This is a genomic window from Paenibacillus tianmuensis, assembly GCF_900100345.1.
GTDB lineage: Bacteria > Bacillota > Bacilli > Paenibacillales > NBRC-103111 > Paenibacillus_G > Paenibacillus_G tianmuensis.
Genome location: NZ_FMTT01000035.1, coordinates 1 through 57,671, shown reverse-complemented (window position 1 = coordinate 57,671; position 57,671 = coordinate 1). Strand labels below are relative to the sequence as shown.

General features: G+C 54.2%; 52 protein-coding genes, 2 pseudogenes and 1 riboswitch. Of the genes and pseudogenes, 34 read left to right on the top strand and 20 right to left on the bottom strand.

Annotation, left to right across the window (positions count from 1 at the left end; genetic code table 11):
* Positions 1-147 precede the first annotated feature (147 nt).
* From BLO51_RS20035 to BLO51_RS20025, 4 genes are all read right to left on the bottom strand, one after another.
* Entirely contained in the window at positions 148-768 is a 621-nt protein-coding gene (locus tag BLO51_RS20035) for a pyridoxamine 5'-phosphate oxidase family protein (protein WP_090674690.1), read from the bottom strand.
* Between the two features lie 113 nt (positions 769-881).
* Positions 882-1,121, bottom strand: a complete 240-nt coding sequence (locus tag BLO51_RS29840; protein WP_217266761.1) for a hypothetical protein — start codon at positions 1,119-1,121, stop codon at positions 882-884.
* Positions 1,122-1,518: 397 nt separating this feature from the next.
* On the bottom strand, positions 1,519-3,000 hold the full coding sequence (locus tag BLO51_RS20030) for an alpha/beta hydrolase family protein (protein ID WP_245719750.1): 1,482 nt from the start codon (positions 2,998-3,000) through the stop codon (positions 1,519-1,521).
* A gap of 459 nt (positions 3,001-3,459) precedes the next feature.
* Entirely contained in the window at positions 3,460-3,945 is a 486-nt protein-coding gene (locus BLO51_RS20025) for a GNAT family N-acetyltransferase (protein ID WP_090674687.1), read from the bottom strand.
* A gap of 275 nt (positions 3,946-4,220) precedes the next feature.
* Between BLO51_RS20025 and pdxR the strand changes: the two genes are divergently transcribed.
* Positions 4,221-5,654 (top strand): MocR-like pyridoxine biosynthesis transcription factor PdxR, encoded by a 1,434-nt coding sequence (gene pdxR / locus BLO51_RS20020; RefSeq protein ID WP_090674686.1) that lies wholly within the window; start codon positions 4,221-4,223, stop codon positions 5,652-5,654.
* Positions 5,655-5,729: 75 nt separating this feature from the next.
* On the opposite strand, the gene BLO51_RS30465 is transcribed toward pdxR, so the two are convergent.
* From BLO51_RS30465 to BLO51_RS20005, 4 genes and pseudogenes are all read right to left on the bottom strand, one after another.
* Positions 5,730-5,921: a hypothetical protein gene (locus BLO51_RS30465; RefSeq protein WP_245719751.1), complete on the bottom strand. Its 192-nt coding sequence runs from the start codon at positions 5,919-5,921 to the stop codon at positions 5,730-5,732.
* Between the two features lie 25 nt (positions 5,922-5,946).
* Positions 5,947-6,249: pseudogene (locus tag BLO51_RS30460) on the bottom strand (MFS transporter); the annotation flags it as partial.
* A gap of 80 nt (positions 6,250-6,329) precedes the next feature.
* A complete protein-coding gene (asd, locus tag BLO51_RS20010) occupies positions 6,330-7,121 on the bottom strand; it encodes an archaetidylserine decarboxylase (protein WP_090674684.1) in 792 nt (263 codons plus the stop codon).
* Between the two features lie 186 nt (positions 7,122-7,307).
* The gene (locus BLO51_RS20005) at positions 7,308-7,529 is read right to left on the bottom strand and encodes a hypothetical protein (protein WP_090674683.1); all 222 of its coding nucleotides are present in this window, start codon (positions 7,527-7,529) and stop codon (positions 7,308-7,310) included.
* Between the two features lie 310 nt (positions 7,530-7,839).
* A riboswitch (TPP riboswitch) is annotated at positions 7,840-7,945 on the top strand.
* Between the two features lie 192 nt (positions 7,946-8,137).
* Here BLO51_RS20005 and BLO51_RS20000 point away from each other — a divergent pair.
* The 4 genes from BLO51_RS20000 to tenA are packed head-to-tail and all read left to right on the top strand — an operon-like array spanning position 8,138 to position 11,736.
* Positions 8,138-8,722 (top strand): ECF transporter S component, encoded by a 585-nt coding sequence (locus BLO51_RS20000; RefSeq protein WP_090674681.1) that lies wholly within the window; start codon positions 8,138-8,140, stop codon positions 8,720-8,722.
* Complete coding sequence (locus tag BLO51_RS19995; protein WP_090674679.1) at positions 8,719-10,221, top strand: ABC transporter ATP-binding protein; 1,503 nt, start codon at positions 8,719-8,721, stop codon at positions 10,219-10,221. The genes BLO51_RS20000 and BLO51_RS19995 overlap by 4 nt, the downstream gene beginning before the upstream one ends.
* A 6-nt stretch (positions 10,222-10,227) precedes the next feature.
* The gene (locus BLO51_RS19990; RefSeq protein WP_090674678.1) at positions 10,228-11,022 is read left to right on the top strand and encodes an energy-coupling factor transporter transmembrane component T family protein; all 795 of its coding nucleotides are present in this window, start codon (positions 10,228-10,230) and stop codon (positions 11,020-11,022) included.
* Between the two features lie 48 nt (positions 11,023-11,070).
* Positions 11,071-11,736, top strand: coding sequence for a thiaminase II (gene tenA / locus BLO51_RS19985; RefSeq protein WP_090674676.1), 666 nt, complete (start codon positions 11,071-11,073; stop codon positions 11,734-11,736).
* Between the two features lie 64 nt (positions 11,737-11,800).
* On the opposite strand, the gene BLO51_RS19980 is transcribed toward tenA, so the two are convergent.
* Positions 11,801-12,562: an aminoglycoside adenylyltransferase domain-containing protein gene (locus BLO51_RS19980; RefSeq protein WP_090674674.1), complete on the bottom strand. Its 762-nt coding sequence runs from the start codon at positions 12,560-12,562 to the stop codon at positions 11,801-11,803.
* A 364-nt stretch (positions 12,563-12,926) separates the two neighbouring features.
* Between BLO51_RS19980 and BLO51_RS28725 the strand changes: the two genes are divergently transcribed.
* The 3 genes from BLO51_RS28725 (at position 12,927) to BLO51_RS19970 (ending at position 15,396) form a co-directional block, all read left to right on the top strand.
* Entirely contained in the window at positions 12,927-13,100 is a 174-nt protein-coding gene (locus BLO51_RS28725) for a cytochrome c oxidase subunit 2A (RefSeq protein WP_143006931.1), read from the top strand.
* A 46-nt stretch (positions 13,101-13,146) separates the two neighbouring features.
* On the top strand, positions 13,147-13,617 hold the full coding sequence (locus BLO51_RS19975; RefSeq protein WP_090674672.1) for a cytochrome c oxidase subunit II: 471 nt from the start codon (positions 13,147-13,149) through the stop codon (positions 13,615-13,617).
* Between the two features lie 129 nt (positions 13,618-13,746).
* On the top strand, positions 13,747-15,396 hold the full coding sequence (locus tag BLO51_RS19970; protein WP_090674671.1) for a b(o/a)3-type cytochrome-c oxidase subunit 1: 1,650 nt from the start codon (positions 13,747-13,749) through the stop codon (positions 15,394-15,396).
* 122 nt (positions 15,397-15,518) lie between these two features.
* On the opposite strand, the gene BLO51_RS19965 is transcribed toward BLO51_RS19970, so the two are convergent.
* From BLO51_RS19965 to BLO51_RS19945, 5 genes and pseudogenes are all read right to left on the bottom strand, one after another.
* On the bottom strand, positions 15,519-16,295 hold the full coding sequence (locus BLO51_RS19965; RefSeq protein ID WP_090674669.1) for a pirin family protein: 777 nt from the start codon (positions 16,293-16,295) through the stop codon (positions 15,519-15,521).
* An 87-nt stretch (positions 16,296-16,382) separates the two neighbouring features.
* Entirely contained in the window at positions 16,383-16,832 is a 450-nt protein-coding gene (locus tag BLO51_RS19960; RefSeq protein WP_090674668.1) for a MarR family winged helix-turn-helix transcriptional regulator, read from the bottom strand.
* A 185-nt stretch (positions 16,833-17,017) separates the two neighbouring features.
* Entirely contained in the window at positions 17,018-17,830 is an 813-nt protein-coding gene (locus tag BLO51_RS19955; protein WP_167670268.1) for a lipase family protein, read from the bottom strand.
* A gap of 103 nt (positions 17,831-17,933) precedes the next feature.
* Positions 17,934-18,284: pseudogene (locus BLO51_RS19950) on the bottom strand (cupin domain-containing protein).
* A 23-nt stretch (positions 18,285-18,307) separates the two neighbouring features.
* The gene (locus BLO51_RS19945; protein ID WP_425415820.1) at positions 18,308-18,514 is read right to left on the bottom strand and encodes an EcsC family protein; all 207 of its coding nucleotides are present in this window, start codon (positions 18,512-18,514) and stop codon (positions 18,308-18,310) included.
* 154 nt (positions 18,515-18,668) lie between these two features.
* On the opposite strand from BLO51_RS19945, the gene BLO51_RS19940 reads away from it, so the two are divergent.
* The 5 genes from BLO51_RS19940 (at position 18,669) to BLO51_RS19920 (ending at position 28,058) form a co-directional block, all read left to right on the top strand.
* Positions 18,669-19,247 (top strand): DNA-3-methyladenine glycosylase I, encoded by a 579-nt coding sequence (locus BLO51_RS19940; RefSeq protein ID WP_090674665.1) that lies wholly within the window; start codon positions 18,669-18,671, stop codon positions 19,245-19,247.
* 146 nt (positions 19,248-19,393) lie between these two features.
* The gene (locus tag BLO51_RS19935; RefSeq protein WP_090674663.1) at positions 19,394-20,545 is read left to right on the top strand and encodes a glycosyltransferase family 4 protein; all 1,152 of its coding nucleotides are present in this window, start codon (positions 19,394-19,396) and stop codon (positions 20,543-20,545) included.
* A 216-nt stretch (positions 20,546-20,761) separates the two neighbouring features.
* Positions 20,762-26,620 carry a WIAG-tail domain gene (locus BLO51_RS19930; RefSeq protein WP_090674661.1) on the top strand — a complete coding sequence of 1,953 codons (5,859 nt, stop codon included), beginning with the start codon at positions 20,762-20,764 and terminating at the stop codon, positions 26,618-26,620.
* Between the two features lie 156 nt (positions 26,621-26,776).
* A complete protein-coding gene (locus tag BLO51_RS19925) occupies positions 26,777-27,046 on the top strand; it encodes a DUF3951 domain-containing protein (protein WP_245719749.1) in 270 nt (89 codons plus the stop codon).
* Between the two features lie 235 nt (positions 27,047-27,281).
* Positions 27,282-28,058 carry a DeoR/GlpR family DNA-binding transcription regulator gene (locus tag BLO51_RS19920; protein ID WP_090674656.1) on the top strand — a complete coding sequence of 259 codons (777 nt, stop codon included), beginning with the start codon at positions 27,282-27,284 and terminating at the stop codon, positions 28,056-28,058.
* Positions 28,059-28,222: 164 nt separating this feature from the next.
* Here BLO51_RS19920 and BLO51_RS19915 read toward each other — a convergent pair whose 3' ends face one another.
* Positions 28,223-29,704 carry an MDR family MFS transporter gene (locus BLO51_RS19915; protein WP_245719748.1) on the bottom strand — a complete coding sequence of 494 codons (1,482 nt, stop codon included), beginning with the start codon at positions 29,702-29,704 and terminating at the stop codon, positions 28,223-28,225.
* Between the two features lie 270 nt (positions 29,705-29,974).
* Here BLO51_RS19915 and BLO51_RS19910 point away from each other — a divergent pair, with 270 nt between their 5' ends.
* From BLO51_RS19910 to BLO51_RS19865, 10 genes are all read left to right on the top strand, one after another.
* On the top strand, positions 29,975-33,058 hold the full coding sequence (locus BLO51_RS19910) for a leucine-rich repeat domain-containing protein (RefSeq protein WP_090674655.1): 3,084 nt from the start codon (positions 29,975-29,977) through the stop codon (positions 33,056-33,058).
* 273 nt (positions 33,059-33,331) lie between these two features.
* Complete coding sequence (gene rfbD / locus BLO51_RS19905; RefSeq protein WP_090674653.1) at positions 33,332-34,222, top strand: dTDP-4-dehydrorhamnose reductase; 891 nt, start codon at positions 33,332-33,334, stop codon at positions 34,220-34,222.
* A complete protein-coding gene (locus BLO51_RS19900) occupies positions 34,179-34,643 on the top strand; it encodes a dTDP-4-dehydrorhamnose 3,5-epimerase family protein (protein WP_090674652.1) in 465 nt (154 codons plus the stop codon). The genes rfbD and BLO51_RS19900 overlap by 44 nt, the downstream gene beginning before the upstream one ends.
* A 19-nt stretch (positions 34,644-34,662) precedes the next feature.
* On the top strand, positions 34,663-35,778 hold the full coding sequence (locus tag BLO51_RS19895; protein WP_090674650.1) for a CgeB family protein: 1,116 nt from the start codon (positions 34,663-34,665) through the stop codon (positions 35,776-35,778).
* Between the two features lie 45 nt (positions 35,779-35,823).
* Complete coding sequence (locus BLO51_RS19890) at positions 35,824-36,975, top strand: CgeB family protein (protein ID WP_090674649.1); 1,152 nt, start codon at positions 35,824-35,826, stop codon at positions 36,973-36,975.
* 107 nt (positions 36,976-37,082) lie between these two features.
* Complete coding sequence (locus tag BLO51_RS19885) at positions 37,083-37,346, top strand: hypothetical protein (RefSeq protein WP_090674647.1); 264 nt, start codon at positions 37,083-37,085, stop codon at positions 37,344-37,346.
* A 203-nt stretch (positions 37,347-37,549) separates the two neighbouring features.
* The gene (locus tag BLO51_RS19880) at positions 37,550-38,455 is read left to right on the top strand and encodes a dTDP-4-dehydrorhamnose reductase family protein (protein WP_342672432.1); all 906 of its coding nucleotides are present in this window, start codon (positions 37,550-37,552) and stop codon (positions 38,453-38,455) included.
* Between the two features lie 68 nt (positions 38,456-38,523).
* Entirely contained in the window at positions 38,524-39,282 is a 759-nt protein-coding gene (locus tag BLO51_RS19875; RefSeq protein WP_245719747.1) for a glycosyltransferase family 2 protein, read from the top strand.
* A 53-nt stretch (positions 39,283-39,335) separates the two neighbouring features.
* On the top strand, positions 39,336-40,442 hold the full coding sequence (locus tag BLO51_RS19870; RefSeq protein ID WP_090674643.1) for a glycosyltransferase family 2 protein: 1,107 nt from the start codon (positions 39,336-39,338) through the stop codon (positions 40,440-40,442).
* The gene (locus tag BLO51_RS19865; RefSeq protein WP_090674641.1) at positions 40,442-41,170 is read left to right on the top strand and encodes a glycosyltransferase family 2 protein; all 729 of its coding nucleotides are present in this window, start codon (positions 40,442-40,444) and stop codon (positions 41,168-41,170) included. The genes BLO51_RS19870 and BLO51_RS19865 overlap by 1 nt, the downstream gene beginning before the upstream one ends.
* A 125-nt stretch (positions 41,171-41,295) precedes the next feature.
* Here the strand turns inward: BLO51_RS19865 and BLO51_RS19860 are convergent, their stop codons facing one another.
* Positions 41,296-42,333, bottom strand: coding sequence for a ketoacyl-ACP synthase III (locus tag BLO51_RS19860; protein ID WP_281180403.1), 1,038 nt, complete (start codon positions 42,331-42,333; stop codon positions 41,296-41,298).
* 197 nt (positions 42,334-42,530) lie between these two features.
* Here BLO51_RS19860 and BLO51_RS19855 point away from each other — a divergent pair, with 197 nt between their 5' ends.
* Complete coding sequence (locus BLO51_RS19855; RefSeq protein WP_167670267.1) at positions 42,531-43,685, top strand: glycosyltransferase family 61 protein; 1,155 nt, start codon at positions 42,531-42,533, stop codon at positions 43,683-43,685.
* A gap of 18 nt (positions 43,686-43,703) precedes the next feature.
* The gene (locus tag BLO51_RS19850; RefSeq protein WP_090674637.1) at positions 43,704-44,624 is read left to right on the top strand and encodes an NAD-dependent epimerase/dehydratase family protein; all 921 of its coding nucleotides are present in this window, start codon (positions 43,704-43,706) and stop codon (positions 44,622-44,624) included.
* A 32-nt stretch (positions 44,625-44,656) separates the two neighbouring features.
* Here the strand turns inward: BLO51_RS19850 and BLO51_RS19845 are convergent, their stop codons facing one another.
* Positions 44,657-45,355: a class I SAM-dependent methyltransferase gene (locus tag BLO51_RS19845; RefSeq protein ID WP_090674635.1), complete on the bottom strand. Its 699-nt coding sequence runs from the start codon at positions 45,353-45,355 to the stop codon at positions 44,657-44,659.
* Between the two features lie 181 nt (positions 45,356-45,536).
* On the opposite strand from BLO51_RS19845, the gene BLO51_RS19840 reads away from it, so the two are divergent.
* Together BLO51_RS19840 and BLO51_RS19835 are read left to right on the top strand one after the other, a co-directional pair.
* Positions 45,537-46,601 (top strand): glycosyltransferase family 61 protein, encoded by a 1,065-nt coding sequence (locus tag BLO51_RS19840; RefSeq protein WP_090674634.1) that lies wholly within the window; start codon positions 45,537-45,539, stop codon positions 46,599-46,601.
* Positions 46,586-47,656, top strand: coding sequence for an NAD-dependent epimerase/dehydratase family protein (locus BLO51_RS19835; protein ID WP_090674632.1), 1,071 nt, complete (start codon positions 46,586-46,588; stop codon positions 47,654-47,656). The genes BLO51_RS19840 and BLO51_RS19835 overlap by 16 nt, the downstream gene beginning before the upstream one ends.
* Before the next feature lie 53 nt (positions 47,657-47,709).
* Here BLO51_RS19835 and BLO51_RS19830 read toward each other — a convergent pair whose 3' ends face one another.
* A complete protein-coding gene (locus BLO51_RS19830; RefSeq protein WP_090674630.1) occupies positions 47,710-48,699 on the bottom strand; it encodes a glycosyltransferase family 2 protein in 990 nt (329 codons plus the stop codon).
* Between the two features lie 13 nt (positions 48,700-48,712).
* The gene (locus tag BLO51_RS19825) at positions 48,713-49,903 is read right to left on the bottom strand and encodes a glycosyltransferase family 2 protein (RefSeq protein ID WP_090674629.1); all 1,191 of its coding nucleotides are present in this window, start codon (positions 49,901-49,903) and stop codon (positions 48,713-48,715) included.
* 183 nt (positions 49,904-50,086) lie between these two features.
* Here BLO51_RS19825 and galU point away from each other — a divergent pair, with 183 nt between their 5' ends.
* From galU to BLO51_RS19800, 5 genes are all read left to right on the top strand, one after another.
* The gene (galU, locus tag BLO51_RS19820) at positions 50,087-50,962 is read left to right on the top strand and encodes a UTP--glucose-1-phosphate uridylyltransferase GalU (protein WP_090674627.1); all 876 of its coding nucleotides are present in this window, start codon (positions 50,087-50,089) and stop codon (positions 50,960-50,962) included.
* A gap of 18 nt (positions 50,963-50,980) precedes the next feature.
* Positions 50,981-51,958 (top strand): NAD-dependent epimerase/dehydratase family protein, encoded by a 978-nt coding sequence (locus BLO51_RS19815; protein ID WP_090674625.1) that lies wholly within the window; start codon positions 50,981-50,983, stop codon positions 51,956-51,958.
* Complete coding sequence (locus BLO51_RS19810; protein ID WP_090674624.1) at positions 51,955-53,325, top strand: UDP-glucose dehydrogenase family protein; 1,371 nt, start codon at positions 51,955-51,957, stop codon at positions 53,323-53,325. The genes BLO51_RS19815 and BLO51_RS19810 overlap by 4 nt, the downstream gene beginning before the upstream one ends.
* A 345-nt stretch (positions 53,326-53,670) precedes the next feature.
* Positions 53,671-54,573 carry an RNA polymerase sigma factor SigJ gene (sigJ, locus tag BLO51_RS19805; protein ID WP_090674622.1) on the top strand — a complete coding sequence of 301 codons (903 nt, stop codon included), beginning with the start codon at positions 53,671-53,673 and terminating at the stop codon, positions 54,571-54,573.
* An 84-nt stretch (positions 54,574-54,657) separates the two neighbouring features.
* Positions 54,658-55,299 carry an NAD(P)H-dependent oxidoreductase gene (locus tag BLO51_RS19800; protein WP_090674620.1) on the top strand — a complete coding sequence of 214 codons (642 nt, stop codon included), beginning with the start codon at positions 54,658-54,660 and terminating at the stop codon, positions 55,297-55,299.
* A 414-nt stretch (positions 55,300-55,713) separates the two neighbouring features.
* Here BLO51_RS19800 and BLO51_RS19795 read toward each other — a convergent pair whose 3' ends face one another.
* Positions 55,714-56,376: a nitroreductase family protein gene (locus tag BLO51_RS19795; RefSeq protein WP_090674619.1), complete on the bottom strand. Its 663-nt coding sequence runs from the start codon at positions 56,374-56,376 to the stop codon at positions 55,714-55,716.
* A 189-nt stretch (positions 56,377-56,565) separates the two neighbouring features.
* Between BLO51_RS19795 and BLO51_RS19790 the strand changes: the two genes are divergently transcribed.
* Both BLO51_RS19790 and BLO51_RS19785 read left to right on the top strand, forming a co-directional pair.
* Positions 56,566-57,156 carry a TetR/AcrR family transcriptional regulator gene (locus BLO51_RS19790; protein WP_090674617.1) on the top strand — a complete coding sequence of 197 codons (591 nt, stop codon included), beginning with the start codon at positions 56,566-56,568 and terminating at the stop codon, positions 57,154-57,156.
* 98 nt (positions 57,157-57,254) lie between these two features.
* Positions 57,255-57,671 (top strand): IS5 family transposase (locus BLO51_RS19785; RefSeq protein WP_143006930.1); only part of this gene is annotated, 417 nt, incomplete at its 3' end.

Here is a 57,671-nt window from a genome sequence, read left to right as displayed (position 1 = left end):
GGGGTCCATAAGTGCGATTTACCATTAGCATACCGCTTTTGCGTCAGGATGAAAAGACGGGTATTTTTCAGGTAATCGTCAGGTACCGGATGGCCCTGCAAGCTTCCCGTCCTTATTAATTCTATAATCCGGCAGTTTTCATGTCACCTACTCTTTGTTATGCAAGGGACAGTACTTTTTCATAAATTCAATAGTTGCTTCATCTTCAGCTCTTCCTCTTTCATTAAGCCCCTCAATAACTTTATCGCGACGTTCCCCCTTTAGGTTTTGCCCAAACTTAAATTTAGCAGTTATTTCTTCAACAGAGATTCTTACTACTGAAACCGCCTTTAATTCTCCTTGATATTTCGGATCTTCCGGAGTAATAGGAGCATAGCCCCCTTCAGGTTGAAGTTTTTCCATTAGGCCACTTAATGCAACTGATTTTTCATGTAAATCCTCAACAGGCTCAGCGATTCCTCTAATATGAACGGATTTATAAAAAGCTGACGCGGGGCAAGCTTGCCGAGCGTCTGTGAAATAAGAAGGGATAATGGCAAACTCTTTAGCAACCGCGAAACTTACTTTTTGTGAAGCCAATATCTCATCCATTTTTGCACCTCTCTTTGAACCATGGATGTAAATGCTCCCATTCTGATACGTGTAATTTAGAGGAGTAATATGTGGCCACCCGTCCTTGTCTAAGGTCCCCAGATAACCAAATGACATCTCATTTAAAAAATGATCAATTTCCTGTTGCTCTTGAATAGAAAATTCAGCTCTTCTCATTTATAAGCCCCTCCCCCAATTTTTTATTATCATAAATGAGTAAGTGACAATTGAAAAGATCCATTTAATATGGTTTTAACTGTACCATTAACTGAGGTTTTTATTTAAAAGTATTAACTTGAATCGAAGGATCTAGCAATCCATGGGAAGGAAAAGAGAGCCACCTTATCAATTAAGAGCAGATTTACATCTAAAGGGAAATCACCGAAATCCTGAACCGCAGCAGAGTGACAGTGAGTAGCTACATTCGGACGTATGAAACGGGCGGGATTGACGGCGCTGCGAATGAATTTTTCTCCTGAAGCACCTTCTCGACTCACCGCGGCATAACAGAAACAATTGAAACAAACCATCGCCTTTTCTGTTCCGCATGAAGTCGGTTTCACGGCCAGAAAGTCACGCGGTATATGACATGAAATATCATGTGATAGAGGTGGAAAAATATAGATACGGAGTGCTAAAGGGGTCGAGTGAATGGAGGATGAGAGAGTTATAAGGCAGGATGTGGAACAAGGAGAATCGCGGCCAGCCCTGCGGTGCAGGCGACAACGAGGGACTTCTTCCTAATTGTATGCCAGCACCGAGGAGCTTGCAGAGCCTACAGCCTTTATCTCCAAGCAGGCGCAGCATATGCTGGATCACAGAACGTATCCAATTCAATAAACGGTGTCACGGCTTACGCTATCTGCTTTGTTCTCCTGCGGATGCCACAGCACCGGTCTTCAGGCGGCGATTGCACCGGATAAAAGCTTATCCCTTTTCCAAAATATAATCATTATGCGTGCCAACAGCATTGTTCAATATCTGCAAAGGCCGCCCTTTCAGATAATGATTGAAGAAATCAAGCGTAAAATCGTTGACGAGCCGATGCGTCCCTCTCGCGTTCACTCCCTGCGTCCACTCCATAATTGGAGAGATCAAAAAGTTATCGGAGAAGCTCATATGATCAGTGCCGTTCAGCTTCAGCCAGTAATTCCCGCCGGCTGTTACCGGCGCAAACCGAGCATTTATCTCTTTATTGTTTTCAACTTCGTTGCGGGTCATACCTAAGGCGGAGAACTGATCGTCGCTTATGGCGCTGGGGTTCGTCAACTCGTTTTCCTCGTCTTTCTCGTTCGCACTGATCATCAGGAACGGCTTGCTTATGCCTGCCGCCGGAATGCGGCGTTCGCCGTACAGGACTCCGTCCATATTGATGCCTGCCCGAACCCGCGGATCACTCAGCAGGATCTGAACCGTAGTCGCCCCGCCGAACGAGTGTCCGAGCATGCCAAGCCGCTCCATATCCATTCGTCCCGTAAACCTCCCATCCGGGTCAGCAGCAGCAAGCTGTTCAAGTTGATCCAGCACAAACCGCACATCGTTCACCCAAACCTCATTCGTCTTGTCCGTTTGTTCAAGTGACTCTATCTCCGATTCTGTGTTTTTCACCGAATCGAACAACGCCACCCGTCCATCCGGAAATATCGAAACCATACTGCTGTAAGTATGATTGATTCCCGCCACAATGTAGCCTTGGCTCACCAACTGCTCGACTTGGAACATGTTCTGGTTCTCAAATCCGCGGAACCCGTGTGAAAAAATAATTACCGGATACGGGGCTTCCGCATCGGACAGCGCCGCATGTTCAATCGCATGCGTACGGACTTGTCCAAGGCTGGTCAAAAACAACTGCGGCAGGTCAGACGCCTGCTGGAATGCCTCGGTATAAACTTTGGAATCGGGCACATACGGCGCCCGGGTTCCCTTAGCGTCTTTGCTGGCCGGATACCAGACATTTACTTTCAGTTCCCGTTTGGCCCCGGGTGCCGCCAAAGTGGACGTTTCGTCGCGGGTGTTGTCAATCCAGTGATAAGCGACCGTGCCAATCCCATACGGGCCTGCCGGTTCATCGAAGGTAAACACCGGGAACAGCAACGGCGCAGCAACGGTTACCGTCCCGTACAAAAAGGCGGATAACCACACTGCAATTCTGCGTACGCCGCGTCTTTGAATGCTCCCTTGCCTGGCTCGGGTGCGCCGCCGATGATTCAACACCAGCGCCAATAAAGAAGCCAGCGTCAATGCATAAGCGGGGATCAGGGGCCAGCGCCATCCCTCAACCCAGCCCTGTACGACGAGAAGGATCGCCGAAACGGCCAATCCTCCCCACAATAACTGTCGCGGCTTTTGTTGCCCGACAACCAGCCACAGCAACATAACCACATTAAACGTCACCAGTACAACTTCCATGATTCTCACTTGATGATGGCCCCCTCAATGATGTCTGTAGAACAGGTGGTTCGCAATATGTTACCTGCACAGCGTAAAAACTCCAGTAGCAGGAGCAGATCGCAGATAGAGTTTCCTTACCTGATTTTTACGCGATTGACCATGCCCATGTAGAAATATATACGTTTTTACAATCTTTTCGTTCCAGCTTATATCAAACGGCGTCGTGCCTTAGTTTGTTGTGATTGTCGTTGGCTTCTTGCTGCAGAAGAAGTATTTGAGCAAGGACTATAGGAAAGAAGAAGTCTGCTAGAGAAAACATTGCGGTTTTTAGGGGAAAAAGCAAGTAGGCCGGATATGCGGAATGAGATGGGAATGCTTGAGACAAAGGATGACTTTCAGAGAAGGATGCTGTTAATAAAAGTTGATTGGCTCAGTACAAAATTTAATATGTAGTTAAGATTAAGGGAGACATCATCTTTACTCACTTGAATTGGTATGTGATATATTCAAATAATAGTGCAGAAACGCGTCGTCCCGCACATAGCCCATCGCTACGTACAGGCGCTGCGCCGTAACATTGTCGACGGCTGTGGACAACTGCAAGCCTTTGGCTCCGGTGACGCGGGCATGGGCCTCGGCGGCTTTCATCAGCGCTCGGGCGACGCCCTGCTTGCGTGCGTCCGGGTGGACGAACAAGTCGTTCAGCGTCCAAACGCGCATCATCGCAATGGAGGAAAGCGTCGGGTACAGCTGGGTAAAGCCGAGCGGTCGGCTTGAATCCTCCGTATAGGCGAAGAAGATGACGGACTGCTGCTGCTCCAGATTGTCGCGTAGAAAGCGCTCGGCTCTTTCCACGTCGGAGGGTTGCTTGTAAAACTGGCGGTAGGCGTCAAACAACGGCGCCAGCGCCTCAATATCGCTGTACTCGGCTTGACGAACGGTCAAGGAATGCGAAGGGTTCATTGTGTCTCTCCTTCCGGATAGTTGCCGCCGCAGGTGCAGCCAGCTTCTAAATATTCGATATCGTATCTCGATTATAGACAATGGAAAAGAGCCAATTGAGTGCATTTTTATTAGACCATTTTAATCGTTCTCCGATCCTCAAATATTCTTCTTGTCGTGGGCCTTTTTGATACGGCTCGTTAATGATTGACATTATAAAATAATAAATATAGACTTATTTTATTGGACCACTTGTAGAAAACGAACCTTTTCGGCTTGAAAGGATGATATCGGAAATGCACTTTCACATCGCTTACCACGCTTATCTTGAGCGTCACCCGACGAAGCTTTTGGCGCTCTATCATGCGCTGCACGACGGAGTAACCGGAGGCGTTCTCGCCCACGGGCTGCGGCTTCCGTCGACCCGGGAGCTGGCTGGGCTATACGGGCTTTCGCGCGGGACGGTCAATCAGGTGTATGAGATGCTGGCCTCCGAAGGCTATCTACAGTGCCGGACCGGAAGCGGAACCTACGTCGCTTTCCGCAAGGAGGAGCAGGGGGGGCCGGGCGCGGCCCGTCCGGAAGCGTCGTACCGCTTGTCGGCTTGGGGGGAGCGGCTCGAATCGGCCTCGCCCCGCGGCCGAATGGTGCCGCAGGCGGCTATCGATTTCGACTGCTTCGCACCGGAGCTTGACGCTTTTCCCCGCGAGGTGTGGAACCGCTGCCTGTACGCCGCAGTGCGCGAATTGACCGCCTCCGGCGCGGGCCGGAGGGAGTGCCCGCCGCAAGGCTACGGGCCGCTGCGCGAAGGCATCGCCCGCTATTTGCGCCGTGCCCGCGGCATCGCCGTAGAGGCCGGGCATATCGCCGTCACGGGCGGCTCAATGCAGGCGCTTGCGCTGCTCGCGCAGCTGCTGGTCGAACCGGGCGAGCCGGCAGTCGCCGAGACGCCGGGTTATGCGGGCATCCGCCGGGCCATTCGGGCCGTCGGGGGACAGTGCATCGACGCGGAGGTCGATGCGCAAGGCATCGTGCCCGCGGACTGGGAGGCGCGGGCGCTGTTCGTGACACCGACGCGGCAGTTTCCGACGGGGGCGGTGCTGAGCCTGGAGCGGCGGCAGGAACTGCTGCGGTGGGCGTACGAGTGCGAAGCCGTCATCGTCGAAGACGATTACGACAGCGAGTTCCGCCACCGCGGCAAAAGTCTGGAGCCGCTCAAAGCGCTCGACCGCGAAGAGCGCGTCGTCTACGTCGGCAGCTTCACCAAGACGCTGCTTCCTGAAGTCCGCATCGGCTATGTGGTGCTGCCGCCTTCGCTCGTACAGCCGTTTGTCCGCGCCCAGGCGCTGTACGAGCCGCACCCGGCCAACCTGCTGGAACAAAAGGCGCTGGCCGCTTTTATGGCTTCTGGGGAGTACGAGCGGCATCTGCGGCGGATGAAGCGGATCTACAGCCGCAAGTTTGCCTTGTTCATGCAAATGCTCACAAGCGAATTGTCGGACCGGTTCCGGTTTGTCGAAAGCGACGCGGGACTTCATATTTTCGGCTGGTGGCTGGGGACGGAAGGGGAGTACTTGGACTACCGCGCCGCCTGCGAGGAACGCGGTGTCCGCTGGTCGGAAGCGCGGATCGAGACAGAAACGGGAGTAAGATACGGGGCGTACTTTAATTTTCCGCATTTGTCCGAAGAGAAGCTCAGACAGGGCGTGGAACGGATGAAAGGGGCATAGGCAAAGCCTCCCAATATACAGCAAAATGGCTGTTTCGGAATTCGAATCCAAAACAGCCTTTTCGTACTGCGCGCGTTACTCTGCCTCTTGCGCCCATTGTTTCAGCGTACGGTCGCTCGGCAGGAAGAACGTCAGCAGGCCGATGAGCGGCAGGAAGCTGACCAGTTGCATGACGAGCGGTAGATGGAAGGTGTCGATCAAGCTGCCGAGACCTACCGCGCCGAGCGCTCCGAGTCCGAAGGCGAGGCCCGTGATCAGATCGGACACGGTGCCGACCTTGCCGGGCATCAGCCAGAATGAGCGCGTAGTTCGGCGCAAGCGAGAGCCCCAAGACGCCGAGAAAGGTAAAGCTCATGCCGATCGGCAGCATGTACGGCATCGGCTTGCGGTCCGAATAGAAGCCGACAACCGGCTGCATGACCGAAGCGGTCATATTCAGGGCGAATACGATGACGCCGGATTGCATGTAGCTGAGACTCATCTTGTCTTTGAGAATCGGCAGGATCGCTGGAATCACCGCTTGTATCGTATCGTTAAACAGGTGCACCAGACTGATGGCGAGCAGAATGCGAAAAACAGTCGGCTTGACGTCCATCCGCACAGCCTGCTGAGCCGTAGGTGCCGGACCGCCTTGGACCTTCATGAAAAACGACTCCGTCCGTCCGTCGGTATGCGCTAATCCCGTCGCTTAAACATTCCGAGCGCTTCTCCGACGTTCACCTTGCTTCCGACTTCCAGTGCGGCCCGAGGTTTGAACGTGCCGTTCTCCATCAGAAGGACGACGGTCGAGCCGAATTCGAAGTAAGCCAGTTCGTCGCCGTGCTCCAGCCGGTCCGGCAGCGGGACGACGTATTGAATGCTGCTGACGTTCAGCGCGCCGACCTTAACGACGGCGATTTCTCCTGCGTCGTGCTGCATGTAGGTGATGAGCCGTTCGTTGCGGCTAAGTACGCGACGCATGTGCCGGAGACCGAATTCGTTGACCGGATACACCTTGCCGGGGACATGCTCCTTCTCAAGAATGTCGCCTGTGACGGGCGAATGAATCCGGTGGTAGTCGGTCGGGCTCAAGTAGAGCACGCAATAGTAGCCGTTCGTATAATTGATCATCCGGGGGCTCTCGTTGAGCAGCTCCTGAATGGTATAGTCCTGTCCTTTGACATTGACGATCAGTCCCTCATGAATCGGCCCGATGCCGGTAATCATGGCATCCACCGGGCTGACCAGCGTGTTCGGCGTCGCATCGATCGGACGAAGTCCGCTTTTGAGCCGACGGGAAAAAAACTCGTTCAGCGATCCATATTCGTGAACCGCTTTTTCCGCGTCCTGCACACGGATCCCGTACGTTTTCGCGAAGCGGGGAATCAGCCCGCGGCTGGCACGGGATTTGGCAAAAGCTCCTGTCAGCCTCGACACCGATTTACGGGAGGAGAGCTCGGTCAGCAGCCGAAAAAACGAAATCTTCATAGGGCTATGGTTCACCTGTTCCTTATTAATGTGGAAATGCGGTACAACTCTTATCTTGACATAGTACAAAAGACAAAGCAACAGCCAAACGGGTCCGAAAAAGCAAGAAAAGCCCCCGGAGGAGCCTTCCGTTCAGACGGTCAGGTCATATAAAGCTTCTACGCAAAAACTTTCGTAGCGGCGCGGTCACGATTGCTCGAAGCGCAGCCCGCATTTCTTGAAAGCGCCGCAGGACAGACACGTCGCCAAATTAACCAGGATCGGGGTGTTTGACCCGGAATATTTAATGCAATAGATGGGAGTTCGGTGCAGCGGATCGGGCGAGATCATGACGCAATAAGAACAATGCTTCACCATTTCGGTCGTGATCAATTCCGTCTCAAGCTGTGATCGAAGCAGTTTGTCCATAGTATGGCTCCTTTCCTCCGTTGAAGACAGCGCTTCCATCGCTTGCATCCTGCATACATGGTTAACAGGCGCGCAAAGGTTCCGGGTAGTACCAAGGTTCCTTTATTTTAGCAGAATCCGACAAAGAAGGCCATAGTTCGTAACCGTTTCCTAAAAAGGATTGCGATTATTTTTCAATATAAGGTAAATTTCTCCTAGTATTTCTTCAAACTTCGACATGAATACGGTACAAAAGGGCTACATCCGGAGTTGATCCCGTGGATTGCCGCCGTTTTTGTTATTGACAATTTGGTGAACCGTGGTAATATAGGTGTGTCACTAGGGGAGCCGCTTAGGCTGAGATTGGATCGATAGATCCTAGACCCTCTGAACCTGATCTGGTTGATACCAGCGTAGGGAAGTGGAGAGCGTCAGCACGCTTGCATCAAACTGTGCTTACAAGAGCCGCTTCCGTCTTATACGGGGGCGGCTTTTTTAGTTGATGCGAAGCCGTAAGCTTTACGTCATTGACGGCTTCGCGTCTGTCTATCTTGGCGTAATCCGCTTGGGCAGACCGACGTTGTTGTGTCCCGGATATGACTTACAGTTCTTCAAAGGAGAGGAAACAGATGAAAAAAGGCTTGAAGCTGACCGACATTCTGGTCACCGTCGTCATCGCCGTCGTCTTCGGTATCGTCTACCGGATATGGGGGGACGTGTACAATCTGGCGGCGGTGCCGGGCATCCAATTGGAGCAATTCGTCTATGGCATGTGGTTTATGGCATCGAGCGTCGCTTTCTTGATCATCCGCAAGCCGGGCGTCGCCTTTTTGGCGGAAGTGGCCGCATCTCTGACAGAAATGCTGCTTGGCTCGCAATACTCCGTCAGCTCGCTGACGTACGGGCTCGCGCAGGGGCTGTGCGCGGAGCTTGTCTTCGCGGCGTTCGGCTATAAGCGGTATACCGCGGCCGTTGCCGGTCTGGCCGGAGTGGCGTCCGGCGCAGGGGTGCTCGTGTTCGACTATTTCAAAAGCTACTTGACCGTATTGCAGCCGTGGAATCTCTCATTGTATATCGTGCTCCGATTCATCGGTTCGTTCCTGATTACCGGACCGCTCGCTTACGCTTTGGTTAAAGCGCTGGAGAAGACCGGCGTCACGCAGCTTGTCCGCCCGGCAAGCCTTGACGATTACAAGGCGTTGGACCGGAAATGAGCGGTGCGGACCGGATCGCGCACGTATCAGGGCTGCGCTTGAAATTTCCCGGCAGTCCGTCGCTGCTTTTCGACGGCTTGAGCTTCGGCGCCGACGCAGGGCAAAAGGTGCTGCTGCTCGGGCCTGGCGGCTGCGGCAAATCGACGCTGCTGCAGGTATTGAGCGGCCTGATTCCGCAAGCGGTCGACGTGCCGGTCAAATATGACAGCATCGGCATTCCGCCGTCCTGGGGCTATTTGTTCCAAGACCCCGACGCGCAGTTCTGCATGCCGTATGCGGACGAAGAGATTGCGTTCGTGCTCGAAAATCTTCAGGTGCCGCGCGAACAAATGCAGCGGCAGATTCGGAACTGCCTGGAGCAGGTCGGCCTGCGGCTTGAGGAGCTGCACACCCCGATCGCCGCGCTGTCGGGAGGCATGAAGCAGCGGCTCGCCATCGCGTCGCTTCTGGCGCTGGAGCCGGACGTCTGGTTCCTCGACGAACCGACGTCGCTGCTCGACCCGGAGGGCACGACCGAGGTGTGGGAAACCGTCAAGCGGGTCACCCGGGACAAGACGGTGCTCATCGTGGAGCATAAGATCGACGAGATTGTCGATTTCGTCGACCGGGTCGTGCTGTTCGATACGCAGGCGCGTATTCTGGCCGACGGAGAGCCGGGCGCGGTGTTCAGATCGCATAAGCGCGAGCTTCAGGAGTATGGCATCTGGTACCCCGGCGTATGGGAGGACTACGACCGGCGCAATGCCGCTGCGCAGCGGGAGCGGATAGAGCCGGCAGCGACGAAGGAACCGCTGCTCCAGCTGGACCGCTTCGCCGGCTATTACGGCCCGGTGAAGAAGTTCGAAGCGGCGGCGGCCGAATTGAACGCCGGCGAATGGATCGCCGTCGTCGGCGAGAACGGCGCAGGCAAAAGCACGCTGCTGCAATCGCTGATGCAACTGCTGCGGACGGAAGGAAGCTACGAACTGGGCGGCCGCACGGTCCGGGATTTCGACGATGTCGCCGACATCGCGGCTTACGTCTTTCAAAATCCGGAAATGCAGTTTGTCGCGAATACGGTATACGACGAAGTGGCGTTTAATTTCCGCCGGGACGGCGAGCCGGAACCGGCGGTCCGTGCGAAGACGGAGGAGCTGCTGGCGTGGTTCGGCCTTGAGGGCCACCGCAGCCTGCATCCGTACCAGCTCTCGCTTGGACAGAAGCGCCGGCTGAGCGTAGCGGCCGCAACCGTCAAAGCGCAGCGGCTTCTGCTGCTGGACGAGCCGACGTTCGGTCAGGACGCGGCGAATACGTTCGCGCTTCTGGAGAAGCTCGAAGCGTGGCGGCGGGGAGGAACGGCCATTATCATGGTGACGCACGATCCCGACATTGTAAGCCGCTTTGCTACCCGGGTGTGGGAGGTGCGGCAAGGCGTCCTCGCCGCGGATATGAGCCCCGAAGCTTACGAGGCGCGGCTGCGCCCGGAGCGGCGGGCGACATTCGAAGAGGTAGGGAGTTGACGAGACGTGCCATTGGCCTGGTCCTATCGGGAAACGTGGCTGCACCGCGTCAATCCGAGCTTTAAGCTGCTCGTATCGGTAAGCCTGTTCCTGCTTGTTCTGTTCACGCATGACATCAACGTACTTACCAATATCACGTGGATGTATCTGGTGCTGCTCTTTGCCGCCGCCGGACACCCATGGCGCAGACTGCTGCTGCTGTCCCTGCCGTTTGCGCTGATGTTCGTTTCTTCCTCCACCTCGATGGTGTTTTTCGGCAAGGGAGAGACGACGTGGGTGCGCTGGGGGCTCGTGCACATCACGGAGGAAAGCTTCTTCCGCGGGCTGCAAATCGGGCTGAAAACCGTAGATGCCGCGATGATCGGACTGCTGTTCGGCTTGACGACCAGTCCGGTAGGCTTGTTTTACTCGCTCATGCAGCAGTGCCGGCTTCCGGCGAAATACGCCTACAGCTTCATGGCCGCTCTGCGGCTCGTGCCGATGGTGGCGGCCGAATACCGCACGCTGCAGATGGCGCTCAAAGTGCGCGGGGTCAAGATGAGAAAGGGCGTCATCGGCTGGATCGATACGCTGAAGCGGCATTCGATTCCGCTGCTGGCGCAGAGCATCCGCCGCGCGCAGCGGATCGCGGTGGCGATGGAAGCGAAGCGCTTCTCGTCCGCCGCAAAGCGTACGTATTATTACCATATCGGGTGGTCGGGCAGCGACGGTCTACTGCTGGCCGTCACATTGACGGTCTGGGCGGCCGCTTGGCTGCTCGGCTGGAAGTTTCCGTATTTTCCGGTCGGCGACGTACGGTAGTTATGCGGCAATGGTTGGCTTACCCAATTTTAAGGAGGTAGATTGGTTATGAAATTTTCCCAACAAGTACGACAAGCGGCTGACGCAAGCTGGCAAGCCAGCTTCGAGCACCCATTCGTCAAGGGCATCGGCGACGGTACGCTGCCGCTCGATTGCTTCCGGCATTACGTGCTGAACGACGCGTACTATTTGTCCCAATTCGCTCGTGTGCAGGCGCTCGGTGCGGCTAAAGCGGCCGATTTGGCAACAGTGAACAGCATGGCGCGTCATGCGCAGGGCACTTATGAGGCGGAGCTGTCCTTGCATGAGAAATTCAGCAAGCTGCTCGGCGTCACCGAGGAAGAAAAAGCGGCCTTCGAGCCTGCGCCCACTTCGTATGCCTACACTTCCCATATGATCCGCGCGGCATATACCGGTCAGCTCGGCGACATCATCGCCGCGATCCTGCCATGCTATTGGCTGTATTACGAAATCGGCGAGCGGCTGGCGGGCTGCACGCCGGAAGAGCCGATCTACCGCGATTGGATCGCAGCCTACGGCGGCGATTGGTTCCGGGTGCTCGTCGAAGAGCAGATCGCCCGGCTGGACGAGCTGGCGGAGCAGGCAACGGCTCAGGACCGGGAACGGATGCAGAATCATTTCATTCTCAGCAGCCGGTATGAATACATGTTCTGGGACATGGCTTACCGCAAGGAGACATGGCCGGTATTATAGTCCTTATCGCAAACAGGCGCACCGCCGAAATACGACGGTGCGCCTGTTGCTGTTCCTGCCGGGGTCACGGAACCGACCGCCGGATTTCACCGAGCATATAGCCGGCGAAATCGGACAGCAGCCGCTTGTCCGGCTCCATGCGGTCCGCTCTGCCACCGTAACGCTCCAAGCATAGACGAACGGTCTCCACGTACTCCGAAGGCAGCGCCTTTAAGCCCCATTCGCCGCCCTCGCGTTTCGAAGAAACGACGCCTTCCTTGAGATAATATAACGCTCTGCACAAATTTAAGACATAATACTCTGGCGCCTCCAGGATGCCTTGGGGCGCGTCCTCTACATCGTGAAGAATGGATTCGGTGTAAAAGCGCTTATCGATAGGCTGCATCACTTCGCGCAGCGGCTTTCCGTATAAAGCAATTCCCCGATGATAAGCAACAACAAAGTGCGCCGCCAGATCAGGGTCTTCCCGGCCTCCGCAAATATAATTCTCGTCCGTCCGATACTTGTCCCTGTGCAAGGGGGAATAATGAAATTCAAAAGGCGTAGGATAAACGAACTCGTCTAAACTGCTTTCGAGGACGACACTCAGCTCGATTCCGCCTTTGTTCGGCAGCTCGTCGTCGATGACAAGCAGCTTTTTGGCGATCTGTCTCGCCGTTTCTGCTGCCAAGCTGCGTTTGGTAACAATCAGCAGGTCGATATCGCTTTTGTCCGGGTTAAAGCATCCCATCGCCAAAGAGCCATGCAAATAAATACCTGTCAGGTTGTCGTTCAACTCTTCTTTAAACAGGCTTGTGATGTTGTCCAATACCGATGGAACAGGCATACCGTTCCTCCTTACAAAATCGTTTGCCTCTCGGCGTCACTCTGCGTTGATATAAATTGACAACGTCGAAATTCCCTTATCTTTAAGGGTACAGCACGTCGAGCAGCAATTTCAAGCGAATATCATCAAAAACAAAGCCATCAAAGGCGTCTCCCTTATCCTTACAATTTGAGAATAAATAAACAAAATCAGACCGTCATCGAATTTCGTCACAGCCGGAAGCAGGTTCGACGATTTTCGTCTTTTTCGTCCATAAAACGTTCAAAAATCCTCGACTTTCGAAGTGATTTAAATCATAGAGCCTTTTGGTCCCGGACCTCTACAATAAGGACATAAGATGTCCCGCACAAGGGGAGGGAATGAGATGGCTAAACCACACAACGCCGTGCCCCAAACGCATCAAGGGGAAACGCCGGTTGTCAAACAAAAGAACGAAGAGGAAGGCTTGAGAGGCACGTTCGCTTCCGTCATGCTGCTCGGATTGTTTCTACTGCTAAGTTGGATCGGGGTCTTCGTATTGTTCTTGGTCAGGGGGTAAAATCGTAAACGGGGAACGAAACAGAGATTGAAGGAGTTGAAGGATTATGTATATTCATCGTTTGGAAAAAATTTGGCTTATTTTCGGGATTTCCATGTTAGTCTTGTTTTTAAGCGTCGTTGGAGTGGGAGCGTTTGCATTAGGGATGGAGCCGCCGGGCGATCACCGGCATACGGTAAACCCGGAGACGCTGAGTACAACACCGCCGTTCGATAACCCGGGGCTTCGCCAAATTGGCGACAAAGAGTACGAAGCGATTTTGATTGCTTTCGCTTTCGGCTACAATCCCGATAAGTTGGAAATTCCGGCGGGGTCGAAGGTTCGCTTTCAAGTGACCAGCTCCGATGTCGTGCACGGGTTTCAAGTGAACGGAACGACGATCAACATGATGGCCATACCGGGCGAGGTGAACCATCTTTCGTATACGTTCGATAAGCCGGGGGAGTACCTGGTATTGTGTAACGAATACTGCGGCGCGGCGCACGAAGTCATGATGATGAAAATCATCGTAAAATAGGCGCGCACGGTCGCTGAAAGAACCGCAACATTTTATATTGTGAAAACTATCACAATTTGTGAAGGCGGAAGCGAGCCGATTCCTTCACCGGAATGTCTTGCCTGGTCCGCAATTAAAGGAGCGTATCCTATGATTCAAAATCTGAAAAGCTTCGATCGGCGCGATTCGGCCTTGGTACTCGCCCATATTTTGTTCGCTTTCTTCGCGTTGTTACTCGGCGGCGTTGCCGGCGTTATGCAAGGGCTCGTCCGCGGGGGAATGCTTGCGCTGCCGATGGGCATCGGCTATTACCAGCTGCTGACGGCGCACGGCGTCTTGATGGCGCTCATCTTCACCACTTATTTTATCATCGGCTTTTTATATGCGGGGGTGGCCCGTACGCTTGGAGGCCACTTGCTGCCGATCGCCCGCAATCTCGGCTGGCTCGGCTTCGGCCTGATGACGCTCGGAACGTCGATAGCCACAGTTGAAATTTTGCTGAACCGGGCGACGGTGCTGTACACGTTCTATGCTCCGCTTAAAGCATCGCCCGCGTTTTACATCGCGCTGGTGTTCGTCGTCGTCGGGAGCTGGATGAGCGGCTTCGGCATCTTCATCAATTACCGCTATTGGAAAAGAACGCACCGCGGCGAAACGACCCCGCTCTTTACGTTTATGGCCGTCGTGACGATGCTGATGTGGGTTATCGCAACGCTGGGCGTCGCAATCGAGGTATTGTTCCAGCTTATCCCGTGGTCGCTCGGTTGGGTCGATACGGTCAACGTCGTATTGAGCCGGACGCTATTCTGGTATTTCGGCCATCCGCTTGTTTACTTCTGGCTATTGCCTGCTTATATGTGCTGGTATGTCGTCATTCCGAAGGTGATTGGCGGCAAATTGTTCAGCGATGCGCTTGCCCGCTTGTCGTTCATCATGTTTCTGCTCTTCTCGATTCCGGTCGGCTTCCACCATCAGCTCATGGAACCGGGAATCTCGAACGTCTGGAAATTCGTGCAGGTCGTTCTGACGTTCATGGTCGTTATTCCGTCGCTGATGACGGCGTTCTCGCTGTTCGCCTCCTTTGAGATGCACGGCCGCTCCGTCGGCGCGAAAGGGCTGTTCGGCTGGCTGAAGAAGCTGCCATGGAAAGACGTCCGCTTCTTCGCTCCGTTTATGGGGATGCTGGTCTTCATCCCGGCCGGAGCCGGGGGACTGATTAACGCCAGCCACGAGCTGAACGCGATCATTCACAACACGCTGTGGGTAACCGGCCACTTCCATCTGACGGTGGCAACGAGCGTGGCGCTGACCTTCTTTGGCATCACCTATTGGCTGATCCCGGCGATGCTGGGGCGGGAAATGACGCCGCTCATGCACCGGATGGGGATTATCCAAACGATCGTGTGGCTGGTCGGCATGTTCTTCATGTCGGGCGCGATGCATACGGTCGGTCTGTTCGGGTCGCCCCGCCGGACCGCGTTTACCACGTATCAGGATAGCCCGGACGCGTTAGGCTGGATGCCATACCATGTGGCGATGGCCGTCGGCGGCACGATCTTGTTCATCGGCGTCGTCATGATGATCATTAACGTCGTCATGCTGCTCAGCGCCCCGAAAGGGGAAACCGAGTTCCCGATCGCGGAAGCGAGCGAAGCGGCGGAAAAAGCGCCGGCCATCTTCGAGCGCTGGGGCGTATGGGTCGGTGTGGTGGTTGTCCTTATTCTTGTAGCTTACTCCGTACCGGTCATGGATATTATTTCGAATGCCAGCGTTGGCTCGAAAGGATTCAAGACCTGGTAATATTCGATACTCTATTCCTCCATTTTCTCTCTTTTGCCTCCGACACGGCCATGGGCCGGCGGAGGCCCTTTTTTTTGCGCTCAAAAAGCCCGGCGCTCGGCCGCCGGGCTGCTAACGTACAATTATCGTTTCGGGTAAAGCGGGTAATCGACGGTGGTAGGAACCTCGATCAGCATGATCCGCAGCGGTTCGCCGTCCGCAGCTTGAAGCGACACGTTCGTGTCGGCGCCTGCCCCGAGCAGCATGAAATCTTTGTGCCGGAACGGAGTGACCGCGTCTTCGGCCGAAGCGTTCGTCCAAGCTCCGCTTCCGAGGACGGCGAGAGCCGTTAACGTCCGGCCTGCCGGAATGACGTGCCGGTAGACGGCGCCGGGCTCCAGCGTCAAATCCCACATTTTGGCGTCCGCGACGAGCTCGATCGGCGATCCGTCGCCGATGACCGTTTTGCGTACGAATCCTTCTCCGGCTTCCTCCGGAAACGCCTCATGGTCAAACTGGCGATAAGTCGGCTTCCGTTTCAGCGCTTCATTCAGCTCCGGCTCGAACCAGATTTGGAAGCCTTCCATATCCGGGCCGATAAACCGCTCTTCGTGGGACACGCCCGACCCGGTCTGCATGACCTGCGCGCCGCCAGGCCCGACAACGCTTCGCGTGCCGAGCGAGTCGCCATGCTCCGCTTTGCCGGCAAGAACATACGTGATGATCTCGAACGCTTGATGGGGGTGAGACCCGATATAGCCTTCCTCCGCGGCGAAAGCCCACGCCCAATAAAACAGCGGACCGACCCGCTTGACTATCGATCGTTCGCCGGGAAATCCGATCGGCTTCTGCTCCGTAATCCGGCCTCCATCAAAGGCTCCGGTTCCTTGCATCGTGGGGGGATAGATCATGATTTGCATCAAAATAACCTCCTAAATAAGCTTAGTTTGGGCTAGGGAAAATCTCAATATTAAGATATGCGCTGCGGGTTCGCCGGAGGCAACCCACTATTTGAAGCTTTCCTGCGCAGCGATCCCGAGCTTCTTAAGCAGGCCGATCGCTTGGCGCTTCTCCTCGGCGCTCAAACCGGCGACCGCAGCTTCGATCGCTTTGCGGTGCTGCGGGAACGCTTCGTCCAGAAATGCTTTGCCTTTCTCCGTAATTTGCGCGAAACTGACCCGGCGGTCTTCCGGGCACGGCTTTCGAGCGACAAGCCCCTTTTGTTCCAGCTTGTCTACGACATAGGTGATGTTGCCGCTGGTCATCAAAATTTTGCCGCCGATCTGCTGCAAAGGCTGGGAGCCCTTATGATACAGCAGCTCCAGCACCGCATATTCGGTCGGATTCAAGCCGTACCGGCGGATGTCCCGGTGGGCATGGGCCGTGACCCATTCGCACGCCCGGGAAAGCACAATGAACAAATGCAGCGATTCGTCCCGGTTGTTCTCTGCGTTCAACGTTCGCAACTCCTTTCGCTGCCGCACGATGAGCCTGCAATCAGTATTCCTCATTCCTGAGCGGCAATACATACCTGAGTTAGATTGTTTTAGAAGTTCGGAGTGAATGGTTGATAGCGACTGTTTTGTCTTAAGTTTAAGATAATACCTTTTAAGATGATTGTCAAGTAAAAAAGCAAAACCGGTTAGGGCTTTGAGTTTGTTGGGAAAGTGATGAATGAGCTAAGCAAAGGCTTCGCTTTTTCCCTTGGATTCGGGCCGCTAGTTGGTCTCTGCTTGTCGGAGACGTAGTATGGACGGCTACGGCCTGCGCTCCGGCGCATCAACTCGTTGTAGTAGCTTTTAATCGAATGGCTTCCCAGCAGGCCTTTGTTTTGGAAGCGGATCACGTAACGGTACCGGACATGCCGGTATACGGTTTTGCCGAAGGAGAGGGGCAGCAGCGGCACGAGATCGTACCGGTTGGCAACGTGGGTGCTGTGGTTAATTCGGCGGTTAAACCGACGGACAAAATCAGGATTACCGACCTTCGGGGCTCCGAACGTGTAGACTACGGGCTGTTTGAAGGGAGTGTGAAAGACGAGGTCGAGCGCGCACAGCGTAACTAGCGAGCCGCCGATACTGTGGCCGGCCAAATACAGTCTTTTTTGAGGGGAAGCTTTGTTCAAAAAGCGCATAATCGGCTTGCGGAGCACGGATGCGTACAGCTCCGTAATACCGCGGTGCGTCAGTCCGGCGTTGCGTACAAAAGGGAACGGAATTTGATCGAACTGCAAATCTATCTTCAATTCGGATACAGCCGCCGTGCCGCGGAGTGCGATGACGATCGATTGCTTGGACTCAAGAATGAATCCGAGGTAAGGAAACTTCTTTTTGCCCAGGACGGCGGCCAGCTTATACCCGGGGGGCAGCTCGAACGATCCGTTATTGTTGTACTGCCGGATGGCCTGATACACGATAGCGGCCAGCAGGATGGCCCGGTTGGAAGCTATGTTCATTCGACATGCTCCTAACATTGGAATCGGTCGTATAGTGTATTCCGGCGCCTCCGGCAGTGAAACGGGGGAGCAAGGAGAGGGCAGCGGGCTAGTCCTCGTTCAGCTACGCCAAGGGCGGCGCTTCCACCCGGTCTCCCCGGGTCTGCGGGTGTGAGACGACAAGAAACTCGACATCGCCGGAGGAAACGTTCTTCATCTGATGCGGCACACCCGGCGGCACCTCGCAGCCTTCCTGCGGACCGAGGGTATGGAGCTCGCCGTCCACCTCCAGCTCGGCCGTCCCCGTCAGCACGAAAAACAATTGGCGCGCCTGCTTATGGTAATGCCGGACCTCGGTCGTATGCGGAGGCATCCGCTCGTGAATGACGCTCAGCTCAGGCTGCTGAACCAGATGTCAGCCGTCGCATTGGCCGCCCCAAATATAATGCGGTGCATTCGCTTTGCTGATTTTCATGGTTATCGTTCCTCTCCCTCAACTTAAATTGTCCCGCCGTTCTCCTCCGCCTCATCCAGCCAGCGCCGGCGGTAGCAGTTCATGCCGGCTTGCTCCAGCTCCTCAAGCAGGCCGTAGTTGGCCCATGCTCCCACGACGGCGCCGATGCTGGGAACAAGCTGCAGCAATTTGCGGAAATCGATCGTATCGTGGTATTCCTGCTGCAACTGCGCCGGGTTCGGATATGCCATGTGCGAAGCGTCTGTACGTCGCGTAATATCCGATATTATACTTGATACGTACGAGCATCGAAAGGATTTCAATCCGATCGAAGTGTAAAACGGTGACAAACGGTGTTGCAATAATGTGGTATAGTTTAGGGAAAAAGGAGAGGGGAAGTGTCCTATGACATGCCGCTGTGGCTGGTGTAACGAAGACCCTTTATATATCGACTATCACGATAAGGAATGGGGAGTTCCCGTTCATGACGACTGGAAGCTGTTTGAAATGCTGATCCTGGAAGGGGCACAGGCGGGACTGAGCTGGTATACGGTGCTCAAAAAAAGAGACCGGTACCGGGAGGCGTTCGACGGCTTCGATCCCAAGGCGGTAGCCGCTTACGACGATGCCAAATTGGACGAGCTGCTCGGTGATCCGGGCCTGATTCGCAACCGGCTCAAAATGCGCGCCGCCGTGACGAACGCGAAGGCTTTTCTCGCGGTGCAGGAGGAGTTCGGCAGCTTCGACCGCTACATTTGGCAGTTCGTCGGCGGCGATACGATCCGCAACCGCTGGCAGAGCCTGAAGGACGTCCCGGCCAGCACGCCGGAATCGGATGCGATGAGCAAGGAGCTGAAGAAGCGCGGCTTCACCTTTGTCGGCTCGACGATCTGCTATGCGTTTATGCAGGCGACCGGCATGGTGATGGACCATACGGTCGATTGCTTCCGGTTTGCGGAGCTTTCTGAAGCCGGGGCGGATTAATCTGGATATTCGCTAGTTCGTTCTTTATGATGAGGCCCTGCGCGGCAAAATTCAAACAGCCCAAACTACGGCCCGGACAACTCCAGCCTATCCACATCCACAGCGCCAAGAATATACTGCTAAAAAGATCGCGGGGGGGCTGCTCCATGAAAGAGCGTGATGTCGTCTTCGTGACGCCGGGTTCATTCGTCATTCCTTCAGGCAACAGCAGCTCCGTTGAACTGGTCGTGGAACAAGTCGTCCGCCGCCTGCAGAAGCACGTCCGGCTGGCGGTGATCGGGCGGCGGGGCCGGACGCTCCGCCGGACCGAAATTCGCGAAGGCGTCCTCTACAAGCGTGTGCCCGCCGCTTCGCCCCGCCGCTATGTAGAGGGCGTCAGCCGCAAGCTGAGAAAGCTGCGGCCGAAGGTCATTCAGGTGGAGAACCGCCCGCGCTTCGCCCGGTTTCTCAAGCGAAGGCATCCGGACGCGGAGGTGTGGCTGTCGCTGCATTCCGTTATGTTCGTCTCCAAGCCCCATATCCGGAGGCCCGAGCTGCGGCGTTGTCTCGCTGCGGCGGACCGGATCGTGGTGAACAGCCATTACCTGAAGGACGAAATGGTGCGCAGAGACCCGCGTGTCAAAGCCAAAATTTTCGTCAATCATCTTGGGGTCGATCCGGACCGTTTTATTTCCCGCTGGTCTCCCGAAGGGGCGGCCAAGCGGGAGGCACTGTTGTGCAGGCTCGGTCTGCAGGACCGCAAAATCATTCTGTATGTTGGCCGCCTCATTCCGATCAAAGGCGTGCATCGTTTGCTGGCGGCGATGCCCGAGATTGTGGGTAGGGTGCCGGATGCGATGCTGCTTGTGGTGGGCGGGGCTTATTACGGCTCGAAGCGGCTTACCCCCTATGTGAGACGGCTTCGGAGGGCGAGCGTGCCGCTGAGTAAGCATGTGCGCTTCGTTCCATATGTTCCGCACGGCGAAGTGGACGACTGGTTTCGTTTGGCCGATGTCCTCGTCGTTCCGTCCGCCCGCCGCGAGGCGTTCGGTCTCGTCAATGTGGAAGCGATGGCTGCGGGCGTCCCGGTCGTCGCTACCCGCGCCGGAGGGATGCCGGAAATTGTCGAGGAGGGCGTTACCGGAATAACTGTGGAGCCGGACGCTCTGGAGAGCGGCCTTGCGCCAGCGGTAATCTCCCTGCTGCAAAACGAGGACGAAGCCCGCTGCATGGGGGAGCAAAGTGTAGAGCGGGTGCAGCAGCTATTTACATGGGAGCGGATGGCGGAGCGGTGGCTTACGCTTTACAACGGGTGGTGAACGATGCCGCCTGTTTTTTTTGCGTTCTTCGCAGATCGGTGGTTCATGGCTTCAATGCTTAAACGAGCAAAAAACGCCTCGGCTTTCTTGAGCGCATGCCCATTTTTCGCCGGGCGAATGACTTCCTTCTGGGTGCATGCATATGTTACAAGTATCCACTAGCGTTGATTTCCAGTATGGCCGACCAAGGCATTACACCATATGGGAGGATCTGATATGAAACGAGAAAACCGCCGGATTAACGGCCCAAGCAGACCGATGCGCAGCAAGCGCATGGACTCGTATATCGATGAGCTCAAGTGGCTTGATGACAAGCCGCGAAACGTGAGGCAGCGAGCTGACATTGAAGATGAAATCGACGACATCGGTCACTCAGTCGTTGAGGAAAGAAAAAATCAAAAGGTTGCCGAATCGCATGCGGTTACGGACGCTCCCCGGGCAGTCGAAGGGGAAGCCAAACCGCGGTTGGCGCCAGGATCCGCCGTGTACACGGACGATTTGGCCGATGAGTCGGTAACGACGGAGAAAATCGCGCGTTACTCCGTCGACGGCACCCGGATCAAGCGAAATAGCGTCGGTCGGGACAATCTGACCGACTATGCGGTCGACAGCACCAAACTGGCGGACCGGAGCGTCACGATGCAAAAGCTTGCTTATCAGTCGGTGACATCGGATCACCTTGCTTCGGCCTCCATCTCCACGGAAAAAATTCAAGACCGTGCGATCAGCGGGGAGAAGCTTCAGGACAACAGCATTACTTCGGAGAAGCTGGCGGATAAGACGATCGATGGGATGAAAATTGCCGAAAAATCGATTTATACGAAGCATTTTGCCGACGAAGCGATTACCGGGGAGCTGATTCAACAGCAGTCGATCACGTCGGATAAAATCAGAAGCGGCTCGATTAACACGATTCATTTGGCCAACGGAGCGATCAATTCGTCAAAACTACTGGAAGGCGCGGTTACGACGGAAAAGCTGCGCGATTTTTCAATTACATCCGCCAAGCTGGTTGATGGAGAAATTGGTGCCGAGAAGCTGGCCCATCAGTCGGTCACGGAGGATAAGCTGGCGCCTTGGAGTGTGGCTTCCGAGCATTTGAAATTGAATTCGGTACTGCACGATCATTTGACGCCGGGATTAATCCGGGGAGTCAATATTTCGTCGAAGCAGATCGACGCAAGTCACCTGACGGAAGATGCGGTGCAGAACGTTCATCTGAAGGACGGAGCTGTGACTTCCGCCAAATTGTCCAAGGAAGCGGTGCAGGGGCTGCATGTGCAGGAAAGGGCGATTGAAAGCCGACACCTGCAGCACGGGGCGGTGGAAGGCCGTCACTTGTCCGTCCATGCGGTGACAACGGATAAACTGGCGCTTTACAGCGTCGGCACGCCGCAGTTGTCGGATTCGTCCGTCACCTCCGAGAAGTTGGGCGAACAAACCGTTACCTCGCGGAAGCTGGCGAAAAAATCGGTATTCAGCGAGCATCTGGCAGAAAACGCCGTCAATTCGCTGCATTTGACCGACAAGGCCGTGCAAGCCGCGCACATTGCATCTTTGGCCGTCGGTCCGGATCATCTGCAAGAGCGCTCGATCACGGCGGAGAAGCTGCAGGACCGGGCCGTCACATCTGAGAAGCTGGCCGGGGCTGCGGTGCTGACCCATCACTTGCAGGAGGGTGCGGTACAAACTACGCATCTGGCGAAACACAGTGTCACCACCTCCAAGCTGTCCGGTGAGTCGGTATCGACCGACAAGCTGACCAATCTGGCTGTGACGACGGCGAAGCTGGCTTCCGCAAGCGTAACCTCGGAGAAGCTGGGCAAGGAATCGGTGCAGGCGGAGCATGTGGCCTTCGGTGCGATTCAAAATGCGCATCTCGGCAAAGCGTCCGTGAAAACGCACCAGATTGTTACCGGCGCCGTCACCCGCGACAAGCTGGAAGACGGCGCGGTAACGTCGGAGAAGCTGGCGGAAAACGCGGTGACGGCGCTGCACCTTACGGAGGGAGCGGTGCGAGGCTCGCATTTGGTGGAGGGAGCGGTAGACGGCAGCCGCTTGGCTGCGGGCGTGGTGACGGCGAAGCATCTGATGCCCGGCGCGGTAATGGCGCCGCACCTGACGGAGGGAGCGGTGCGAGGTTCGCATCTGGTGGAAGGCGCGGTCGACGGCAGCCGTCTGGCAGAAGGGTCCGTGACGTCGGCGCATCTAACGACAGGCGCGGTTGGCGCAGAGCATCTGGGGAACGGAGCGGTGGGCGCTGAACAGCTGCAAGCGCAGGCCGTGACGACGGCGAAGCTGGCGGAAGGCGCAGTGACGGCGCTGCACCTTGCGGAGGGAGCGGTGCACGGGCTGCATTTGGCGGAAAGCGCGGTGGACGGCAGCCGCTTGGCGGAGGAGTCCGTAACGGCGGCGCATTTGACGCCGAACGCGGTCGGAGCGGAGCATCTGACGGCGGAGGCCGTGGGCGAAGCGCAGCTGCAGGCGAGGTCGGTAACGTCGGAGAAGCTGGCGGAAGGCGCAGTCATGACGCGGCACCTGACGGAGGGCGCGGTCCGTGGTCCGCATTTGGCGGAAGGTGCGGTGAGCGGCAACCACTTGACGGCGGGCGCGGTGACATCGGAGAAGCTGGCGGAAGGCGAGGTGACGGCGCAGCACCTTGCGGACGGGGCGGTCCGTGGCCGCCATCTGGCGGAAAGCGCGGTGGACGGCAGCCACTTGGCGGAGGAGTCCGTGACGTCGCTGCATCTGGCGCCGGGCGCTGTAGGCGCGGAGCAATTGGCGGCGGAAGCCGTGGGGGAAACGCAGCTGCAGGCGCAGGCGGTGACGTCGGGAAAGTTGGCGCTGCGTTCGGTGATGGCGCTTCATCTGAAGCCGGGCGCTGTAGGCGCGGAGCATCTGGCGGAGGAAGCCGTAGGCGAAACGCAGCTGCAGGCGCAGGCGGTGACGTCAGAGAAGCTGGCGGCAGGCGCAGTCACGGCGCAGCATCTCGCAGAAGGCGCGGTGGACGGCAGCCGCTTGGCAGAGGAGTCCGTGGCGGCGCTACATCTGAAGCCGGGCGCAGTGGGCGCGGAGCAGTTGGCGGCGGAAGCCGTAGGCGAAACGCAGCTGCAGGCGGAAGCCGTAACGTCGGGGAAGCTGGCGGAAGGCGCGGTGAAGACGAGGCACCTCGCAGAGGGAGCGGTGGACGGCAGCCGCTTGGCGGAGGGCTCCGTGACGACGGCGCATCTAACGGCAGGCGTGGTAAGCGCGGAGCAATTGGCGGCGGAGGCCGTAGGCGAAGCGCAATTGCAGGCGCAGGCGGTGACGTCGGAGAAGCTGGCGGAAGGCGCGGTGACGGTGCGGCACCTCGCAGAGGGAGCGGTCGACGCAAGCCGCTTGGCGGCGGAGGCCGTAACGACGGCACATCTAGCGCCAGGCGCGGTGGGCGAGGAGCAGTTGGCGGCGGTGGCGGTAACGTCAGAAAAGCTGGCGGCAGGCGCAGTCACGACACTGCACCTCGCGGAAGAGTCGGTTCGCGGCCGGCATCTGACGGCAGGTGCAGTGACGGCGCTGCACCTTGAAGAAAAGGCTGTGCGCGGCCGGCATCTGGGGGAAGGCGCGGTCACAACGCAGCACCTCGTAGAGGGAGCGGTGGACGGCAGCCGTTTGGCAGAAGGCGCGGTGACACCCCTGCACCTAGCGGAAGAGTCCGTGCGAAGCCGGCATCTTGCAGGAGGCGCGGTATTGGCCCTGCACCTAGCGGAAAGGGCAGTACGCGGCCAGCACTTGTCCGAAGGCGCGGTGGGCACGGAACAGCTGGCGGCGGAAGCCGTAGGCGAAGCGCAATTGCAGGCAGAGGCCGTGACGTCGGAGAAGCTGGCGGAAGGCGCGGTATTGGCCCTGCATCTTGCGGCAGGCGCGGTTGAAGGCCGGCATCTTTCAGAAGGCGCGGTGGGCGCAGAACAGCTTGCGGCGGAAGCCGTAGGTGAAGCGCAATTGCAGGCGAAGGCGGTGACGTCGGAGAAGCTGGCGGAAGGCGCGGTATTGGCCCTGCATCTTGCGGCAGGTGCGGTTGAAGGCCGGCATCTTTCCGAAGGCGCGGTGGGCGCGGAACAGCTTGCGGCGGAAGCCGTAGGTGAAGCGCAATTGCAGGCGGAGGCCGTGACATCGGAGAAGCTTGCGGCAGGCGCGGTATTAGCCCTGCACCTAGCGGCAGGTGCGGTTCAAGGCCGGCATTTGGCCGACGGCGCAGTAGGTACAGAGCAGCTTGCGGCGGAAGCCGTAGGTGAAGCGCAACTGCGGGCGCAAGCGGTGACGTCGGAGAAGCTTGCGGCAGGCGCGGTAGGCACGGAACAGCTGGCGGTGGGAGCCGTAGGCGAAGCGCAACTGCGGGCGCAGGCGGTGACGTCGGGGAAGCTGGCGGAAAGTGCGGTTACGGAGCTGCACCTAGCGGAAGGTGCGGTTCAAGGCCGGCATTTGGCCGAAGGTGTAGTAGGCACGGAACAGCTTGCGGCGGAAGCCGTAGGTGAAGCGCAACTGCGGGCGCAAGCGGTGACGTCGGAGAAGCTGGCGGAAGGTGCGGTTACGGAGCTGCACCTAGCGGAAGGTGCGGTTCAAGGCCGGCATTTGGCCGAAGGTGTAGTAGGCACGGAACAGCTTGCGGCGGAAGCCGTAGGTGAAGCGCAACTGCGGGCGCAAGCGGTGACGTCGGAGAAGCTGGCGGAAGGTGCGGTTACGGAGCTGCACCTAGCGGAAGGCGCAGTTCAAGGCCGGCATCTGGCCGAAGGCGTGGTGGGCTCAGAACAGCTTGCAGCGGAAGCCGTAGGTGAAGCGCAGCTGCGGGCGCAGGCAGTAACAGCGGAGAAACTTGCCGAAGGCGCAGTAGGCACGGAACAGCTTGCGGCGGAAGCCGTAGGCGAAGCGCAATTGCGGGCGCAAGCGGTGACGTCGGAGAAGCTGGCGGAAGGCGCAGTGATGGCCCTGCACCTTGCCGAAGGTGCAGTACACGCTCAGCATCTGGCCGAAGGCTCGGTGGGCGCAGAACAGCTTGCGGCGAAAGCCGTAGGTGAAGCGAAGCTGCAGGCGCAAGCTGTGACGTCGGAGAAGCTGGCGGAAGGCGCGGTGACGGCCCTGCACCTAGCGGAAGAGTCGGTGCGAAGCCGACATCTGACAGGGGGCGCGGTGATGGCCCTGCACCTTGCGGAAGGTGCTGTACGCGGCCAGCATCTGGCCGAAGGCTCGGTGGGCGCAGAGCAGCTTGCGGCGGGAGCCGTAGGTGAAGCGAAGCTGCAGGCGCAAGCCGTGACGTCGGAGAAGCTGGCTCTGCGTTCGGTGACGTCGAATCATTTGTGCGTCGAGTCGGTCGACGGGCTGCACATCAAACAGGAGACGATCTCAGGCTATCATCTGCTGCCGGGCACGATTTCCTTCATTCATTTGGAACCGTCGCTGCAGGCGCTACTGAACAGGCGGTCCGCTGAGGAAGCGTGGGAAGATGTCGCCCACATGGTCAGCGATCCGGATCGATTCGATCCTAGCGGCGAAACGGAAGATAGCTGCATCCAGAGCGAAACCGAAACACTGGAAGCGGATGAAGCAGCAATTGTTCTGGATTTGGAGGAAGTCGTAGTAACTGAGCTTGAGCCGGAGCCAGCGAAGATCCGAATTAGCACGCTGCGTCTCCCATCAGACGAAGTGGCTGCACGACATCCGGAAGCCGACGTCCCGGAGGTCAGCCAACTGCAGCCGGGAAGCGTCGGGACGGAGCATCTGGCGGCCGGAGCAGTCACGCCGGAGCATTTGTCCTTCCAGCCGGTGCAGACGGTTGGCGTCCGGACGACGGTGCAGCAGTTCGGGATGAGTCCGTTCCTGCTAAGCCTCGAAGACGAACTGACGGAAGTCGTGCTGATATTTGACCGGCCTTTTGCGGACAACAGCTATGTACTGGTAGCTTCGACAAATCAGACGAACACGTACGCCGTTATTCAACAAAAGGAGCCCGACGGCGCTATTTTGGAAGTGGTCCGTTCCAAGGATTCGTCAGAGCTGCAAGGAGTGGTCAACTGGATTGCGATCGGAGCGGCGAACGAGTAATTGAAACGGCCATGTTTTCCTCAAGGAAGACTGTACACCCCCGTAGAGCAGCGGCTTTGAAGCCGGAGCTTTGCGGGGGATATTTTTTGACCTGACCCTCGTCTGCGAAACTATTTTTCGGCCCCATTCGTATAAAAGTTAAATGCAAGGACAAGCATGGCTAATAAAGAAGAAGGACGGGCCTGGAACATGGACGATTTTGCTTTATATACGATGCTTTCTTTAATTGTTCCAATTATCGTTTTACTTACGATCATTATGTACAAGATGATTGTCGGCGAGGCGATCCCGAACAGCGATTATACTCCTATCGATCACATTACGGGAAATACGCCGATCGAATTTCACGAAGAAAAGCAGGAGAAGGAAGAAAAAGACGAGCAAGGTGACGATAAGGACAAAAATATAAGAAAAGCTCCGTATTAAAAGCCTTTTCGGGGAACAACCATTCATGTGATGGTTGAAGCTTTATATCGAAAAACGTTAAGCGGCGGGCGAAGGAATCACGATCCTTCCCCGTCGTTTTATTATGGGATCAAACGTGCCGTATAAACTATTGTAATCTGCGGATTTTGGTTTATAATCAAGAATATCACTTAAATTAACTTATTATAACGTATAAAAACTTAACGAAAGTGGAGTCCTTGGAAGGAGACTGCGCATGTTTCAAGAAGAAAGACTGATTGCGATTTTGCAGAAGCTGAACGAAAAACAGCGCATCACCGTCACGGAAATTTGCGAGTGGCTGCAAATCTCGTGGGATACCGCCCGGCGCGATCTGATTAAGCTGGAGGAGCAGGGGAGCATCATCCGTACCCGCGGAGGCGCGATGCTGCCGTCGATCTCCAAGGAGGTGCCGAACTACGAGCAGCGGCTGCAACTGGACACCCCGTCCAAGGAGGCGATCGGCAGGCTGGTTGCGACGCTGATTCACGACGGCGATTATTTGTATGCGGATTCCTCCACTACGGTTCGCTGCGCTATGGAATCTATGCGGACCCGGCGCAATGTGGTCGTCACCAATTCGATCGATCTGGCGGGCATGCTGACGCAAAAGGACGAAATCCGCATCCATCTTCTCGGAGGCCTGCTCGATAACGAGCAGCGGCTCGTATACGGGGCGCGGACGCTGGAAATGCTGTCCGAATATCAGGTGGACAAAGCGCTGCTGGGCACATGCGGCATCGCGCCGCATGGTTTGACGACCATGTTCGAGGAGGAGAGCTATTTGATCCGCCAGATCATGCGCAAGTCGGACCAAGTGATTGTGCTGGCCGATCATACGAAATTCGGCAAAAAGCTGTTTCACCGCGTCGCCGGGCTGGAGGGAATCGACATTATCGTAACAGACCGGGAGCCGAGCGACGAAATGAAAGAAGAGCTTCATCAGCATCAGGTAGAGCTTCTGATCACAGGCGAAGGAGAGCATCATGATTAACCGGTTGATTTGGATGGGATGTTTGTGTTATGCACGGAGATAGGGGTATCGCCAAAATCCAAATTTCGTAGTTCACGTCAGCAAAGAAGACGGCACCCGCCATGCGGCGAGGGCCGTCTTCTTGCGTCCGCCATCGCGTGAGGCGATCCGGAGGTTAAACCGTCTTAGTGTGCGGAAACCCGCTCGCTTCCGCCTCCAGAAGGCTTGGCCCGTTTCAGGAAGAACGAAACGATCCAAGCGGCGACGACCAGGCCGAAGGCCAGCAGAAACGCGCTCTTCATCCCGGCCATCATCGCCAGAATAGGCAGCGGAGCGTCTGTTTTGGCGCCTGCGGCGCTTTCCAGAAAATGCTTGGACCCGTTGGTCATCACCGCGACCAGCAGTGCCGTCCCGACCGCGCCCGACACCTGCTGAAGCGTGCTGATAATGGCCGTGCCGTGCGGATATAACCGCGGCGGGAGCTCGTTCAACGCATTGGTCATGACCGGCATCATCAGCATCGAAATGCCCAGCATCAACAGCGTATTCAAAATCATGATCATCGCGTACGGAGTCGACAGGGTGATCGAGGAAAATTGCCACAGCGTATTGGCGATAAGCGCCAGCCCGACGACCGCCAGCCACTTGGCGCCGAATTTATCGAACAGCCGACCCGTAATCGGCGACATAATGCCCATCAGAATCCCGCCCGGCAGCATGACCAGACCGGCTTGCAGCGGGCTGTAGCCGAGCGCGCCCTGGAGGAAAATCGGCAGCAGCATCATCGCGGAAAACATGGCCATCATGACGATCATCATAATCAGCGTCGACAATCTGAACACGTTGAATTTAAAGGTTCTCAGATCCAGCAGCGGTTCCGCCAGCGTCAATTGTCTCCAAACGAACAAGCCTAAAGAAACGGCTCCGATGATAACCGGAATCAGGACTGCGCCGCTCGACCAGCCTCCGTGCCCTTCGCCGGCGCTGCTGAAGCCGTATACGATTCCTCCGAATCCACAGGTGGAGAGCAGGAGCGACAAGACATCGATTTTCGGATTCCTCGTCTCGGTTACGTTCTTAAGCTTCAGATAGGCGATGGCGATGACGATCAGCGCGATCGGAATGACGCCGTAAAAGAGCACCCGCCAGCTGAAATGCTCGACTATGATCCCGGATAGCGTCGGTCCGATCGCCGGGGCAAAGGTAATGACGATACCGATCGTTCCCATGGCCGATCCTCTTCTTTCCAGAGGAACCATAGACAGCACGACATTGGTCAGCAGCGGAAACAGCAGACCGGTTCCCGACGCTTGCAGCACCCTGCCGAGCAGAAGCATGCCAAATCCCGGCGCGACAGCCGCCGCCAGCGTACCCAGCGTAAACAAGCCCATGGCCGTAAGGAACAAGGTTCTTGTCGTAAACTTCTGAATTAAATAAGCGGTGACCGGGATAAGCACCCCGATAACCAGCAAGTATCCGGTTGACAACCATTGCGCGGTACTAGGTAAAATCCCGATGTCCTTCATAATTTTGGACAAAGCGACATTAAGGAGCGTCTCATTCAAGATGGCTACAAATACCCCGAGAATCATAACCATAATGACCAGAAAGTTGGCTCTACTCCCGAATGTTCCTCCGCTGTCGTTTGGTTTCGTATGGTTCTCCACGTTGTTACTCCTCTCTTCGTAAAAGCATGGAAACAGCAGATCTTTTACCTTTAAATTGTTCAGCAGCTTTTCTATTGTAACATGAATCACAGGCTGTTATTTCTTTTCGATTGTGATTTTTTTATTTAGAACTAAAAAATATTTTTCACGCGTTGACATGATATCACGTTTTGCGCAGGCAGGAATTTCCTTGGTTCTGTAGAATTATGTCGAAAGTACCAATCAATCCATCGTCTGCACATATTTTAACGAATAGGGGAATCCACTAGCATGTTCCGTAAAAATCGTATGTATGCCATCACGCTTCTAACCGTATGGGTCATGGCGGCGCCGCTCGCTATGCTGCTTCCGACTGAGCGCGTATGGAGCGCGGCGGCCGCCTTGGTGCCCGACGCCAATCTGGAAAAGGTGATCCGCAGCCAGTTGAAAAAGCCGGAAGGCGACCTGACGCCGGAGGACCTGAAAAGCCTTTCCCGTCTCATGGCTTCGGACGGCAAGAAAACGCGGCCGATCGAACAACTGGTCGGGCTGCAGTACGCCGACCGGATGACGCGGCTCGATGTGAGCGGCAACCAAATCAGCGACGTCTATCCGATTAGCGGGCTGAAACAGCTTACTTATTTGGACCTGTCGGATAACCGGATCGCCGATGTGCGTCCGCTTGATTTGCCGAAGCTGCGGCACTTGTTCCTGAGCGGCAATCCGCTGCAGGACCCGACGCCGATTTGGAAGCTGACGCAGCTGGAAAGCCTGGCGGCAAGCGGCACGGGCATCGGAGCCGTGGATGGCATCGGATCGCTGGCTGGACTGCTCTATCTGGATTTGTCCGGCAATCCGCTCGGCAAGCTGGGAGAGATTGCGAAGCTTGCGGGAGTGCAGCAATTGAAGCTTCGGAATACGCAGCTTGTCGACCTCTCGGGGTTTGCCGCTCTGAAGGAGCTGCGGACGCTTGACCTACGGGATAACAAGATCACAGACATTCGTGTGCTGGCGGACTTGAGCAAGCTGAGCGAGGTGCGGCTCAGCGGTAACCCGCTGGAGGCGGCCTCTGTGGATACGGTGCGGGCGCTGCAGGATCGAGGAGTTCATGTCGAGTTTGACTCGTCTTTGTTCCCAAGCTATGAGCGCAGCATCAACGTGTTTGTCGACGACGAGCGGATCGCCTTCGAGGAGCCGCCTCTTAACCGGAACGGCTCCGTACTTGTGCCGTTTCGCGGCGTGTTCGGGAAGCTTGGGCTGCAGGTGGCATGGAACGAAGAGCAGCGTCAGGTGACCGGGATGAAGCCGGGGCTGGAGCTTGTGCTGACGATCGGGCAGGATGAAGCCCGCGTGAACGGGAAGCCCGTCAAGCTGCCAGCCGCTCCGGAGCTTCGCAACGGGACGACGCTGGTGCCGCTGCGTTTGGTAGGGGAAGCCGCGGACAAGCTGGTCGTCTGGAATCAGGACAGGCAAGCCGTTTATATAGTCGACAACGTCACGAACGGTACCGGCAAGCGGTACGACGAGAAGGGGCGGCTAATCTACAGCGGCGAACTGAAGGATGGCAAGTATAACGGAAAAGGAATTCAATACGCAAGCAGCGGCGAAATCGAATATGAAGGCGAATGGAAGGACGGCAGCAAGCACGGCCAGGGTAAGCAATACGATCCGGCGGGCCGTTTACTTATGGAAGGGGAGTTCCGGGACGATCTGCCGAACGGTCAGGGCAAGAAGTACGAGTCAAACGGAAACCGCTTGGAAGGTCACTTTGTCCAAGGCGGCCTGAACGGCCACGGCAAGCTGTTCGTAGAGGGCCGTCTGCTCTATGAAGGCGACTTCAAGGATAACGTCCTCCATGGCAAAGGAACCGTTTATTTTGCGACAGGGGAAAAGTACACCGGCGAATTCGAGCGCAATGTCAAAAAAGGCCACGGCATCGTTTATTTTGCAAACGGCGAACGGTTCGAGGGCAAAGTCGACAACCAGACGATGGTCGAAGGCAAATATTTCGTTTCAGACAAGCTGCTGTTCGAAGGAACGTTTAAGGACAATCGTTTTCATGAAGGGACGATGTATTTTTCGAGCGGAGCGGTGTACAAGGGAATGTTCGTGGACGGGGAGTTCGGCAAGGGGACGTTCCTCGATGCGCAAGGAAAGACGCTTGACCCGGTGAAGGACGGCAAGGGCTTTCGGTTCTACGCCAACGGCGATTGGTACGAAGGGGAGACGGCGGCAGGAGAGCCGAACGGACAAGGGGTGTTCCATGTTCTGACGGCCGGACGGGTCGAAGGATCGTTCCTCGGCGGCGTGATGAACGGCGAGATGAAGATATACAGCGAGGAGGGCAAGCTGGAGTTCGAAGGACGTTATGCGGACGGGGAGCGCAGCGGACAAGGCAAGGAATATAATATGGAAGGCAAGCTGCTCTACGAGGGCGGCTACAAGGCCGGAGAATACAGCGGTCAAGGCAAGGAATACGATTGGCAGGGCCGCCTGATCTACTCCGGCGAATTCAAGGACGGAACGATAAACGGTCAAGGCACGGAGTACCGGAAGGACAAAGCGGTCTACGAAGGCGGGTTTCGCGATCGGCTCTATCACGGCCAGGGCAAGCTGACGTACTATAACGGGGATACGTACACCGGAGAATTCAAAGAAGGAGCATACGGCGAGCGCGGCTCCTTCGCCGATTCGTCCGGGAAGCCGGTCGCGAACGGAGCGGATCAGGGCACAGGCGTATACCGCTTCGCCGACGGCACGGTATACAAAGGCGAATTTCAAGGCGGCCTCCGACAGGGCCGGGGCGAAACGTACAACGAGGACGGCACGCTGAACTACCGGGGCGAATACCGGGCCGGTAAACGAAGCGGCTTCGGGCAAAGCTTCGATCTGGACGGGCATGTATGGCACGAAGGCGCGTACGTGGACGGCTACGCCAAAGGGCAGGGCAAATCGTTCTACGAAAACGGCAAGCTGCAGTACGAAGGGGAATTCGATTACGGCACATGGTCGGGCAGCGGGAAGGTCTATACGAAAGAAGGCCGCCTGCTCTACGAAGGGAAATTTGAGGATGGCGAATTCCAAGGCCAAGGCAAGCTGTACTATGCCGACGGCACCGTCTACACGGGGGCCTTCGAATACGCCGAATTCGGCGAGGGCGGCAGCTTCGCGGATGCCAAAGGGAAGCCTCTGTCCGGCATCAACACGGCGCGCAACGGTACCGGCAAGTTGTATTACGCCGACGGCACGACGTACGAAGGCGAGCTTGCGGAAGGGAAGGCGCACGGACGGGGCAAGCTGTTCGACACGGACGGCAAGTCGGAGTACGAGGGCGAGTTCAAGGAAGGATACCGCAAGGACTGGTATGACGAATAAAGCGGGTTATTGTTATACAGCGGGCCTGTCTCTATTAACGGAGACAGGCTTTTTGCCGTTTCCCTATTTTTCGGTACAAGAGCCAATTTTTCGGCCCGTATGGTATTCGTCCACCAGACCTGCCCGTGGGGTGCATATCATAGGAGCATGGCATTCATCCGTACCAACCATGCGCACTCATCATACGAGAGAAAGGAGAAGCGCGATGAAAGGCATAATACTCGCAGGCGGCACTGGTACCCGGCTGCGTCCGATGACGAGAGGGGGGGGCGTATGAAAATACTCATTACCGGCGCCGGGGGGCAACTGGGCCGGGATCTCGTCCGGGTGCTCGGGCGGTGGCACTGCACGGCCTTCACCCGGCAGCAGTTGGACATCGCCGACGAAAAGGCGGTACGGCGGCTCATTGCGGAAGCGAAGCCCGAGGCGATTGTGCATGCGGCGGCCTATACGAAGGTGGATCAAGCCGAGGCGGAGCCGGAAGAGACGTACCGGATTAACGCGATCGGCGCCAGCCACGTCGCCATCTCCGCGGAAGCGGTTGGGGCCAAGATGGTGTATGTCAGCACCGATTACGTGTTCGACGGCACCAAGGGGGAGCCGTACGACGAACAGGACCGTACGAATCCGCTCAGCGTATACGGCAAATCCAAGCTGCTCGGCGAGCAGCTCGTGCAGGCCGTATGCCCGCGGCATTTTATCGTCCGGACGTCATGGCTGTATGGCAAGGATGGAAACAACTTTGTCACGAAGGTGCTGGCGCTTGCGGAACGGCAGCAGGAGCTGACCGTCGTCGACGATCAGTTCGGTTCGCCGACCTACACGTACGATTTGGCCGAATGCATCGGCGGACTGCTGGAAACGGACCGTTACGGCATTTATCATGTGGCGAACCGGGGGTACTGCTCCCGATGGGCGCTGGCCAAGACGATTCTGGAGCTGGCCGGGCACACGGGTATTGCGGTCCGGCCCGCCCGCTCGGACGATTACGCGCTGCCTGCGCCCCGGCCGGCGCATTCGGCTTTCGCGGACCGGGGGCTGCGGCTCGCCGGATTGCCGAGAATGAGAGATTGGAAAACGGCGCTGGAGGCATTTTTGCGCAACGATTGGGGGAAGACCGATGAAAACGGCGATCGAAGGAGTCCAATCGAAGCCGCTGGTTAGGCACAGCGACGACCGCGGCTTTTTTATGGAAATTTTGCGGGAGGACGACGCTTTGTTCGGACGGTTCGGTCAAGCGTCGCTGTCCATGTCGTTTCCGGGCGTCATCAAGGCGTTTCATTATCATAAACGGCAGGACGACATTTGGTTCTTTCCGAGCGGGCACGCGCAGGTCGTGCTGCATGACATGAGGGCCGACTCCCCGACGCATGGGCAAACGTCCGTGCATTATATGGGCGAAGACCACCCGTATCTGCTGTTTATTCCGCGGGGCGTCGCTCACGGATACCGGGTGCTCGGCGTCAAGCCGGCGACAATCGTTTATTTTACCAATCTGGCTTACGATCCGGGGCAGCCTGACGAATACCGCATTGCGTATGACGATCCTGCGATCGGCTTCGACTGGACGACCCGGTTCCGGTAATCGATAGGGGGTGACCGCAATGAGCCGGACTCAACAACTCGCACGCCGGAAAGCGGCCGTGCGGCAGCAGGGAAGCCGTACGGGAGGGCTTCTCGGCTACGAACAAGGGTATCGGTACGGACGGAGCGAGGCTGTCCGGAAGTTGACCCCGCCGGTTGCGCCAGCTTGGTATGACCTGAAAGTGCTGTATATCCCGCAAGGCTTTCCGGCCATCGATAACGGCGTCATTGCCGCCTTGCGGCGGACGGTCCGGGAAACCGTCGTCGGAACGTCGGATGCCATGCTCGAGCTGGCGGAGCAGCACCGGCCCGATCTGCTGCTAGTGCTGAACGGGCTTCACGTCTTTCCCGCCGATCATCTGCAGCAGGTGGGCCGGATTCGGGAGCTCGGCATTCGTACGGTGATCTGGTTCGCAGACGATCCGTATTTTTCGGACGATACCGCAGCGATCGCTCCGCATTACGACGCCGTGGCGACGCATGAGCAGAGCTGTGTGCCGTTCTATTTGTCGCTCGGCTGTTCTCAAGTTTTGTACGTGCCGCTGGCCGTCGATACCGACGTGTTCCGGCCCGTTCCCATCAGTTCCGGCTACCATGCCGACATATGTTTCATCGGGATGGCGTTCTGGAACCGCGTCCGGTTCTTCGATCAAATTGCCGGGTATTTGTCGGGCAAAAAAGTGATCGTCGGCGGCGGGCTGTGGGAACGAATGCGGTTGTACCGGCTGCTGAAGCGGAGCGTACGCGACGGCTGGATTCCAATCGAGGAAACGGTTCACTACTACAACGGGGCCAAAATCGTCATTAACCTGCACCGGGGCTGCCACCGTCACGGAAGAGATCACCGCAACCTCCGGGGTCTTTCCGGCCAATCGATCAACCCGCGCACCTATGAAATCGCCGCGTGCGGAACGATGCAGCTTACCGACGTCCGCGACGATCTGACCCGTTATTATACGCCGGGTGTAGAGCTCGATATTTACCGGTCGGCCGGCGAACTGATCGATAAGCTGGACTATTATTTAAAGCACGACGCCGAGCGGCAGAAGATCGCTTTGAACGGCTTGCGGCGGACCATGCAGGAGCATTCGTTCGTCACGCGGATCGGTCAATTGCTAGGCTTACTCGGCTACTGACGGGGCAAGCGTCAAGCAACTAACCCAAAGAAGGGAGACAGGAGCATGTCCAGAAAAACAGCACGCTCCAACGTAAAGCGAGTGTCGCGAGCCCGCCGCCGCGCCGCTTCGCAAAGCGGTTGGGAGCGCGGGTTTCGGCTCGGCTTGAGCGGCGGCTATCATTTCGGCCGGTGCGATGCTGTCATGCGGCTGCTGCCGAACGATCCGGTCGGCTGGTGGGACGTCCGGGTCATGTATGTGACCTCAGGCAAAGGCCCCCCGTATTCGCCGCTGGACGAGTCCATTATCGGGGCGCTGCGGCTGCTGGTACGCGAGCTGATTGTTCGGAAGCCGACCCAGGATTTGAAGTCCGCGGCCATGAAGACGCGGCCCGACATCGTACTCGTGCTGGAAGGATTGACGATATCCGGCGAGCGGATCGACGAGCTGCGGGCTGAAGGAATCCGTACGGCGATCTGGCTTACGGACGATCCGTATTACACAGATCTGACACTGCCCCTCGTCACGCATTACGACGTCGTATTTACGCTTGAGCTTACCTGTGTGGAGTTTTACCGCCGGCTCGGCTGCAAGCAGGTCCACTACTTGCCTTTTGCCGCGAACTCGTCGATCTTTCGGCCGAAGCGGATTCCGGCCAAATACCGGCACGATATCAGCTTTATCGGCTCCGCCTATTGGAATCGGGTAGCCTTTTTCAATCGGATGACGCCTTTTCTGGCGGCGAGAAATACGTACATCGCGGGCATCTGGTGGCAGAGGCTGCGCCAATTTCGGATGCTGCGCCGAAAGATCGCCCTGAACAAGTGGATGGGGGCGGAGGAAACGGCCGCGCATTACAACGGGACGAAAATTGTGATCAATCTGCACCGGGCAACGGACGACCCGACCTATAACTTCAACAGCCAATACATCGGAGCCGTATCGCCGAATCCGCGGACGTTCGAGATCGCGGGCTGCGGGACGCTGCTGCTCACCGATATCCGCAGCGATATTACCCGTTTTTATACACCGGGACAGGAGATCGTCACCTATGCGTCGCCCGGCGAGTTGATGCAAAAAATCGATTATTACTTGCATCATGAAGAAGAGCGGCGGTTTATCGCGCTCAATGCGCTGCGGCGCACCATGCAGGAGCATACGTATGCCCATAGGATCGCGCAAATGATGCGCATTTTGTTCGGGGGCGCTCCCGGCTGATGCGTTTAGCTTGCCTGCTGCTGCGAAATAGGCGACTGACTTCGTCCGTTTCCGCATCCATCCGCATAGGGTGTATAGATGCATGCAGATGAAAGGAGGGGCGGAGGATGGCTAAACGCATGGCGAGCAAGCGGGCGGGCAGGAGCAAGCCGCGCCGGGTCCGAAAGGGGAAGCGAAGCCTTCGGCCGATCCGCAACCGACGGACGGCCCGACGCCGTGCGCCGAAGACGGGTCGACGGCGTCGTGCTGTAAAGCCAAGGCCGCGCATTTTCCGGCGAGTCTACAACAAAGCATTCAACAAGGCATACAAGGAAGGCTTTGCGTCGGGCTTCGCCAAAGGGCTTCAAGACGGCGGAGCGCCGGAAGGCTGAACGGAGCGCCGTTACATGCCGGATATTTCTCAAGGAGGCATGTCCGGCCCTTCGATCCTGCGAGCCGGACAAGCCCTCTCGATATGTGGACAGGCATGGAACCGCCTCTTTAGGCGGCCGATTGGGTAAATGTCGTGCCGGCCCGGTTCATTTCCTAATATAGTATAGGACTTGGATTGCAATCGGGGAGGCGTCAATTGGTGGTGAGTCACTGCGATGAGGAAAGGCGGCCGTACGGGAGGCAGGAGCCGAAGAGAGTGCTCGTGATCGGCGGCGATGGGATGGCAGGACACATGCTGCTGCGGTATTTGGCCGCGCACACTTCGTATGAAGTATTCTATACGACGGAGTATGGAAAATCAGACTGCGAATACCCGCTCCCGGGAGCGGGTCTGCGTCTTGACGCGTCGGATAGCGTGATGGTCGACAAGCTGGTGGAGGCCGTTCGTCCCGAGCTGATTGTCAACGCTCACGGTATTATGTACGATGCGGCCAGGCAAAGGGAGCTTGAGGCCGTCCGGATCAATGGTCTGTTCCCGCACCAGCTTGCGGAGTTAGCCGACCGGCTTCAAGCCCGCCTCATTCAGATCAGCACCGACAGCGTATTTCTGGGGGACCGCGGCCGCTACGAAGAACGTCACGTGCCCGACGGGACGACGGCGTATGCCAGAACGAAGGCGCTCGGTGAAGTCGTTCGCGCGCCGCATCTGACGATTCGCACGTCGCTGATCGGGCCGGAGCTGCGGGAGGAAGGCAGCGGGCTGCTTCCATGGTTCCTGCGGCAGCGGGGGGAAATCCGCGGGTTTGTCCGCGTGCTGTGGAACGGGGTGACAACGCTGGAGCTGGCGAGATTTATTCATTGTGCGGCGGAGCGGGGAGACCGCTTAAGCGGCATCGTTCATTTGACCGCGGCTGAGACGATCAGCAAATACGAGCTGCTGGAGCGAATGAGGCGGATATTCGACAAGCAGGATGTCCGCATCCGGCCCGACGATGCCGTCGCGCTGGACCGTACGCTGCGATCGACCCGCCCCGAGCTTGATTTTGCCGTGCCCGGCCACGATCGCATGCTCGAAGAACTGCGCGAATGGATGCAGCCGGTCCGGTAACGGGAAGCGGCGCTTCTTTCTGGGGCAGGAGTATTGCGGAATTGTTTGATGGAGAGGGGGAAGCTCTGGTGAGACACATTCGCAAGTCTCGTAAACGGGGAGGTACCATGCTGGAGGCGGCTGCGGTGCGGACGGCGAACGTCTCGGTTATTATCCCCGTGATCAACGAGGTACAAAAGCTGCCTGCCGTGCTCCGGGAAGTGACGAAGATCGGGGCGGAGAAGCTGGAAATCATCGTCGTGGCCAACGGCTCGACCGACGGCTCGGAGCAAATCGCCGAATCGATGGGTGCGAGGGTCATCAGCTTCCCGGAACCGCTCGGTCACGACGTCGGACGCAGCATCGGAGCCAGCCATGCGAACGGGGAAATCCTGTTGTTCGTCGATGCCGATATGGTCATTCCCGCGTGCGATCTGAGACGGTTCGTTCATGCGGTGCACAGCGGAGTGGATGTGGCTTTGAACCACTATTTGGGACCGATCCATAGACGAAGGACTCATCCGGTCGTGCTGGCGAAGCATGCGCTGAATGCGGCGCTCGGCCGGCCCGATCTGAAGGGAACCTCGATGACGACGGTTCCTCATGCGATCAGCCGCAAGGCGCTTGAAGCGATCGGAGCGGGAGCGCTGGCGGTGCCTCCTAAGGCGCACGCGATGGCCGTGCAAAAGGGGCTTGTCGTGAGGCCGGTTCATCTGGTACCGGTCGGCCGCTTGAATCCGCTGCGCAAGCGGCAATGGACGTCGCTTGGCACCGATACGGTCGGTCAATTGATCGTAGGGGACCATCTGGAGGCGGTTCGCTGGTTGCTCACGACGACAGGCGAATGAGGGCCCCATAACCATTTGATGCGAAACCGCAACAGCGTGAGGTGATTTCATCGATGAGGCAGCAACAGGCGATGTTGGTTGACAATCCGGCGGTTCGAGGCCGGCAGATTCGCATGCAGCCGCCGGAAGAGAACGGCCAAGCGACCGTATCGGCTGCGCCTGCGCGGAAGAAGCGGGCGCATGGCGGGGCCGCTTACCGGCTCGGGTTTCGGCTCGGCCGCAAGGATGCGCCGCTCAAGCCTCCGGACGGCGGGAGAGGGCTGCGCCGGCTGCTGAACCGGGGTTGGTCAGCGCGGGTGAAGGAGCGCGGCTTGACCGGTTACCCGGGGGGCCGCTATCACGAAGCTGCCGCCGGGTACGTCCGGGGCTTCTTCGTGGGCATGAACCGGCCTGCGCCCAACTGGGTGCCGCTCCCGACGGAGCGCACGGTAGCCGTTATCGTATCGGCCAAGAACGAAGGACGCACGATAGCCGCTGTGCTGAAGGAAGCAAGCCGGCTCACGGACGAGATTTATGTGATCGTCAACGGCTCGGTCGACAATACGTTCCGGAAAGCCAGAGCAGCTTCCCGGGCCATCGTGTTGTCTTATCCGCAGGCGCTTGGTCACGACGTAGGAAGGTCGGTCGGGGCCAAGCTGGCAAAGGCCGACATCCTGCTCTTCACCAATGGGGACATGCCGATTCCGGCGAAGAAGCTCGTGCCCTTCATTCACGGAATCGAAAAAGGACTGGACGTAGCGCTCAACAATGTCCAGCCGTACCTGAGTCGTATTGACCGTCAGGATTCCGTCACGATCATGAAGCAATTTTTAAACACGGCGCTTGGCAGACCGGATCTGAAGGCCTGCTCGCTCACGGCCGTACCGCACGCCTTATCGCGTCGGGCGATAGAGACGCTGGGTCTTGAGCTGCTGTCGGTACCGCCCAAAGCGCACGCGCTGGCCGTACTCCGGAAGCTGCGGGTCGGCAAGGCGGGTCAGGTTAACGTCATCCGGGGCAGCAAGCGGCGGATGCTAGACAGGGGCCGCCGCAGTCCGGTCACCTCCATGATCGTCGGAGACCACCTGGAAGCGTTGAAGCTGGCCGGCGACCAGTTGGGCGAGCGGCTCGTTTATCCGGACGTGATGCGCAAACGGCACTATATCGGAGGCGATTCCTAATGGAAACCGTTAGTATCATTATTCCGAATTATAACGGGGCCAAATGGCTGTCTCCGTGTCTGGAGTCGATTCGGAAGCACGTAACCATGCCTCACGAAGTGATCGTGGTAGATAACGGCTCCTCCGACCCGTCGCTCCGGCTGTGCCTTCAACATAAAGTCAAGCTCGTCTCGCTGCCCGGTAACCGCGGGTTTCCCGCTGCCTGCAACTTCGGGCTGCGGGTCTCTACAGGCGATGCGCTGATGCTGCTCAACAACGACACGCAGATGACGGCAGGCGCACTGGACAATATGATGCGCTGCCTGTACAGCAGCGACGATGTCGGCCTTGTCGGGCCGATGACGAACTATGCCAGCGGGAAGCAGAAGATCAAGGAGCCTTTCACCTCGATTGCCGATATGGCGGCTCGCATGAATCAGCCGGACAGCCTCCAATGGCGTGAGACGGAGCGGATCGTCGGACTGTGCTTCCTGTTCAAACGGGAGCTGATGGACCGGATCGGGGAGCTTGACGAGCGGTTTTCGCCCGGGCATTTTGAAGACGACGACTATTGTTACCGTGCCCGGCAAGCCGGATACCGTCTGTTTATCGTGGGGGATGCGTTCATCTACCACCGCGGCAGTGCCAGCTTCAAATTGGAAAGCCGGGATAAAATCAAGGCCTTGCTGAAAACGAACCGCCAAAAGTTTATCGATAAATGGGGCGTCGATCCGCATGCTTTTATATGAACCGTCTGGGTAAATACCGTGGTCCCGGGCAAGCCTTGGCTTGGCGAAGAAGTGAACAAGGTTATCTTAAAGGAGAGAGTCCGTACTTAGCCTCAAGGAGGAAGGACGGACTCTTTTTCACGTGTCTATGCTTTTGGAGATAGCGCCTTCCAGCTTAGCAGCAGGCCGCCGTAAACGAGCCCGCCGCCGAAGCCGAACAGCAGGACGGTATCGCCGTCCTTCAGCTTCTCTTCCCGGGCTGCTTCCTCCAGCGCAAGCGGAATCGTAGCCGCAGACGTATTGCCGTACTTCTCGATCGTATGCAGCGTCCGTTCCAAAGGAATCCCCATCTTCTCGCATACGGAATCGATGATGCGCAGGTTGGCGCTGTGCGGGACGAACCAGTCAATGGCATCCGTAGACAAGCCGGTTTGGCTCAGCAGGTCGTTCACGCCTTTCGGAATCGTCTGAACGGCGAATTTGTACACCTCGCGGCCGTTCTGGACAAGCTTGCCGCTCGTATTGACCGGGCTGCCGTTCATATGATCGGCAAGCAGGGAGCGATAAATGTGAGGCCCGCCGCTGCCGTCGGTACCGCCCGTATAAGCGAGAAACTGCGGGCCGGAATCGTCCGAATCGTCCCGCTCAAGCAGGACCGCTCCGGCGCCGTCGCCGAATAGAATGCACGTCGTACGGTCCGTATAGTCGGTGATCTTGGATAGGGCATCGGCGCCGATGACGAGCGCCTTGCGGTGCAGGCCGGAAGCGATCATCCCGTCAGCCAGATGCAGGCCGTAGACGAACCCGGCGCACGCGGCGCTCAAATCGAAGGAGGTCGTCCGCTTCATGCCGAAATGAGCTTGAACCTGACAGGCGGTCGCAGGGAAAGCGAAATCCGGCGTGCTGGTGCCGACGATAAGCAGATCGACATCGTCTAACACGGCGCCGTAGCGGTCGGCAAGCTGCTGCACGGCCCGGATGCACAAGTGGCTCGTATACTCCTCCGGCGCGCTGATGCGCCGCTCACGGATGCCGGTCCGCTGTACGATCCACTCGTCGTTGGTTTCCACCATGCGCTCCAGATCGGCGTTCGTCAGACGGCGTTCGGGGACGTAGCTGCCGATGGCGGTAATACGGGAGCGGTAAAGCATAGCGGGGGAGGAAGAGAAAGGATGGGATTTCATAAAGGTCACCTCATTCATGAAATGGTTATGAAATTTAGTGTTATGTTCAGGTATTAGTACTAAGTACTAAAAATGATACTCTGTTTCCTCTCTTCTGTCAATCGATGGAATCGCGGCCGCCAGGTTTCGTATCCCCGTAATAGTCCGAGTACGGTGCTGCATATAATCTTAGCAATTTGCAGCGGATGAATGGGGTGATGGACATACGTAAAAGAAAGATCGTGAGGAGAAATCCAGATTGGTTTTTCCGTACAACGTGGAAGTATCTTATGGCGAGATATTCCCGGTCAAAGCTGCGCGTCCGAAAACATTATAAAAGGTATTATCGCGGTCAGATCCTTCATTTTTCGGAAGCGAAACGACTTGTTCCCGAACTATACGAGGACTTTCGGGCCCGTACAGTAAAGTCGCCCGCCGCCTTTGTCGCCGTGCTAAAGTATGGCCGTGTATGCGGCGACAAAGCTTACATCCTCTCGGCAAGATATAAGCTTCTACAAGATGTTTCCTTTGAATTTGAATTTAATGCCGAGCATCTTCAACCCATAAAAAAACGGAAAGCCTATCGGACCTGGAAATCACGTCCTTTTCAATACATTCCGGGTACCGTCGCTGTCCTCGCCTTTTGTGCCTCTTTTAACTATTTCCATTGGATGTTCGACGTATTGCCGCGAATCGAATTGCTGCGCAAAAGCGGTTTTCGGATCGATAAATTTGTCTTGAATCGTCAATGGTTTCCTCCCTTTCAAGACGAAACGCTTGCCGTTCTTGGAATTCCCAACGAAAAAATAATCGATAGCCGGGTTGACCTGCAAGCACGCAAGCTCGTCGTTCCTTCCATAATAAACCGCTATAATTTTAACACTAACACGTTTATCAAACCGAGTGTCATTCCCAAATGGCCTTGTGATTTTCTTAGAGCTACATTCCTGCATCCAAGCCATAACGATTGTTCGATGCAGCACGAATACATCTACATTAGCCGGGAGTATGCAAGGCACCGGAGAGTCATCAATGAGGAGGAAGTCGTCGATCAATTGGCTGCACTCGGATTTAAAAAAGTGACACTGGATTCTATGAAGGTTGCCGAGCAAGTCCAATTATTTTCTTGCGCTAAATTTATCATTGCTCCGCATGGCGCCGGCCTTACCAATCTGGTATTTTGCAAGCCGGGAACGAAGGTCATCGAGCTGTTTTCGACACAATATATGCCCGCCTTCTTCTGGATGGTCAGCAATCATGTTCAGTTGGATTATTATTACTTGATTGCTCACGTCAACAAAAATCATGAAAAGTTGGACTATACGGTAAATGTGGAGCAATTGCTACAGCTAATCACACGTGCCGGGCTATGAGCTTGAAGGGGAGCGCATATGAAAATTTTAGTCACAGGCGGAGCGGGCTTTATTGGTTCACATTTGGTAGATCAATATATCGATCACGGCCATGAAGTCATTGTTTTGGATGATCTGTCCACAGGACACAAAGAGTACAGAAATCACAAAGCCGAATATGTCATCGTCAGCCTCTCGGACCCCCGGCTGGAAGACATTATTTGCGAGATGAAGCCTGATCTCGTTAATCACCATGCGGCGCAAGCCAATGTTAGATTGTCTGTAAATCAACCCTGCATGGATATCGAAACGAATGTGACGAATACGGTTCGTTTACTTCGCGCGGCTGGTAGTGCAAAAGTGAAAAAAATCATCTTTGCTTCCACCGGCGGAGCGATCTATGGGAATACGCCGCGTAAAGCCATTTCGGAAGCTTATTCCTGCAAGCCGATCTCCCCCTACGGGATCAATAAATTCGCAGCTGAACAATATGTTCGCCTATACGCTGACCTATACGGTTATCAATGGACCATTTTGCGGTATTCCAACGTCTACGGTCCCCGTCAAAATCCGCATGGCGAGTCAGGTATTATCTCGATTGTTATGGAGCAGCTCAGAAGAGGGGAGAGACCTGTGATATTCGGAGATGGGGAGCAGGTGCGCGATTATATTCACGTTGACGATATCGTCGCAGCCAACCTGCTGTTTCTACAGCCGGACAACATGGCGAATGATATATTCAATGTCGGAACACAGTGCGGGACATCGTTAAATGAGCTTTTAAAAATCATGATGAAGGCTGCTCGCCGTTCGGTCCCGCCTGTATATGTATCCGCGAAAGAGGGCGATTTGAGCTGGAATGTGCTTTGCAATAAAAAGTTGAAAAAATTAGGCTGGTCGCCGAAAATTACACTGGATCGGGGAGTTGAAAAGCTTTTCCAGAACGAACAAACCACTTGACTGCTTGAAGCAAGTCAAATGGTTTGTTTTCGTTATCTTTTTTGGAATAGGGTCACACCATTCCAAAAGGTAGGATGCCCGTTATAAGCGGTAGATGAATCAAAGAGTATTTTATAGTCATTTACACTATTGGCCATAAAATCAAGTGTAGCTTGTCGAGGTTGTTCCCAGTTTGTATCGTCTACCATAACAATGCAATGATCGCCGAAGAAAGGTTCGGCTAACTGTAGTCCTGTTAATTGATTATAGTAATCATGGGCACCGTCATAAATGTAAAAGCCAATCGGATCGTTGTGCGTATGAAGGAAGTAGTCAACGTAATCCATGTCATGGAAGGCATGAGAATCGCTTTTGTAATATGAAAATCGTGATGTAAAGTCCTCTCGCGGCCCCCAAAATTCCGAGAAGTTATCGACACCGATACATTTTTTATTCGGATTATTGATCATTCCGGCAAGAAATGTGAACCCATGCCAAACCCCTATGTTCACAAAAGCATGGCGATTGTCCATTTGCGATACGCCTTTATTAATGATGGCTCCCAAGGCGAGGGTTGACATTCTTGGTATTTTGCACAGCTCGTAAAAACTTTCTTTTGTTTGTTGATCCGCTTCCGGCAATTTCGTATTCGCTAACTCAAAATCAAGCATGTTGTCGATAGGAGAACTAGGAGACATGTTCGGCTGCAGCCATGAGAATGAAATTCCGTTTATATATTTCGTAAACCTCATTGCTCGGTTCCTCCTCCAAGTTGGTGGACAATTTATTAGTACTTTATGATGCTTCCAATCTTTTGGTGAACCTATTTTCGTCCCAAACCGGATGCCGTTATGCCATAGCCGTGTCCTTCTAAGGCTGTGTTCATAAAATGTAGGAAAACGTCGTTGACCGCCAAAGGAGCTGCTAGAAACGATGACCCATTCAAGCGAATTGATGCCTCCTGCAGGTTTTTACCAATCCACATTAGATTGGATCAACCAGTCGCAGAACGAAAGGTTATTATATTCTATTTATCCGGAAACTCCGATTCCCACCGTTAGAAAAAAAGAAGAATTGCAATTGCTCGTCGGTAGACCCAAGCTCGGCAACAAGGCATTTGTTGCCATCGTGCCCAACGGACGGGTCTTGGGCGAGCGGGCGGTTATCTCACCCGACCATAAACTATTATGGGATGTTTCGATTGAATGGGCGAAAATGCCGCCGGAGCATTCCGTATTTCAGGAGCATAAGCTGCCGCCACTGATCCGAACCGATAAAACCGTTGCTTTGCTTAACCATCCGGCCGCTAAAAATTACTATCATTGGTTATTGGAGACGACCGCCCGCGTTCATTTGCTGCAAATGACCCAGATCCCAATAGACAAATATATCGTCAACCACAACTGGCTGCCATTTCAGCTTCAAACACTTGCCGCATGCGGCATACCTGCCGAAAAAATCATTCAACCGTATGGGCTTTTTCATCTGCAAGCGCGACAGCTCATCGTTCCCTCCTATGTGAATTTGCCAAATGCGTGGTCTTGCACGTATGTTCGACATTTACTTTTACCCCATATGGACATTCGGGAGGAACCTGGATACGAGCGGATTTACATCAGACGGAATTCCTATCGAAGAGTGATGAATGAACATGCCCTATTCGGTCTGCTGGAAAAGTATGGATTTCAAAGCGTCGAGCTGGAGTCCCTGCCGTTGGCTCGGCAAATCCGATTGTTTCATTCCGCCAAAATGGTCGTTGCACCGCATGGAGCCGGGCTCGCGAATCTCGTTTTTTGCAAGCCGGACACCAAGGTCATCGAATTATTCAGCCCAAGCTTTATGGAGCCGCATTACTGGTTGCTCAGCAGATTAATACAGTTGGATTACAACATGATCATTGGACATCAAGAAAATCCGAATCATTATTGGAGTGGTTTCGACGATATGTCCATAGATCCCCATCGATTAGAGGAGGTGTTGTCATGTCTGTTGTCGTGATCACAGGCTCTGCCGGGCTGATCGGGTCCGAAGCGACCGAATATTATGCGAGCCTGGGCTATCGTGTCATTGGCATGGATAACGATATGCGTCAAGACTTCTTTGGCCCGGAGGGGACAACGAGATGGAACCGAAGCCGGCTTGAGAAAAACTTGGGAGCAAACTATGTACATTATGACGTGGATATACGGGATCATCACGCGCTTAGCGAAATCTTTCTAAAGTACAAGCAGGATATAGCGCTCATCATTCATACCGCCGCGCAGCCGTCTCATGATTGGGCTGCCAGAGAGCCGCTCACGGATTTCCATATTAATGCCAGCGGGACACTGAATCTGCTTGAAATGATGCGTCTGCATTGTCCGGAAGCCGTGTTTATTTTTACCTCGACGAATAAAGTGTATGGCGACCGTCCGAACGAGCTACCGTTTTTGGAGCAAGAAAGTCGATGGGAGCTTGATTCGGGACATCCCTACTCTAATGGAATACCGGAAACGCTCAGTGTAGACCAATGTTTGCATTCCTTGTTTGGCGCGTCAAAGCTTGCGGCAGATGTCATTGTCCAGGAGTACGGCCGCTATTTTCAGTTGAAAACGGTCTGTTTTCGCGGAGGCGTATTGAGCGGCTCCAGACAATCCGGGGTACAGCTGCACGGATTCATCAATTACCTGTTAAAGTGCGCCATGACGAATAGTTCATACACCATATTCGGATACAAGGGAAAGCAAGTCCGGGATATCATCCATGCGAGCGATGTTGTCGCGGCCTTTCATGCATTCTTTCAAAATCCAAAGCGGGGAGGCGAAGTTTATAATCTTGGCGGCGGGCGTGATTCGAACATCTCCATTCTTGAAACGATCGAATGGGCCCAGCACATTACCAGCAAAAAGCTAAACTATTCCTACTGTGACCAACCTAGAACAGGCGATCACATCTGGTATATTTCGGATACATCAAAGTTCCGGAAGCATTATCCGAACTGGAGCATTCAAATCCCCGCACCTCAAATTATGGAACTGATTTATGACGAAAATAAAGATCGTTGGAAGGTCTGAACTCAAAAAAAGTCCCGGACCACTTGATGGGTGGTTCGGGAAAATATCATGATTTAATATTTATAATTCCATATTTTAAATACTTTTCTTCTCCAGCGAGGACCTCTACGCAAGAGACGATGCGTTAATCCGTTCGATAACTGGTTGTTTAATACCACGGCCGCATGAAACGTTCTTCTTTTTTTCTGTAAACGTATTTTTCTGGAGTCTCTGATCGTTCTTACATAGACATAGTTTAATTTTTTGAACCTCTTGCCTACCCGTTTCTTGAAGAACAAACATCCTCTTCTTGTGCCTACAATGGTTAGGACAGGCAGTCTCCTCTTCTCCCGAATAAGCTTGTTGTAGAGATGGAGAGACGATATCGTCATTAATTCGGTGATCGTCTGCTTCGTATTTTGTTTGCCTAAGGAGTCTTCGCGAAGCCTGTAGTGATATAAGACTTTGGGTATTTTCTCAATGGGGGCAATTTCGAACATTCGTAGCCATAGATCATAATCATAAGAAATCTTATACATTGGATTATATCGCCCGGCATCATAGAAAGCTTGTTTCGAGAACGTAACCGAGCCGTGGCACAAATAGCACATAAATAACCGATGTTTATAGATTTGTTCTTTTTCCAGCATTTGATTGTAATACTCGACTTCGGAATTGTTGCTTACGACCTCATTTCCGATTCGGCCTGTGATCAAAGAGCCTACGCCAATACTTTCAGGGTGTGACAGCAAATAGCCGGCCTGTTCCTCCAACCGGGTGGGTTCGCTGAGATCATCCGCGTCATGTATCGCAATCCAATCCCCTAAAGCATGCTCGATACCCAAATTAAGCGAAGCTGCCGCTCCTTGATTCGTTTCAGCATGAATAATTTTGACCCGATCATCGGCAATGGCGTCCAGAATTTCCCGCGTTCGATCCGAAGAACCGTCGTTAACGATAACAAGTTCAAATTGCGAATACGTCTGATTCAATATACTTTGGATCGCTTCCTCAATATACTTCTCGCCGTTATATACGGCCATCACAACGGAGATGTACATCATGAATCCTCCTCGCTTATTTGCTGATCAACCACTCCAAAATCGCCAGCAATTTGGGATATTCCCTTGAAGCTTTCAGCAGATTCAATTCCGCAAAAAAAGCATGTTTCCATTGCTCATCCCGCATGGTCTCGGATGCCTTCATGAGGTTGGCTACGGGCAAATTGCGAATCCGTAAGGTGAAAATTTGATCAAACAAAATAGGAAATGCCTGAATCAGATGGGGGTATTGATGCGGATGCTGATGAACCATCGCTTTATATTCAATAACCAGTTCGTTGACTTCAAGCAAGTTTTTGCCCATCCAGCATAAGGATTGTACGCCCACTTCAAATTCAGGATGCCGAGTAAAAAAATATTGATAATTGATCAGAGCGTCTTTCGTTTGGTTGCCGAGACTACGGGGATGTTCTTGGTGGTACACCTTCACCTTGGGGTTGTCAATAATTTTGACACCATTTCGATACAGGCGGTAGCCAAACTCCCAGTCCTCGCATCCCCAGCCTTGAAATCCTTCGTCAAACGGTCCAGCTTTGTCGAATGTGCTTCTCCTGACGGATATATTATGGGTAACGACAAAAATATACGGCAAATGATATCCTTCATAATGCACGCCATGGCGGTCAATGATCTCTCGAAAGAAGGGAGTAGGGTACGCATATTTCTTGTATTTTCGCTGAAAAATGCTCTGCTTCTTAAATAGCCTCATTTTCGAGTATTTCTTGAAAACACGCAGAATCCTTAATCTCCTATAGCGGGGATTTTTTTTACGGTTCAACCGCCTGAACAGCTTTAATTGTTCACGATTAAATTTTTTATCTAATACCGTGTAGGTATTGTAATGTTGGGCACAGCCCGTTACCACCAGATTGGGGTCGGCTTGATGGAGACGAACATGCTGTTCCACGTAAGCAGGGTCCAGAATCATCTCGGCATCGATGATGATCAGGACCTCCCCGGTAGCTGCTTCAATCCCGATATTTTTAGCTTTCGATCTCCCCACATTTTGCTCGCAGCGAATATATCGAAAATGAAATGGCGGACGATAGTTTTGCAGTCTTGGCGTTTTATCCGTCGAGGCATCGTCTACCAGAATGACTTCCATTTGTTTCGGGTCAAAGGTTTGGTTTTCCAATGCATATAGGGAATATAGATTTTGAGGATATTTATTATGGGTAATCATAACGACGCTTACTTGAATACTCATCGGCGGTCACATCCCTTCTAGGAGTCAGGCTATTTCAAGTTATATGCTTAGTTCGTAGGATGTGACACGGCAAGTTCATCAATTTCATCTAAACCAACGTTATGCGTACATTAGCTGATAGCGCAGTACGGCTATTCTTCATAGGATGTTATGAGCCGAGCATCGTGAAAGGAGGGAGTTCGAATAAAAACGATTCGCAAAGCGGTCATTCCTGCGGCCGGCCTTGGTACCCGATTTCTTCCCGTGACGAAATCGATACCGAAAGAGATGCTGCCGATCGTCGATAAGCCGACGATTCAATATATCGTAGAAGAGGCCGTTCAATCCGGAATTCATGACATTTACATTGTGATCGGAGATAACAAACGATCGATTCAGCATCATTTCGATAAGAACCTTGAGTTCGAATTCATCTTGAAAGAGCGCAACAAGCTGGAATTGTTAAGACTCGTCGAGGACATCAGCTCATTGGCTACGATTCATTATGTCGTGCAGGAGCAGGCACTCGGACTCGGTCATGCGATTGGGTGCGCTCGTCCGTTTATTGGTAATGAGCCTTTTGCGGTTCTATTAGGAGATATGGTTGTCGATAGTCAAGTGCCTTGCTTACAACAGCTACTCCATATCTACCATGAAAAACAGTCATCGGTTATCGCAGTCCAACGGGTAGATTGGTCGGAGACAAGCAAGTACGGCATTGTAGAGGGGAAGAAAGTAAGCGAACAGCTGACCCTGGTTACGGATTTGATTGAAAAACCTCCAGAGGCTCCCCCTTCAAATATAGCGATCATTGGAAGATATATTTTAGATCCGAAGATTTTTTCATTTTTAGAGGAAATGCAGGTCGGAGCAGGCGGGGAGATTCAGTTAACGGATGCCCTTCAACAACTCATACAGGAACAATTGTTATGGGCGTATGAGTACGAAGGAAAATTATATGATGTTGGCGATAAGTTAGGTTTTCTTCAGGCCAACGTTGAATTGGCTGTTAAAAACGACGATGTAAGCGAGAAATTTAAACTTTTTTTGCATAAATTTCTGAGAAGCGTCGAAGAATGATCGACTGAGGTGGATTCATTGAAAAAAGTCATTGTGACGGGTGCCGCCGGATTTCTCGGTTCGTGTCTAACCCGAAAGCTGCTGGCCGACGGAAACCAAGTGATCGGAATAGATAATTTGCTGACGGGTAGAGTTAGCAATCTGGCAGAGATACGAGACCATGCCAACTTCACGTTTATCCAAATGGATGTCGTATCGGAAAGTATGGTGAAGATGAAAAAGTTGGCAGGGGTTGAAGAAATTTATCATTTGGCCTCCCCCGCATCGCCTAAATTTTATCAATCGGCCGCTCTGGATACGATCGCTGTCAATACCATCGGAACGAAGCATATGCTGGAGCTGGCGAAATCCAATGGAGCGAGAATGGTTTACACCAGCACAAGCGAAGCCTATGGAGATCCGGAGGTTCACCCGCAGCGGGAGATGTATCGGGGGAACGTCAATACATGGGGACCCCGAGCTTGTTACGATGAAGCCAAGCGGCTCGGTGAAGTATACTGCTATGAGTATTATCGTCAATTTCAAGTACAGGTCAAGGTTGCGCGTATTTTCAACACTTATTCGGCAAACCTGCGCAACGACGATGGACGAGTGATCTCCAATTTTGTGAACCAGGCTATACGGGGACAAGACATCACCGTCTACGGAGACGGAAGTCAGACAAGGTCTTTTTGCTATGTAGACGATACGATACAAGGACTTATGAGGATGATGGAGAAGAAAGCGGCTACCGGGGAAATCATTAACCTTGGAAATCCGCAAGAGTACACGGTATTGCATGTTGCGGAGCTTGTCAAGAAGCTGGCGCATTCGAACAGCCGCATCACGTTTCATGACCTCCCGAAGGATGATCCCAAGCTGCGTTGTCCCGTCATTGATAAAGCAAAAAAACTCCTCGATTGGGAACCTCAAATTACACTGGAGGAAGGACTTGTACGAACGATTGAGATTTACCGTGCGCAGTTGAGCGAATCAGCCGGAGGGGATCGAGCGTGAAGGTGGTATGCGTTGGTTCGGGCTATGTCGGAAGTGTCACGGCTGCCGCCTTGGCGATGGCAGGGCATGCTACAACCGTAATCGATGTTGACCAGCACAAGGTCGATTGTATAAACGCAGGGCGAAGTCCGGTCTTCGAGCCCGGTCTGGATTCGCTTATTCAGCATCAAGTCGGTACGTCATTGAAGGCTTCCGTTTCCGCTCATGACGTGCATGAGGCGGATGTTGTGTTTATTTGCGTGGGTACGCCGTCGCTTGCCGACGGTACGGCAGACTTGCGCTTTGTGAAGGCTGCGGCCCGTTCTATTGGAGAGCATTTGAACACGGAGCGGTTCACGGTCATCGTCAACAAGTCTACGGTTCCGGTTGGCACGACCGAGCTGGTCGCGATGATCATCGAAGAGGCATCGGGATTAAAAGCGGAGGAGCAATTTGCAGTCCTTAGCAACCCTGAATTTTTGAGGGAAGGGTTTGCGTTAGAAGACGTTTTTTTCCCTGACCGCATTGTCATTGGCACGCTAAATCTAAAAGCAAGAACGACCATGAGGGAGCTGTATAAACCATTCGTCGAACAGCTTTATGATGAAGATGTTGCGAGGATTTTGCCACTAGAAGCCTGCAAGAACCGGCAGAAAGCCGTCTATTTCGAAACGGATGCGAAAAGCGCGGAATTGATCAAGTATGCTTCCAATGCGTTTTTAGCGGTTAAAATTAGCTATATTAATGAAGTTGCACGATTATCCGAAGCGCTCGGCTCGAATGTTGCGGATATTGCAAGAGGGATGGGACTCGATTCGCGAATCGGGGAGAAGTTTTTGCAGGTATCCAGCGGATGGAGCGGGAGCTGTTTTCCCAAAGATACGGGGGAGTTATTGGCGACCAGCCAAAAATACGGGAAGGAGCTCGCCATCGTTAAAGCGGCAATCGAATCCAACCAGCAGATGTACCAATTTTGTGTGGGCAAGATTCAACACAAATTGAAAAGCTTGAACGGAAAGACCATCGGGATTCTGGGACTAACCTTTAAGCCGGATACGGATGACGCGCGTCAAACGCAAGCGATACCGATCATTCACAAGCTGCTGCAATTTGGAGCGAAGATAAGAGTCCACGATCCGAAGGGGATGACCATGTTTCGGACTTTGCATGGCGAGCTGCCGATTACCTTCTGCGATCAGGCCGAAGAGACTGTCGACCGTGCAAATGCGCTCGTACTGTTAACGCATTGGAAGGACTATCGGCAGTTAGATTGGAAACGAATCTACGATGCCATGAAAACTCCGTATATTTTGGATACACGCAATTTCCTACCGGCAATCGAACTGCGTGAAATGGGGTTTGATTATGAAGGTATCGGTAGCCTATAGTGCCGAAGGATAATGTATCCCCTTTAAGCTGACCATGTGTTTGAGGATTACACCATGGTCTAGCTTAAAGGGGAATTTCTTTTTCTTAATGTAAAAACGTCAAGAAAGCCCTTACCTTTAGGCGAAGAACGACAACATTTATCACTGATCAACTATCATTTTGTGTGGTAAAATTGAAAGATACGACCTCGCCCGCCGAGTGAAAGAGTATGAGTGTGATTATAGGATTAGACTGAAACAAAGTATTGGACTGAAAGCATCATTAAGCTAATTGTGGGATAATCGCAGAAAGCCAAGGTCTCGAAAGAGGCTTTTAAAAATCAGGATGAATGGGAATGGACAAAAATGCTCGATTACCATGCTCTTTATGAACAGTATCACCAGCTTCTTTTCTCCATCGCCTACCGGATGCTCGGATTGGCGCAGGACGCCGAAGATGTCGTCCAGGACGTGTTCGTTTCGCTTCAGCACCACAATTCCGGCGAAATCGCCAATATGAAAGCGTATCTGTGCAAACTTGTCACCAACCGCTGCCTGAACGAACTCAAATCGTCGCACAAGGCGAAAACTACTTATATCGGCCCATGGCTGCCCGAACCAATCGTCACAGCGGTCGAAGGCAATCCCGCGGAAGCACTGGCCCTGCAGGATGACATCGCCTACGCATATCTGGTCGTCATGCAGCGGCTGACTTCGGCGGAACGGGCTGTTTTCGTACTGCGGGAAACACTCGGCTTCACATTCGAGGATATCGGCGAAATGATCGGCAAATCTGCTGTCAATTGCCGGCAACTGTTCAGTCGCGGCAAGCGCAAGCTGGACATACAGAAGAACGACGCCAGCGTGCCGATTGCACCCTTGAATCCGGAAGCTGAGGCGCTCAGCGCATCGTTCAGTGCCGCCTTTCGAGCCGGAGATATCGCCTCCATCGTCGAATTGCTGAGCGAAGACGCCATCTTGCTTACAGACGGCGGCGGCAAAGCGAAAGCCGCGGTCAATCCGATTTATGGCCGGGACCGCGTCCGGGCTTTGTTGGCTTTTTCCATTTCTCGCTATCTCCGGAATGGCGTTATCCGGTCGGTTGTCGTCAACGGCCACAACAGCTTCATGGTGATGCATGGCGGCAAACCGTTTGGCGTTTACGCCCTGGCTTTCACTCCGGACGGTTCGGCCATTTCGCGCGTTTATGTCATGATGAATCCGGACAAACTGAATAGCGCGGCCCGCTTGCTTGAACTGCCATCCTGATTTTTTTTTGCGCATCGTTGTCACAGATTTGCTCATTCAGTTGTATTCGTTAATGTACAATCAAAAAAACAATGGAGGTCAGCTATGAAGGTACTCATCGTTTATGCTCACCCGGAACAAAACTCTTTCAATGCCACAATGAAGAATCTGGCGGTGGAAACACTGACTGGAGCAGGGCATCAAGTACAGATTTCAGATTTGTACACAATGAAATTCAATCCCATTGCGGATTATTATGATTTTATGGAGCGAAAAAACAGCGAGTTTTTAAGTCTATCTGCAGAGCAAATGAATTCCTCGATTCATAAACGCTTTGCAGAAGAGATTCAGCAAGAACAAGACAAGGTGCTATGGGCGGACTTGATCTTGTTCCAATTTCCGGTATGGTGGTTTTCCATGCCTGCAATCATGAAGGGGTGGGTCGATCGGGTATTTGCCTATGGATTTGCTTATGGACATATTGACGGTGTTCCTCAAAACTTAAGCGGCCGAAAGGCAGTATGTATCATGACCACGGGTGCTTCAGAAGAATCCTATTCCTTGACAGGACAAAAGGGACCGATCAGAGATTGGATTAAACACATTGAAGTCGGCATGCTAGAGTATTCCCACATCAAAGTCTTGAATCCTTTTGTCGTCTACCAACCCGAATATATATCAGATGAGCAACGCATAAGTTATCTGGATCGGTATAAAAATTATCTGCTGGATCTTGAAGCGATGTGAGCTCGGTATAAGTACCCCTGTGCCGCAATTAATTTTTCCGTTCGTACGTAAGTAAAACGAAAAATGCAGCTCGTCCCTCGCTAGAGGGCGGGCTGCATTTTGTCTAGGAGCCTTGCAGTCCGGTAAACAGGCGAGGGTGCATCCTTACTTCCCATTCCCAACAACCCCAACAGCGAAGTGTCGCTGTTCTTTACAACAAACTTGAATGCAACCGGATACTATATAATTTTCAAACCTCTTACTTTATTGTCGATGATATTCACGTACATATAAATGTTTCTGGCGAAGGTACAGAAATAATGGAGCGTTTCGGAATATAGCTGTACGACGGCTTGTTAGAATCTGATGCGTAGAACCTGTAAAAGACCTTTGCTCGCCGTTGTTTATGCGGGTGCCAAGGTCTTTTACATTTTGTTATTCCTTAGGCATTTCGTTAAAGAAAGCTACATCATCGACTGCCAGCCTCACCGTCGGATGACCGGGCTTCGCCGCCTTGCCGATGGCGATCAGCATAATCGGAACGTAGCGTTCTGATATGCGGAAAGCTTCCATGAACTTTTGTTTGTCGTAGCCGGCCATCGGTACCGTGTCGTAGCCTTTAGCGCGGGCGACAAGCATGAGTTGCATCGATACTAGCCCGCCGTCAGTATAAACGATTTGGCGGATGGCCTCGGGCGGCATGCTCGAATACATGCCGGTATAGCGTTCAACCATCGATTTTGCCGTATCCGCAGGCATGAAGCCCGCATCGACAGCTTGGCCGTAAATCTTCTCGGCCATCCGGATGTTCTCGAGGTCTCCAAGAACGGCGATGACAGCCGAAGCCTCGACCACTTGCTGTTGATTGAATGCGATCGGAAGCAGCTTCTGCTTCAGCTCCGGCGAGTCGATAACGAGAAACCGCCACGGCTGCAGGTTAGCGGCTGAAGGAGCCAGCGTGGCTTGCCGCAATGTTTCGGTCAATTCCTCCCGCGAAATCTTGATCTCGGGATCATAGCTACGAACCGACCGGCGTTCTCGAATAACATCAAAAAAAAGTTGGTGCTCCATCGTTTGCGACGGTTGTGAAACCGACATGGTTCTCTCCTCCTTTTGGAAAAGCGGCATTCAGCATTTTGTTTCAATACAACATTAGTTGTTTGAACAACACTTGTTGTATTTATATGTTATAATAACAACCGAATGGTACGCAATCATCAATAACCATAAACCGTTGTATAGACAACACCATTTCTATAATGTCGTTTTATTGGGGAGATCTTAACCATGACAATTAAAAAGAATGAAGCTGATCCTCGTGTGATACGTACACGGCGACTCCTTCAAGACGCTTTTGCTTCATTAATTCAAGAAAAAGACTTTGAATCGATAACCGTTAGGGATATTGCAGAGCGGGCTACTGTTAACAGAGCGACTTTTTATGCGCACTTTGTAGATAAATTCGAAATTCTTGAGACCAAACTAACAGAATCATTTATGACAATCATAAATCGTAGAATAAGCGGTTACGAAGTATTAAATGAAGAAACAATTCAGAGTATTTTTCTGGGTGTATGCGATTTTCACAAGGGTCTAAGCACTATGTGCAAAAGAAGGTATAAATCGCTTGGACCTGTATTCGAAATTCAAATAAAGGAAAAAATTCAAACGATACTTCTTTCCTTTATAGACAAAGACAAGATGCTATCGAGTCCAAACGCGCAATTCTTAATAAATACAGCTTCTATCATGTTAAGTTGGGGGATGTATGGGGCGGCTTACGTTTGGAACAATGAGGGGCGTCTAATAAGTGCGGAATCATTCGTTAAACAGACTATGCCCTTAGTGATGAACGGAGCCAAAGAACTGCTGGGATAGGTCCTGTCGCTATTCCTCTATCCTGCCCGTTCAGATGAAACCATTATCTTGAATCACCGGTTGTTGTGTAACACAATGAATCATCCCGCTATCCTTGTATGCTGTACGCCGAAACCAACCAAGAAATCGGACTTTCCCGAGGGGGGCGAAACACCAAGATCCACACCGTAGTGGATGCAGTGGGTAATCCGATTCGCCTGTTTTTAACGCCTGGCAATATCCATGACTGCACGGTGGCGGTTGAAGTCCTCTCTGGCGTCACACTGTCCGGAAGCGTTGTTTTAGCCGATAAAGCCTATGGCACCCATGACATTCGAACGTATATCGAATCCCAAGACGCAACGTTCTGCATCCCTCCAAAATCGAATACGGCAAATCCTTGGGAATGCGACTTTTACCAGTATAAAGAACGGCATGTTGTGGAATGTTTTTTCAACAAACTCAAACAATTCCGTGGGATCGCAACACGCTACGATAAACTTTCTCGAAACTTTTTGAGCTTTGCTTTTTTGGCT

Excerpts from the sequence above, each read along its gene's own strand:
- BLO51_RS20035 (WP_090674690.1), bottom strand. The coding sequence starts at position 768 with ATGAGAAGAGCTGAATTTTCTATTCAAGAGCAACAGGAAATTGATCAT.
- BLO51_RS29840 (WP_217266761.1), bottom strand. The coding sequence starts at position 1,121 with ATGGTTTGTTTCAATTGTTTCTGTTATGCCGCGGTGAGTCGAGAAGGT.
- BLO51_RS20030 (WP_245719750.1), bottom strand. The coding sequence starts at position 3,000 with ATGGAAGTTGTACTGGTGACGTTTAATGTGGTTATGTTGCTGTGGCTG.
- BLO51_RS20025 (WP_090674687.1), bottom strand. The coding sequence starts at position 3,945 with ATGAACCCTTCGCATTCCTTGACCGTTCGTCAAGCCGAGTACAGCGAT.
- pdxR (WP_090674686.1), top strand. The coding sequence starts at position 4,221 with ATGCACTTTCACATCGCTTACCACGCTTATCTTGAGCGTCACCCGACG.
- asd (WP_090674684.1), bottom strand. The coding sequence starts at position 7,121 with ATGAAGATTTCGTTTTTTCGGCTGCTGACCGAGCTCTCCTCCCGTAAA.
- BLO51_RS20005 (WP_090674683.1), bottom strand. The coding sequence starts at position 7,529 with ATGGACAAACTGCTTCGATCACAGCTTGAGACGGAATTGATCACGACC.
- BLO51_RS20000 (WP_090674681.1), top strand. The coding sequence starts at position 8,138 with ATGAAAAAAGGCTTGAAGCTGACCGACATTCTGGTCACCGTCGTCATC.
- BLO51_RS19995 (WP_090674679.1), top strand. The coding sequence starts at position 8,719 with ATGAGCGGTGCGGACCGGATCGCGCACGTATCAGGGCTGCGCTTGAAA.
- tenA (WP_090674676.1), top strand. The coding sequence starts at position 11,071 with ATGAAATTTTCCCAACAAGTACGACAAGCGGCTGACGCAAGCTGGCAA.
- BLO51_RS19980 (WP_090674674.1), bottom strand. The coding sequence starts at position 12,562 with ATGCCTGTTCCATCGGTATTGGACAACATCACAAGCCTGTTTAAAGAA.
- BLO51_RS28725 (WP_143006931.1), top strand. The coding sequence starts at position 12,927 with ATGGCTAAACCACACAACGCCGTGCCCCAAACGCATCAAGGGGAAACG.
- BLO51_RS19975 (WP_090674672.1), top strand. The coding sequence starts at position 13,147 with ATGTATATTCATCGTTTGGAAAAAATTTGGCTTATTTTCGGGATTTCC.
- BLO51_RS19970 (WP_090674671.1), top strand. The coding sequence starts at position 13,747 with ATGATTCAAAATCTGAAAAGCTTCGATCGGCGCGATTCGGCCTTGGTA.
- BLO51_RS19965 (WP_090674669.1), bottom strand. The coding sequence starts at position 16,295 with ATGCAAATCATGATCTATCCCCCCACGATGCAAGGAACCGGAGCCTTT.
- BLO51_RS19955 (WP_167670268.1), bottom strand. The coding sequence starts at position 17,830 with ATGAACATAGCTTCCAACCGGGCCATCCTGCTGGCCGCTATCGTGTAT.
- BLO51_RS19945 (WP_425415820.1), bottom strand. The coding sequence starts at position 18,514 with ATGGCATATCCGAACCCGGCGCAGTTGCAGCAGGAATACCACGATACG.
- BLO51_RS19940 (WP_090674665.1), top strand. The coding sequence starts at position 18,669 with ATGACATGCCGCTGTGGCTGGTGTAACGAAGACCCTTTATATATCGAC.
- BLO51_RS19935 (WP_090674663.1), top strand. The coding sequence starts at position 19,394 with ATGAAAGAGCGTGATGTCGTCTTCGTGACGCCGGGTTCATTCGTCATT.
- BLO51_RS19930 (WP_090674661.1), top strand. The coding sequence starts at position 20,762 with ATGAAACGAGAAAACCGCCGGATTAACGGCCCAAGCAGACCGATGCGC.
- BLO51_RS19925 (WP_245719749.1), top strand. The coding sequence starts at position 26,777 with ATGGCTAATAAAGAAGAAGGACGGGCCTGGAACATGGACGATTTTGCT.
- BLO51_RS19920 (WP_090674656.1), top strand. The coding sequence starts at position 27,282 with ATGTTTCAAGAAGAAAGACTGATTGCGATTTTGCAGAAGCTGAACGAA.
- BLO51_RS19910 (WP_090674655.1), top strand. The coding sequence starts at position 29,975 with ATGTTCCGTAAAAATCGTATGTATGCCATCACGCTTCTAACCGTATGG.
- rfbD (WP_090674653.1), top strand. The coding sequence starts at position 33,332 with ATGAAAATACTCATTACCGGCGCCGGGGGGCAACTGGGCCGGGATCTC.
- BLO51_RS19900 (WP_090674652.1), top strand. The coding sequence starts at position 34,179 with ATGAAAACGGCGATCGAAGGAGTCCAATCGAAGCCGCTGGTTAGGCAC.
- BLO51_RS19895 (WP_090674650.1), top strand. The coding sequence starts at position 34,663 with ATGAGCCGGACTCAACAACTCGCACGCCGGAAAGCGGCCGTGCGGCAG.
- BLO51_RS19890 (WP_090674649.1), top strand. The coding sequence starts at position 35,824 with ATGTCCAGAAAAACAGCACGCTCCAACGTAAAGCGAGTGTCGCGAGCC.
- BLO51_RS19885 (WP_090674647.1), top strand. The coding sequence starts at position 37,083 with ATGGCTAAACGCATGGCGAGCAAGCGGGCGGGCAGGAGCAAGCCGCGC.
- BLO51_RS19870 (WP_090674643.1), top strand. The coding sequence starts at position 39,336 with ATGAGGCAGCAACAGGCGATGTTGGTTGACAATCCGGCGGTTCGAGGC.
- BLO51_RS19865 (WP_090674641.1), top strand. The coding sequence starts at position 40,442 with ATGGAAACCGTTAGTATCATTATTCCGAATTATAACGGGGCCAAATGG.
- BLO51_RS19860 (WP_281180403.1), bottom strand. The coding sequence starts at position 42,333 with ATGAAATCCCATCCTTTCTCTTCCTCCCCCGCTATGCTTTACCGCTCC.
- BLO51_RS19855 (WP_167670267.1), top strand. The coding sequence starts at position 42,531 with ATGGACATACGTAAAAGAAAGATCGTGAGGAGAAATCCAGATTGGTTT.
- BLO51_RS19850 (WP_090674637.1), top strand. The coding sequence starts at position 43,704 with ATGAAAATTTTAGTCACAGGCGGAGCGGGCTTTATTGGTTCACATTTG.
- BLO51_RS19845 (WP_090674635.1), bottom strand. The coding sequence starts at position 45,355 with ATGAGGTTTACGAAATATATAAACGGAATTTCATTCTCATGGCTGCAG.
- BLO51_RS19840 (WP_090674634.1), top strand. The coding sequence starts at position 45,537 with ATGACCCATTCAAGCGAATTGATGCCTCCTGCAGGTTTTTACCAATCC.
- BLO51_RS19835 (WP_090674632.1), top strand. The coding sequence starts at position 46,586 with ATGTCTGTTGTCGTGATCACAGGCTCTGCCGGGCTGATCGGGTCCGAA.
- BLO51_RS19830 (WP_090674630.1), bottom strand. The coding sequence starts at position 48,699 with ATGATGTACATCTCCGTTGTGATGGCCGTATATAACGGCGAGAAGTAT.
- BLO51_RS19825 (WP_090674629.1), bottom strand. The coding sequence starts at position 49,903 with ATGAGTATTCAAGTAAGCGTCGTTATGATTACCCATAATAAATATCCT.
- sigJ (WP_090674622.1), top strand. The coding sequence starts at position 53,671 with ATGCTCGATTACCATGCTCTTTATGAACAGTATCACCAGCTTCTTTTC.
- BLO51_RS19800 (WP_090674620.1), top strand. The coding sequence starts at position 54,658 with ATGAAGGTACTCATCGTTTATGCTCACCCGGAACAAAACTCTTTCAAT.
- BLO51_RS19795 (WP_090674619.1), bottom strand. The coding sequence starts at position 56,376 with ATGTCGGTTTCACAACCGTCGCAAACGATGGAGCACCAACTTTTTTTT.
- BLO51_RS19790 (WP_090674617.1), top strand. The coding sequence starts at position 56,566 with ATGACAATTAAAAAGAATGAAGCTGATCCTCGTGTGATACGTACACGG.